The organism is Dethiosulfovibrio salsuginis (assembly GCF_900177735.1).
GTDB classification, from domain to species: Bacteria; Synergistota; Synergistia; order Synergistales; family Dethiosulfovibrionaceae; genus Dethiosulfovibrio; species Dethiosulfovibrio salsuginis.
Map to the genome: position 1 here is coordinate 1 of NZ_FXBB01000009.1, position 57671 is coordinate 57671.

Consider the following 57671-nt stretch of genomic DNA (forward strand, 5'->3'; position numbering starts at 1 on the left):
AGGACGTCGCCCCAAGCCGAGGGGGCACAGGACGTGCCCTCCGAGGCGGTTCGTACGGAACAGGCAGGTCGAGTATACGATTGGGCGAGACAGGGCGCAGGCGGGACGGTCTCTCCGAGGGGACTCAAGTGTGAGTTTTTAGAGGTCCCCTTTAGGTCGACTTGACAGGTAAGGAGTGGTTTTATGATACAACCGATCTTTGTTGACGTTGCCATCTTAGGAGACAGCTCCCTCGAGAGCCATTTGACCCGCTCCGTCCTTCCCGACAACGTCGTTGTGAAATTTCACACGATCGACCCCAAGGTTCTCTCAGACACAAGCTCTATCTTTTCACCGGAAATCGCCGGGCTTCCCGACATCCTTATCCTCGATTCACTTGGAGACCTTTCCTTAGAGGACCTAAAAAACTCGCCTTTCGTGAAAGCCACCGAGAGGGTCGTCTGCGCCTCCCCCAAACAGGCGGCTCTACTGAACGGTTTGCTGGAAAGTGACAGCGAGATTTTTACCCATATCTGGGTAAAACCTTTAGATTTGACCTCCGACAGAACGCTGCACTTTATATTCGCCCGACTGGTACACTACGTTATACAGGCCAAAAGGCTGGAGACCTGTAAAATATACCTCGACACGTTGATAAACAGCGTTCCCGACCTGATTTGGTTCAAAGACCTAAAAGGTTCCCATCTGAAGGTCAACAGAGCCTTCGGTCAGGCCGTAGGAAAGACCCCACAACAGTGTGAAGGCCGAGGTCACTACTATATATGGGATATCGAGCCCGACGAGTACGCCACCGGCGAGTACGTCTGCCTGGAGACCGAGGAGGAGGTCATCCGCCGAAAGGAGACCTGCCTGTTCGACGAAATGGTGAAGAGCAAGAACGGACTGCGCCAGTTTAAGACATACAAATCCCCTCTGATAGACTTTAGAGGGGAGATGTTCGGCACAGTAGGAATAGCGAAAGACGTCACCGACATGCAAAACCTGAGTCGGGAGCTGGAGGTCATACTTTCCAGCATTCCCTTTGCGACGGTTATGGCCGATGAACAGGGTTCGGTGGTCTACTCGAACGACAGGTTCTGCGAATACTTCGGCCTCTCTAAAAAAGAGGTCATGGGTTTGCGGTACGAAGAGATATGCGAAAAAGTCCTCAAAACGTCTATCGAAGAGCTTGAAAACAAAGATATGCTGAAGATATCTGCGACGCAAGGGGGAAAAACACGGATCCTTAGGGCACAGCAACAGTCGGTTAGCGACATATTCGGCAACCATTTTGGGTACTTCCTGATGTGTCTGGACGTCACCGTGGAGCAGGAGCTTCAAAATAAAATTCAGCACAGCGCGAACACCGACTTTCTCACAGGGCTCTACAACCGTCGCTATTTCTACGAGAAGGTAAAAGGCAGGATCGGCGAGGGCCCTGTCAGTGTGGTCTACTTCGATCTGGATAATTTTAAGAATATAAACGATACCTACGGACATATGTCGGGGGATCGTGCACTGATAACCATGGCGAATGCGCTGAAAAAGGCCTTTCCACAGGACCTCATAGCCCGTATAGGCGGAGATGAGTTTATAGTGGCTCAATTCGCCGTCTGCAACCTTACGGACAGGAAAACGAAAGTAAATAAGTTTATAGAGCGGCTAAAACTGGAGTTCAACGCAAGTCCTCAGTTAGCTGCCCTCTCGACCAGTGCGGGCATAGCCTGCACCAGAGATAATAAACTTGACGTCGACACTCTGATTTCACTCGCAGACCAAGCGCTTTACGCCGCCAAGGCAGAGGGAAAATCCTGCTGTGCCGTCTACGGCGAAAACTAGCCTAAAAGGATGGCTACACTTACGTCACCTAGTGGTATCATATAGTTAGACGATTTTACGGAGGGACTTTCATGATAAGCTACGACTCTTTAGTTGAAAAGATGGACCGATATATACTGGAGCTATCCCCAAAAGCGATAGCTTTAAGCGACTACATGGCGGCCAACCCCGAGCTAGGGGGCCAGGAGTTCAACTCCAGCAGGATGATGGCCGACTTTCTTAGAGAAGAGGGGTTCTCGGTGGAGATCCCCTTTCTGGATATACCTACAGCCTACAGAGGAAAGGTCGGAGAAAAAGGACCGATCGTAGCCCTCATGGCGGAGTACGACGCTCTACCTGGATTAGGACACGCCTGTGGACACTGTCTCAGCGGATCTATGAGCCTTCTGGCGGGATCAGCCCTGGCTAGGATCGCCGACGAAGCGGGAGGAGCCATCTGGGTCGTTGGAACCCCCTCGGAGGAGACCGACGGAGCTAAGGTGACCATGGCAGCCTCGGGGCTGTTCGACTCGGTGTCACTGGCTATGATGATCCACGCCAACGCCGACACATCTTTGGTCAGATACCGTTCCATGGCTATGGATGCCCTGGAGTTTAGGTTTAAAGGCAGAGCCGCCCACGCCGCCGGATCCCCTTGGGAGGGACGAAACGCCCTCAACGGGGTTCAGGTTCTGTTTCACGCACTGGACATGATGAGACAGCACGTTCCCCCGGACGTGAGGATGCACGGTATCGTGACCGACGGCGGAGACGCACCTAACATAGTCCCCCAGACCGCAGCGGCTAAATTTTACTTTCGCTCTCCGACAAGGGCCTACCTGAACGACATGATCCAAAAGGTTCTCGATTGCGCCAAGGGAGCGGCTATGGCCACCCAGACCGAGGTTTCATGGGAGAACGTGGAGTTCAGCTTCGACGAAATGGTGCCAAACGAGCCGGCGGAGTCAATGATGGAGGGGATATTCTCCGAGATGGGGATCCCTTTTGAGCGACCTGGATCCCCATCTGGCTCCAGCGACGTCGGCAACGTGTCCCAGAGGTGTCCAACACTTCAGCCAGAACTGGCCATAATGGACCACTACGCCGCCCACCACACCGTGGAGTTTGCCCAGGCGGTCACCACCGAGAAAGCCCATAGGGCCCTCGTTACAGGGGCAAAAATCATGGGCCGAGGGGCTATAAAGACCTGGCTCGACGGTGATCTAAGAAAATCCATGGGTTCGGTGGGATAGGGTAAAGAATACAAGGAGGAATCCTATGTCGGGACGGAGCTTTTTCAGATTAACGCTAAAGGACGTCGAGGCTGGCAAAGGAACCAGACTTAAACGAACCTCGTTTTTTCTCTTCATCGCGATGGCGGTGTTCGTGGCCTTTCTGTCCGGTCAGCTCTGGATGGACAAAAGAGCCATAGGGAGGCAGGAGAACTCCTTCAACCGACACCAATCCCGACAGATACTCATAGCCCGACAGGCCATGGAGGACCATCTCAGGTCCATAATAAACCGGATATCCATTCTGGCTGCCACGACGGTATCCGAATCCCTAAACCTGGACTCTTTCCAGTTCATCGAAGACGGAATGGCCACCCTTGTCAGGGCCAACGACGACGTTATCGCCGTCCTTTTTCGGCTGGACGCACAAAAAGACAGGGTCTTTAGCTACCACCGGCCCCTATCTCCAGGAGCTAAGGCTCAGCAAATAGGCCGTGAAGCGATGGACATGGATAACTTTATCTCCACCGGAATGGCGCCTATAAGGGTAGACGACCTACAGATCGTCGAGAACAGGCCTCTTATGACGGTGCTTATGAATATATACTCCGCCAAAGGTGAAAAAAGAGGCCAGATGGCGACGGTGATAGACCTATCCGCCGCTATAGGCCGCTATATGGTTCCACTCCGAGGTGGAAACAACGGAGTAGCCTATCTGCTGGACCACAGGGGAGAGATCGTCTACCACCCTCTGAGATCGATGGTCGGCAAATCGGTAGAGAACGTGATCTACCCCGATGATCTGGACAAAAGGTCCTGGAGGGCCATGTACGATCAGCCCAGCGGCCAGGGGAGCCATATAGAGATAGGCCCAGGAGAGACCGAGATAAGGAAGCTGGTGGTGTGGGACACCATCAGGATACTCAACCAGAGCTTCGTCCTGGTTCTATCCACCCCGGACAAGGATATCGAGATAGTGGTAAGGGAGGACAGGGCACTACGGTTTCTCCTCGGTATATTCCTGGTAGGTACGGTGGCCATATCCCTCCTGTGGTGGACCGAGGTCTCCCATCAGAAGGAGCTAAAAAAGAGCGAGGCCCGATACCAGGCCATAATAGACGACCAGTACGAATTGGTGACCCGTTTCACCCCTGACGGGACCTTCACCTTCGCCAACGACGCCTATTGCAGGTTCTTCGGACTGATTCCTTCGGAGGTAATCGGGGCTCACTTTGGGGACGTAAGACCGGAGGGAGACGTGGAGATAATAACCTCTCTTTTCAGGTCAATATCGCCGGAGAATCCGTCCAACATAAACGAGGAGAGAATAGAGCTTAAGGACGGCTCCATAAAATACCTGAGCTGGAGCAACAGGGGAATATTCGACGGGAACGGCAAGCTCGTTGAGGTTCAGGCGGTAGCGAGGGACGTGACGGACAGAAAGAAAATGGAGATGGCCCTTCAAGAGGAAGCCCTTCAGATGGAGAAGCTAAATCGAATAGCACAACAGCTCACCGCCACCGAATCGAGATCCGAACTGGCTAAAATGCTCCTTAACGCTCTGACCATGGACATGAAATTCCTCTCCGCGTCGCTTTCGCTGAGGTCGGAGGACGGATCGACGAAGATATTCGGTGAAGGACGGGCGGTCATAGAGGGGCTGGAGGGCGAAAAAGGGCACAGGACTTCGACTCCACTGGTTTTTCAGGATAAAGATCTAGGCTCTATAGACGTCATAACCAGATACCCTCTCGACGAGATGGAGACCAGGATGATCTCCATACTTGCGGATCATACCGCAGGTCTTCTGGAGCTCAAAGACATAATGGACAAGAGAACCCAGGAGGCCCTCGTCGACCCTCTGACGGATATATGGAACAGGAGGTACATACTTAAGCATCTCGAGATGGAGAGCCACAGGGTGAAAAGATACGGAGACAAAGCCAGCCTGGCCCTTATCGACCTGGGGGACTTTAAACTGGTGAACGACCTTCACGGACACGAGGCGGGAGACGAGACCCTCAGAAAGGTGGCAAAAATACTGGAGGAAGCCACAAGAAGCTCCGACATGGTGGCCCGATACGGAGGGGACGAGTTTTTAATTTATATGCCCAACACTTCCCCCCAGCAGGCCAAGGTGGTCATGACCAGGGCCGCTCAGATAGTCACGGTGAGGGATTTCCCCCATCCGATAGCCCTGGACTACGGGATAGCGGGCATTCCCGACGACGGCGACGATTTTCTGGAGGTCATAAAGGTAGCGGACCGACGGATGTACCTGTCTAAGGCAAAGAGGAAACAGAGCGTCTTCTCCTAGGGCTTGATTTTTCAGAAAAGAAAGTCATAATAGAGGTAGGTGAAGGGAGGGGATTAGGTGATTACCTCGGTAGGCAACAGCCGTTGGGAGTCCAATCAGAGGCTCTTCAGGAGAGTTCTGGAGAGCGCTGTCCCGATGCCCTTCGAGAGGATCACCGACAAGTCCCCTTTTCATAAGGCCGAGGAAGGCCAGGACAGGGTCGCCGCCGTTGGGATGGTCCAGAACCAGAGCGATAGATCTCAGCTTGAGTCCTGGTCGGAACACAGGGTTGACAGCACTATAGCCTCCTGCTGGGACGTTAGGCCTAATCTTTACCAACACACCCTGATCGAGGCGTCGTCCGGCAGGATAAAGCTACAGTACCCACCGGACGAGAACCTCACCAGGATCAGGGCCATGAAGGCCTACTGGTCTCAGGGCTTTGAGGCCCTAGGAACCTATTTTGACTCCCCGCTCTGACCGTAGAGCTGTCGATAGACGAAAAGATTGCCCATAACGTGTTTTACGTAGCCTCTGGTCTCGGTGAAGGGAACCCCCTCCATCCACAGATCCAGAGGCTTTTCTCCTGAGGTCCTATTCCACTTATTGACGTTGCCTCCCCCGGCGTTATAGGCCGCAAGGGCCCACTCCAGCCTAGGGTAGGTCTTCATCAGCCTGGAGATGTGGGCGGTCCCTAGGATTATGTTATCCCTCACGGAGAACACGTCGTACTTGCCCATTTTGACGGTTTCCGCCTCCCACTTAGCGGTTCCGGGCATGAGCTGCATGAGGCCCGAGGCCCCTACCCAGCTGACCGCCGACGGGTTGAAGGCGCTTTCCTGTTTCATTATGGACCACACTATCTCGGGCTCCATGGAAAACCTCTCGGCGATAGACTCCACATCGGGCCTGAAAGGCCTGGGATGGAGGAATCTAGCTAGGTCCTCTGGAAATCCCTTTCCCCCTACGGTCATAGACGCCAGAGGCCTAGCGGCACGGTAGGCCTCGTCCTCCTGGCCCATCCATCTGGCGAGCCACGCCCCGTTGTACCTCTCCAGAGGATCGGAGCTTCCCGCTCTTTTCATCTTCGAGTGGACGACGAACCCCCACCTCTCCAGCTCCGTCTCCACCCTCCTGAGCCCCTGCCCCTGTGGGTCAAACCCCAAAGAGTGGTCGGGGGCGGCCATAAAGGCGTAGACCGAAAGAGGATGGTTTTTAACCAGAGCCTTAAAGGTCTCGGCGGCTTTAGCGCTCTCCCCTAACCTCTCGAGACACTTCCCAGCCCAGTACAGATGCTCCGGCCTCGCCACCGATGCTTTGCGGAAAAAGCCTAGTGCTCCGGCGTAATCTCCGGCATCCCACCTTCCCCAGGCCCTGCGCCACAGGATATCGAGAGCCGGTCTTGACCCTGGGTGGTCTCTGAGGATTCGATCCTCCTCTTTTACCTTAGCTTCCCCTTTCAGGAGAGAGGCGTAGGACGCCGAGGCGGTCAAGGCGCCGTCTCCGGTCAGCTCCCTCGATGCCCTGTACAGAATCTTAAGGGCTTCCTCTCTGTGTCCTCTCTCTCCTATAAGGGATATCCGCCTAGTACCTCTGACGATAAAGTCGCTTCCCTCCATGAAAATGAGACGGGAAAGCAGAGGCAGCGCCTCTTTGTACCTCTTCAGACGATACAGGCTCATGGACCGATAGTAGAGGGCACTCTGGGCAAAATAGCCTGAGAGAGGTACCTGGGAAAGGTATTTTACCGCCTCTTCATCTCTGCCTATCAGGTAAGCGGCGTAACCTAGGCGATAGGATCGCTCCCGTGAAGGGGGAGCTTTTTTGAACAGATCCAGAGCCTTTCCGTTCAGAGCCCTGACCTTGAGCACCGCCGAGGCGTCCGAAAGGGAGGGATCGGGAAAATCCATCAGTTTCTCCAGAGTCTGGGCCTTTAAGGTCCCGTCGTCGGTAGCGTCCACCATGCGTCTCATCCATTTACGCCGTTCCTCGTCGTTGCCGGTCAGCCTGGACAGGGCAAAACAGACGTAGTAGGTCAGGTCCTTCGGCGGAGAGGAGAGGTAAAGGGCCAGCGCCGAGTCGTAGGCCTCCCTGGTCCTTCCGGTCCTCTCCAGGCCCAATACGTATAACATCTCCCCGTAGGGGGCGACCTCGGCGGGATAGATCTCCCTCAGGGTATCCATTACGTCGAGAGCGTCCTCCCACCTGCCTTGGGTCCATAGTCCGTTAGCTACGACCGACCTCTCCCTGGGGGAAAGGTCCTCGGAGAGCAAAGCGGTCAGATCGCTCCAGTTTCTCTCCCAGAAAAGACGGTCGACCTCCGAGGAGTACGCGGCCCCTATCGAAGAGTTGGCTAGAAAGGCCACCAAAAACGCCATCGTTGCGATAAACTTTCTCATGAAAAGCCCCCTTGTTTCTTTAGTTTTACATGCTGACGACAAACCGTGGATCACCTCAGGCAAAAAGAGATATAATCGAGGAGAACCACGTTAACGGAAAGGAGGATCTACCTTGATAAGTCGCTCCCTCATAGAGCTTATTTTCTCCTCCTCCAGCATAGAGAGGTGGAACGACCATCCCAGGCCGGTGCAGTTCACCGAGATGGCCAAACAAGCGCACAAGTTCATTATAGCCTACGTCATAGGAAGAGACGAGGAAGATCGAGGGGTTAACGTAGACTGGCAGAGCCTGATCGAAGGCTCTATTTTCGAGTTTCTCCACAGAGTTGTGGTGACCGATATAAAACCCCCTATATTCCACCGACTGATGGCGGACAAAACCCAAAGAGACCAGCTCAACCGGTGGGTTATGAAAAAGCTGACCCCCCTCCTAGCCCCTATACCGGGAAACCTGATCGATCGATGGGAGCACTATTTTCTCTCCGATAACAGGGAGAGACAGGAGAGAAAATACCTCCAGGCGGCCCACTATTTAGCGACCAAGTGGGAGTTCGACTTCATATGCCTGTGGAGCACCCCTATATACAGGATAGAGAGCACCAAAGATGAGATATACCGCCAGGTGATGGAGCACATGGACATCCAGGCTGTGAGAAAAATAGTCCAGGACGAAGGGCTGGCGGGATTCATCTCCCTGGTAGGTCAGCTCAGGTTCCAGAAAAGGTGGGCCCAGACCCCGAGGATACCTCAGACTTCGGTTTTAGGCCACCTGCTTTTCGTGGCGATACTCTCCTGGCTTGTGGTTTATGAGCTAGGCGGCTGTGACAGAAGGCTTTATAACGCGTTCTACGGAGGCCTTTTTCACGACCTTCCGGAGGTTCTCACCAGAGATATAGTCTCTCCGGTAAAAAGGTCCGTAGAGGGGCTGGAACAGATGATAAAGGACCTGGAGATGGAGGCCATCTCTCAGGAGGTATTGCCCCTTATACCGACCTCCTGGCACGACGAAATCCTGTCTTTCGTCAAAGACGAGTTCGAGAACCGAATAAAACGGGAAGACGGGACCAGGCTGATCCTACCGGGAGACCTGACGGAGGACCACGATAAAGATCATCTAGACCCTATAGACGGCAAGGTCATAGAGGGATGCGATAAACTGACCGCCTTTATCGAGGCCTCCGAGTCGATCAGGATCGGCATAAAATCGGGAGAACTCTTCGACGGCAAGAGAAATATATACGAAAAATACTACAACAAGACGCTAAACGGATATCCAATAGGTATCCTTTTCGACTACTTCCGATAGAGAGGAGCGACTAAAGTGAGCGATTTTGAGAAAACCCCGCCTTCAAACGACCACAGCGGGGACAATAAGTCCCCGCTGCTGAAAAGGTTTGGCAAAAACTTTGCCACAGGGCTTCTGGTTTTTCTGCCTCTGGCAATTTTGATCTTCATAGTCAGACTCCTGATACAGACCGTGACGGTTGTAGGCAAGACCCTCTTCGGCTTCACCGAATCGGTGGAGGCCACTATGGTGATCTTCGTCTTGCTGATCATGGTGATCACCTACGCCGGCAGCAAGTTCGCAAAGAGAGAGATATGGACGCTGAATTCCCTGGAAAAGGCCATTATCGCCATCCCTCTTGCGGGATCGTGGTACGAAACCATAAAGGACCTAGTGGGCTCTTTTACCGGAACGGGAAAAACCGACGCCTATCTAGGGGTCGTAAGGGTTCCGGTGGGCAGAGGTCACGTCCTGGGGTTCGTCACCAGAAAGGACACAGGCCCGGACGGAGAGGTCAGCCTGAGCATCTTCATGCCTACATCGCCTAACCCAACCTCAGGGATAGTCCTGTTTTTCAGGGAAGAGGACGTCCAATACGTGGACATAACCCCGGAACACGCCTTCAAGATAATCATATCCCTAGGTCTTAAGCGTTAAAGACCCCTGTGCTTATGTATTTATCCCCTCTGTCAGGGAGGACTGTGACCACAAGACCGTCAGGTCCAACCTCCTTGGCCAGTTTAAGGGCCGCCATATAGTTGGCACCGGAGGAGATACCGGAGAATATACCCCACCGGGCCAGAAGTTCTCTGGTTCCTTCCCAGGCCTCAGAGTCGGTCACGGTGGCAACCTCGTCCACCAAGGATCTGTCCAGGACGGGAGGTATAAACCCCGCCCCTATTCCCTGTATACCGTGAGGCGCGACCTCCCCGCCGGACAGAACGGGACTTGAGGCCGGCTCGACGGCGACGACTCTCATTCCGTGGTGGACCGGCTTCAGGGCCCTAGCGGTTCCGGTCAAAGTTCCGCCGGTGCCCACACCTGCCACAAAACCGTCGATCCGCCTACCCCACAGATCCTGAAGGATCTCCGGGCCGGTGGTCACCTGATGGGCCCAGGGATTCCCGGGGTTGGAGAACTGGTCCACCATAAGGGCCCTGGGATCTTCCTCGGCTATCTCCCTAGCCCTCTCCATAGCCCCAGCCATCCCTCTCTCCCCGGAGGTCAGCTCAAGTCTGGCACCGTAGGCGGTGAGAAGATCCCGTCTCTCTCTGGACATAGATTCGGGCATAGTCAACACCACCGAGAGCCCTAGGCTTCTGCCGAGCATAGCGAGGGCTATGCCGGTGTTTCCCGACGTAGGTTCCACTATCACAGTATCGTCCCTCAGCTCTCCCAGTTCCTCCGCCCTGCGAAGCATTCCCCATGCGGTCCTGTCCTTTATCGATCCCCCCAGACCGTTACCCTCCAGCTTCAAAGCGATTTCCCCTAGCCCCTCGGAGGGTCTCACCACCATCATTGCGGTCTTGCCTATAGCTTTGACGTTTATCAACTCATCGACTTTGTATCTCATCACGCGACCTCCTGTCCCCTGGACGACCCTAAAAGGGTGGCCATCTCGTCTATACGCCGCTCAAGTTCCTCTATCCTCCGAAGGAGAGGGCCCGAACCGTCCCTCACCCTGGCCTGTTCTCCTGTCACAGTAACACCAGGAGGAACGTCCTCCAGCACCACGCTGCCCGCACCAACCCTGGCTCCTTTGCCCAGCCGGATAGGGCCTAATACCTGAGTTCCCGCACCGATCACCACGTCGTCCTCGACGGTAGGATGACGCTTGCCGACCTCTCCTCCCCTTCCTCCCAAGGTAACGCCGTGAAACAGGGAAACGTTGTCCCCTATCTCGGCGGTCTCCCCTATGACCACTCCCATGCCGTGGTCTATGAAGAGACCCTTGCCTATAACCGCACCGGGGTGGATCTCTATCCCCGTCAACAACCGTCCTAGATGGCTTATTATCCTTGGGATAACCGGTATCCCCCTGCCGTGGAGACTGTGGCCCAATCTGTATATCCACAGAGCGTGAACTCCGGGATAGCACAGGGCAAACTCCGCCTTTCCCCTCAATCCGGTGGGCAGTGCGGGATCGTTTCTCCTTACTGCGTTCCAGTCCTCCACTATGGCGCCCCAAAAACCTCTTCTTTTATCTCTCATCTCTTTACCCCTCCTGAAGTACTATTCCGGCGGTCGGAGACGAAAAAAAACGGAACCGCCTAGGGCGATCCCGTTTAAGCCTGATAGATCAGGTATATATTCGTCGAGAGAGGACGTTCCGTCTCCGGACCGCAACGGGCCATATGCCCCGCAGTCCAGGACTGCGGTGGATTAGTCGAGAATCCACCGACAACAACAGTTGACGTCTATGAAACGAATCTTCATCGCTCGCTCTCTCCTTCTAGGTCTGTTTCGCCAGAGATTACCACAGATAGACCTAAACGGTCAAGGGTGTTGTAGAATATCCCCTGAGCAACGACAAAAGGGAATCTCTAAAAGCTCACATTTAGGTCCCCTCGGAGAGACCGTCCCGCCTACGCCCTGTTTCGCCCAATCGTATACTCGACCTGCCTGTTCCGTACGAACCGCCTCGGAGGGCACGTCCTGTGCCCCCTCGGCTTGGGGCGACGTCCTGTCGCCCCATTCGACTACACGACGGCATGTCGAGTATACGGGCTCAAATGGGCTACGTCGGGACGATCTCTCCGAGGAGCTGCGTTTTTAGAGACACCCCAAAGATCAGGAGGATGAATATGACCAAACCTTTGATAGCCATAGCTTCAAACCTGGAGTTTAAGGAAACTACGGAAAAAGTGGATCTCAACAGAGCCTATTCGGAAGCGGTTATGATGGCAGGAGGACTGCCGTTGGTGATTCCCATAACCTCAAACCCTAAAGACATAGAGACCTACCTTTCTCTGACGTCGGGTCTCCTGTTGCCTGGAGGGGTGGACATAGACCCTCTGGCCTTCGGGGAAGAACCGGTCCCAGGGCTTGAGGAGGTCAGGCCCGAGCTGGACGAGTTTCATCTGACCATCGCCAGGCTGGCTCTGGACAGGTCTATGCCGATCCTGGGGATATGCCGGGGATGTCAGGTCCTCAACGTCGCCGCAGGGGGGACCTTGATCCAGCACATAGAGCCTAAAGAGGGGATACTTAAGCACCGACAGACCGTAAGGCGGTTTCACCCCTGCCACTCCGTAGACACAGAATCGGGCACTCTGATAGAGTCGGTACTAGGCAAGTCTTTCGTCGTGAACAGCTTCCACCATCAGGCGGTGGCCACACCGGGCGAGGGAATGGTGATCTCCGCCAGGGCAAAAGACGGTATAGTCGAGGCCATAGAGAAGGATGGCTCCCCTTTCACCGTCGGTGTCCAGTGGCATCCCGAGGCAATGCTGGAGGGCGTAGACAGGTCGATGGCCCCCCTGTTCAGACGCTTCGTGTCGGCCTGTAGTTAGTCACGAGAGAGCCCAGGCGAAAAAACGCCTGGGCTCCACTAAGGCAGGACACAAACAAGACCCAATAGACGGTAAAATCAAACCTCTCCGAAAATTCGGAGAGGTTTGATTTTATTCGACCTCAGCTATCTCTTTTAGGACTGGTTTTAGAAACCTGACGCTCCTGTGTTTACGACCTAATATTCCAGGATCGAAGAATATAAGCTGAACCGGCTCGCTCAGGGTGACCCCAACCCTTACGCCCTCTCGGATATCGACAACCTGAAAGGCCGCCAGATATCTGGTACCCTGAAAAAGACCGCCTCTTTTGCTGAAGACCAAACCCTCTTCAGACTGGGAAAACAGGGAGAAATCCCTGGATACCATGGACCTCTCTATTCTGGGTATGACCACATCTCTGGGAAGGTCTATATCCAAAGAGGCCTCAAGCTCGGCGAAGGCACTGTCGAACAGGATCTTACCGACCGGAAAGCCCAGGCGGGAGGTTATCTCCGATCCGAAGGCAGCTCCACAGTGCAAAGATACGGCTAAAACTATTATACCTATGGACCTGGACAAAAAAGCACCTCCCGTCAAATCACGCCCTCGGCGAGGATAACCTTAAGGCTCTCCATGTCGAAGGTTTTAACCGTTCCCTTAGGGACCCCCAGAATGCAGTCTAACGTCCTTTCAAACAACTTCACCTTTCTCTCCATAAGCTCTATCTTATCAGGTGAATCGTCTATGGAGACGAAAAGAGCGGCCATAGACTCGCCGATACCGGTTCCCAGATGGACTATCAGCTCCGCTACGTCCTCGGGATCCTCTATGGCGAAAGTCCCCTCCTCCATGCCCTGGCCTAGCATACCCGCAAGGAGGGCTTTGTCCTTTTTCATGCTCCAGGACTTCATTTTGTGTCGAACTAAAAGGTTACTGTCGCTCCAGAAGGACCTTACGATAAACTTAAGCATCTTTGCGTTGTCCGATTTCCACTGATAGGCGATCCTGAATGCCTGGTTTAGCTTTGATAGCCCATCTAAATTCGACTCGGCTATCTCGCCTATTTGCCGATAGACCGGAGCCAACATTTCCCTCACTAATTCATCGGCCAGATCGGCCTTGGATTGAAAATAATGGTAAAAACTGCCCTTAGACGCACCGGCGTCCTGGATAACCCTGTCCACCGAGACCCTGTCGTAACCGTCCTGTAAAAAAAGCCTCCTGGCCGAGCCCAGAATATCCCCTCTGACGTCCCGACCTTCTCTCTCTATCAAACCGATCACCTCCACCTATCCCAGACCATCGGTCTAGACCTAGGTATAGTGTATGCGATAAACTCGAACCGGTCAAGAAATATTAGACACAAAAACGGATGCCTTAGGAACATTACTTCAGTGACAAAAGGACTAAATCAAGGGAATAGAGATAACGTCTTTAGGTAATATCTAAGAACTCTAATCCTCGGAGAGATCGTTCCGACGTAGCCCAGAGCCCGTATACTCGACCTGCCGTCGTGTAGTACGAATGGGGCGACAGGACGTCGCCCCAAGCCGAGGGGGCACAGGACGTGCCCTCCGAGGCGATTCGTACGGAACAGGCAGGCCGAGTATACGATTGGGCCAGGGCGTCGTAGACGTCGGCGGAATGGCACACTAAAGACAGGTCCTCCGACGGGTACAGGTCGAAACCACCGGATTTCTCCATTATGAGCCTAAAATAGCCTTTTGTCCTCTGGATATGGCCTCCGGTGGTTTTATCCCTGTATTCCGCCAGAAGGGCCATGCTGTCTATTATGGACTCCCAGTGGCTCCAGATATGTACACAGAGACTATCTACCGCTGGCGATAGCATAGGACACCTCGTCGTCCAGGGTAAACCGACCGGTCAGCTCCTCCAGCCTTTTTACCCCCTCCGAAAGCCTCTCAGCGTTTAAAGCGACCTCCTCGGAGGCCTGGGTGGTCTCCTGAGACGATCCTCTGATACTCTCCATCCTGTCCACCACAGTGGATATATCACCCTCTATGGTCTCCACGGAGGCGACTAACTTTCCGGTTGAGAGGGCCTGATCCTCGGCGGTGATCGCCATCTCTCCTATAGATTTCACCAACAGGTCGACCTCGTTCAAAAGCTGAGACAGGGTATCGCTGGCCCCATCGGCACCTTGGATAACATCTCTCACCACCTGTTCGACCTCGTCCATGGCGCCGGTGGATATGGTGGCGTTTTTCCCCAGAGACTCCACCAGTTTTTTGACGTTATCCGCAGCCAGGTTGGACTGCTCCGCCAGCTTTCGGACCTCCTCCGCCACCACGGCGAACCCTCTGCCGTGTTCTCCTGCCCTGGCGGCCTCTATGGCGGCGTTCAGGGCCAGCAGGTTCGTCTGATCGGCTATCTGGGTTATGGTGTCGATAAATCCGGTGATGGATTGGACCGAACGGTCCACGTCCCGTAAGACCTTCGCGGCACGGCTGGTTTTATCCCCGACATCCTTAACATTAGCGGCGACAGACAGGACCTGCTCTCCCGCATCCTTGCCCTTTTCGGACAGGACCTTGGCCGCCTCGACCCCCGCTTCAGCGTAGGAAGCGACCGATGAGGCCCCGTTGGAGACATCCCTAACGACGAGGCCGGCGTCGCCGACACAGGAAGCGGTTTCCCCTAGGATAGAGGACATCTCCTCGATGGAGCTTCTCACCTCCTCCATGGAAGCCATGGCCTCCTGGGACAGGGCTGTGAGGCTCTGTGAGGTGTGATCGGTGGTGGAGGCCTCATGGGATAGCTCTCTTATAATCTCTTTGAGGCTTATCTCCATGGTGGCCAGAGCACCTACCATGTGACCTATGTCGTCTTTGTAGTCCAAAAGCCATTTAAGGGACGAATCGAAGCGAAGATCGAGGGAGGATATTTTGCCGAGGACCTGGGATACCCCGCCGATACCTCTTGTGGTCTTACCGACGATGAAGAAAGTGGTGATACCTATGAAAGCAAGGGCGATGAGTGCCCCTATGATACCGTTGATAAGGATCGACCTAGCCCCGGCGAACACCTGATCTTTAGGTAGCGTTATCTGGATGGACCAGGGCCTGTCGTAGCCCTCTATAACGACGGGTCTAAAAAAATGTAGCGACTCCTGCCCTGTTATGACGGAGACGCTTTCGGACCGGAACTCCTGGCCCGAGGAGATGGCGGCGACCACCTCGGGGGAGGGGACAACCTTGCCGATCAACTCCCTGTCCGGCGTGGCCACGTAGACACCTTTGTCGGTGAATATACCGGCATATCCCGACCCCATAGGCTTTATGGACTGGATCATGTCCTGAAAGACGTCCAAAAAGACGTCGACCCCTGTGACACCGATAACCCGCCCATCCAGCCTTATAGGAACCGCCACCGAAGTTCCTGTGACCTTAACCCCACCAGAGGGAGTCCAGGAGTAGGGCTTCAGCACGACGGTCTTTCCGGTCATTATAGGGACCTCGTAAAAATCGCTTCCCTCGTAGTCGACCATAGGCCTGGATCCCACACCTTTTTCGGTCATAAAGGCGTAAGGAACGAACCGGCCGCTCTTTTCGTCGGTGCCTGGCTGCCCTATAGAGCCTCTATCGTCGCCGTCGTAACCGTTTTCCCTGAACCCCGCCCAGACCCCGTTTACGTCCGACGAGCCCTCCGCCATGGTCCTTATGATATCCATAGCCAACCCTCGATCTGCCCCTGATTTGGAGAGGGAGGCCATCACCTGGGAGAGGTCCTGAGCCCTGGCGAGGGCCTTGCCGAGATAGGACGAGACCTCCGTAGCGTACCGAGCGGACATTTCCTCCGCCAGGGAGACAGCCTCCTCCCGAGCGCTGTCCATGGACTGGGAAGTCACCATATAGACGGCGACGAACAGCCCCAAAGAGGCCAGAGACAGGACACCTAAAAACAGCTTAGCCCTTATGCTCCACCTGCTCATACCGCTACCCCTCCTTTACATACTACCGTCAGATCGTCTCTCAGGGAGATGGGAGGAGTTTTGGACAGCCTGTAGATCATAGGGACAGGCCTGGAGAAAGGGGAGAGGCCGGATCTTGGTTCATCCAGGGCTAACGGCCCCTTCCACCTTATCCACCCCAGTGACTCAAACCATCTGGTCTCCTCGGTGGTCATCATTATCAGGTCGTACCCTGCCCCTTCGTAGTAGCGGCAGACTTCCATAACCGTCATCCTTCCGTAACCTCTGCCCCGATAATCGGGATGGGTCGCCAGTGCGGTAGGGCAGGCCATCGTAAAAGAGCCTTTTCCACCGATGGAGAAAGATCTATCCACCACCATACAGTGGGATATAAGGAGGCCGAGTCCCCTTTTCCCCACGAAATGGATCCCATCGGAGAGCGAGGGGTCGGGATAACCGCCCTCTTCTTCTTTAAAGGCGAGCCTACAGAGCTCTTTTATCTCTTTTTTCTGGTAGGCCCCTAACTCTTTTCCCGATCGAACTAAAAGTCGAAAATGATCCAAAATGATTCCCCCTTAAATTGCGCAGACAAGGCGATCCAGGTCGAAGGTCTTTATAGACCCAGTGGGAACGGCCAGGAGCTTCTCTATGACTCTGTTGTTAAGCTCAATCTTCCTTCGGAGGGTCCTAACGGTCTCTCCGTCGTCGTCGAGGGAGAGAATGAGGTTGACCATCGACTCCCCCAGGACGTTCCCGAAGTAGAAGACTACGTCGGCGACGTCCTCCGGTTCGTCCAGGTCGAAGATCCCTTCCTCTTTTCCCTGGGCGAGTATGGAGATGAAAATGGGCCTCATCCTGTGGGAGGTCCAGGATATGAGCTTATGCCTCAGTAGAACGCTCTCCTCGGTCCAGAAGGAGCGAACTATAAATTTCAGTGCATCCAGATTATCCGCCTTCCACTGGGAGGAAAAGGCAAAAACCGAGTTAAGCTTCTCCAGTGCCCCTAGATCTGAACGCACAATCAGCTCCAGAGCCTCACATCCAGGGTCTATTATTTCCCTGACCACACAGCTTAAAAGGTTCTCTTTAGACTTAAAGTACCTGTAAAAACTTCCCTTGGATATCCTGACCTTGCCGATAATCTCGTCTACCTGTGTGTTTTCGTAGCCTCTGTTGAAAAACAGTTCCTGAGCGGTAGCCATTATCTCTCCTCTGATGTCCCTATCCCTTCGTCTCATAAAAACCCTCCTGCCACAGCTCAGTTTCTCTCGCTAAAAAACGTCGATAAAAAGGCTTTCAAAGAGCCAATCGTCCTTCACTCTCTCCGGAGATCCGCAAATTCCGCCTCTCTCGCAATTAACTTTAAACAAACTCACAACGAAAGCCCTAACACTCCCCAAACACCCATATCTCCAACACCTCCTATATAGACTTTCGGTCTAGACCGACGGTCTATGATATATCACAGAAACGCCCTCCGGTCAATCCCGTCGCAGGGATATCCCTTCAACAAATCAGAGGGGGAGGCATCCGCCTCCCCCTCTGATTTACGTTTTCTCAAAATGGCACGTATAGGCCAGACGATCGCCCCATCTGGATTTAGCTTTAAAGCCAACCCTTCTCGCCAGACCAACCACCGACGAAAGGCCCTGATAGTGAGGGTCAAAAACCGTCTCGGTGATGGAGAGAATCCCTCCTGGCCTGAGGGATTTAAAAATCTCCTCCATAGCCTCTCTCCTCCTGGGTATCTCGCCTAAAACCTGCGAAAGGACAACTCGATCAAACCGGCCTTCCGGCAAAGCCCTCTCTCCAAGACCGGCGACCACGTAGGATATATTCTTCACCCCTTCACAGGAGGCTTTGTCCTTAACTTTATCCACCATTCTCCGCTGTAGGTCCATGGCGGTCACCTTTATCGAGCCAGACAAAGCTCTGGCAAGAGGCAAGGTCAACCGTCCAGAGCCACATCCAGCGTCCAAAACCACCATACCAGGACGAAGATCAAGCCGAGACACCACGAAATCGGAGCGAGCAAACCTGGCGAAGGGGTTTTCAACTTCGATCATACAAGACAGGCAGGATGGCATAGGGAGGGAGTAACGCTTAGATAAAAAACGCCACAGGACGAAGGAAAACACACCTACACCTAGGATCGACAGGCCCCAGATCATCGGCCCTCCTGAGGCCTGCCTAAAGGCATGGCGTAGAGAAAGGACTCTTCGGAGGGAAGACCGAAAGCGTCCTTCAGCTTATCGCCGTCGATGCCGCCGGACGCCAGGGTCCCCAGCCCAATGGACTGAGCCTGAAGATATACGTTCTGGGAGACGTGTCCCACCTCAGCGTGGACACAGAACTCGGCGGCGTCGCCAAAAGTTCCCCTGAGGTCGTCATATCGCCCTGATATCAACAAAATAGCGGGAGCGGACATTATCCAGGGCTGACGGATGGCGGTCATTGTCCTGTCCTTTGCGGGACCGTCGAAGACCGGTACCAGCCTATGTCCAGGCTCGTATCGGTAAAGCCCCTGGCTCAATCCATCCACCTTCTCCGCCACCACGTAGACCGTCAGAGGATAAAGGGCCATGGCGGAGGGTGCGGCCCTGTGCCCCTTCTCTCGGTCGGTCACCCCCTGAGCGGACCACAGAACCTGAGACAGGTCTTCCATAGAGATCGGCGTATCCTGAAAGGACCTTACGGACCTCCTGCTTGCCAATGCTTCCTCGACGGATATCCCGCCGGAGAGAGCGGGCTCAGGGAGGGATATCGCCGATCTATCGGAGTGGGAGAGGGACTGGGACCTCGACTTGGCAAAAATAAAGGGGGAGAACTTCCAAAAGCAGAAAGAACCTCCCACAACGATAACCACAAGGGATATAACCCCGAAGTAGAAGAAAAAAGACCTCATACACAGCACCTCCGTTATATAGACTATCGGTCTATTATACATCCTATCCACTCACAGCATTATCGATAAAAAAACTCAGAGTGCAGGCATAAATACAGGAAAGATAGAAAAGCCCAACGTCTCAAACCTGTGATATGATGCGACATTATTCTGGGGAAACGGGGGGTTTTATCTTTGAACATAGAATATCTGTCTCAGCTGCCGCTTTTCGGCTCTATCGTGAACGCCCTGGCTATATTGGCGGGAACCGCGTTCGGCCTGGTGTTTAGGTCTGCCCTGCCGGAGAGGGTCACCGCATCGGCCTTTCAGGCTATAGGGCTGGTCACCCTGTGGCTCGGCATGTCGATGGCGGGAGCGACGTCGAACATACTGATATTGGTGCTGAGCATAGTGATAGGGACCATAGCAGGGGAGTTTTGGGACCTAGACGGCAAGCTGAGGAGCGAGGCGGAGTCGCTTCAGAGGAGAATAGGGGCTTCGGGAAACTTCACCGAGGGTTTTATGGCGGCGACGCTGCTTTTTTGCATGGGGTCCATGGCGATCCTTGGCTCCATAGAGGAAGGACTCGGCCAGTGGCCCAAGCTGCTTCTGACAAAATCCCTCATGGACGGCGTAGCTTCGGTGGCCTTCGCCGTATCCTTAGGGGCAGGGGTGGCTTTGTCCGCTCTGTCAGTCTTAGTCTACCAGGGAAGCCTTACATTGGCAGCAGGGGCACTTCAACCTTACCTGACCGACGGAATGACGTCGGAGATATCGGCGGTAGGTGGAATCATGCTGATAGGTCTGTCTCTGGGGATCCTGGAGATAAAGAGGATAAAGGTCATGAATATGCTCCCCGCCCTTCTGGTAGCGGGCATATTGGCCATATATATGATATAAGCCGAGGGCATCCCCTCGGCTTGATTTATATGTGCTTCCAGTGTTTGAAGCCCTCTCCCACTACCTCCGCTACGTCCGCTAAAATTATAAAGGCCTTAGGGTCGACGGAGACCACGAAACGCTTCAGATCCATAGCCTGTCTGCGATTGACCACGACCATTATCATGGTCCTTTCGTCGCCGGTATAGGCTCCCGACCCTTCAAGGAGGGTTGCGCTTTTATTCATGTCCTCGACGATAAACCGCCGGACCTCCTCAGGGCAACCGGTTATCACCGAGACCTGCTTCCTGCGATCGAAGGATTTGAGGACGTTGTCTATCGTCAGGCTCTCGACGTAAAGCAGTATACCTCCAAGGAGAAGCCTCTCCATATCCACGACAAACCAGGAGAAAAGCAGTATGGTTATGTTGATATAGAAAGAGTACATTCCGACATCAACTCCCCACTTCTTTCTGGCGGCCATTACCAGGACGTCGGTCCCGCCGGTAGACGCTCCAGCCTTGAAAACAAGGCCGATGCCTAACCCTCCGAGTATACCGGAGAGTATGGCGGCGAGAAGCATGTCGTTCAGCATGGGGTACTCGAAAAGCTCAAAAAAAGCCACCGCACCGGAGGTTAGCATGGAGACGTAGAGGGTCCACAGCACAAACCTAGGCGATAGGACCTTCCACCCCCACCCGAGGAGGATGAGGTTCCCTATAGCTATGACCCAGGCGGGGGATATATCCCAGACGTACTTGGTGAGCAGAGCTATACCGGCGAGACCGGCACCGGCAAAGCGGTATGGAATGGTGAGAGCGACGATAGCGAAGCTCATAAATATAGTTCCTAAAGTGGCGAGAAAGAAAGTACTCCATTCCTTACGAACAAGTTCCATCCCACGGGACCAAAGGCCCACAGATAACCGAGCTGACATCAAAAGACACTCCTCCTAAATACGAATATACGACAAGCTCAGTCCTGCTACTAAAAACCTAACTACAAGGAATAGGTATTTTCCACTACCCTAACGGGGTATTATACCCTATAATATGGCTAGGATTTAGAGACAGGAGGGATAACCATGAACCTGAGAAAGATAATAACACTGGCAGTGGTAATTTTCATCATCGGTGGAACTTTGTACATGAAAGGTCACAAAGGTCCAGAGAGTCCCGACCAGGCCTACGCCCAGGTTTCGGGAGAGTATCCGGAACTGCTCGACTTAGGGGCCCCTGGCTGACCTGCCTGCGTCGAGATGGCGCGAATCCTGGAGGGATTCGAGAAAGACTACACAGGGGTAGAGGTGTCCAAGATAAACCTGATGGAAAACATGGACTACGCCAGAAAGTACAACGTCAGAGTGGTTCCAACTCTGGTGTTCCTGACCCCTGAGGGAGAGATGCTCTACCGCCACGAGGGGATTATGTCATCTGAAGAGTTACAGTCCAAGTGGAACGAACTGGGCTACGAGGTTCAAAAAATAGAGTAGAGAGGAAGGTTTCAATGGGTGATATTTTAGGAGCCGTCCAGACCAGCCTATCCAGCCTTGGCTGGGGGGCTATGGCGGCGGCCTTCGTATGGGGCATCTTCAGCGTCCTCCTCAGCCCCTGTAGCCTGGTGAGCATTCCTCTGGTGGTAGGCTATATACAGGGACAGGGCGGGAAAGGCACCAAAAACGCCCTGGCTATATCGGGGGCTTTCTCTATGGGTATCTTCGTCAACATAGCCCTGGTAGGGGTAGTTATAGCCTCCGCAGGTGCTCTTATGGAGAGCCTCAGTTCAACGATGAACTACATAGTCTCGGCGGTGCTTTTCGTCTTCGGCCTCCATCTGCTGGACGTCATAACCATTCCCTGGTTCGTGTCGGGATCTATAAAAGCGGGAGACAGGAGGGGGCTAAAAGGGGCCCTGGCTTTAGGTGCCCTGTCGGGCATGGCTCTAGGGCCCTGCACCTTCGCCTACATGGCCCCTATGTTGGTGATAGCCATGAAGGCCGCGACCTCCAGCGTAATAAGGGGTATCTCTTTGGTGGCTTTTTACGGCCTGGGCTACTGTGCGGTTATACTGGCGGCGGGGACCTTCGCCAGCCTGTTAGAGGGCTATTTGAGCTGGTCGGAAAAAGGCAGAGGAGCGTTTATAGTGAGCCAGATATGCGGCTGGCTGGTTATCGCCGCAGGCAGCTATTTCCTCTACATCGCATAAAGAAGGTCCCTGGGCTTATCCCAGGGACCTTTTGCTCAATCACTTCTCAAAAGAATCGAGAGATATCCCTTCGATGGATAAAAGCCTTTTTTTAAGCCCAAGCCCACCGGAATAGCCCCCTAAGGTTCCGTTGGACCCGACGACCCTGTGACAGGGGATTATCACCGGGATAGGGTTTCGGCCGTTAGCACCGCCTACCGCACGGCAGGCCTTGTCGTTGCCCATGGAGAGGGCCATTTCCATGTATGACCGGGTCTCTCCGTAGGGGATTTTTCGCAACGCCTCCCAGACCTGAAGCTGAAAGGGGGTTCCTTCAAGGGAGAGAGGCAGGTCAAAGACCTTAAGCTCACCGGCGAAGTATGCCTTGAGCTGGTCGGTAGCGTCTTTCAGCTTTGCCGGAGATTTTTTCCAGACGTTGAATATGGGAACAGGGGCCTTAGTACCCTCGTAGAGCCTCACCAACTTAACGCCCTTTTCGTCCATAGCCACTAAAACGCCGCCCCAATCGGTTGAAACCTGATCGTAAAGAAGCATTACTTAAGCCCTCCCATGATATTGACCATCCATCCGTACAACACCGGAATATGCTGAGGCTTTAGGGCAAAAGTAGCACAAGCTCCCATCGCCACAACACTGTGAAGTATCGATAAAAAGCCCTGAAATCTCTCCCTTAAGGCTATGTAGGCCAGTGCCCACTGGCATACTCCCATCCCTATCAAATAGAATATGACCGGGCTGGTCACCTCGGGCAGATGGGTTATAGCCCTTATTTTAACGATGGTATAGGCGGACCAACCGGTCAGGAAATAAGCCTGAGCCATAAAGAGAACCAGATCTACCGCCACCTTGAGGGCCCTGTTGCTCATCGCTCCTCCTGCCATCTCGCCTACTAGCTCACCTTTCACCAGAGATTCTCTGATTCCCTCGACAAAAGGGGTCACAAACCTGGCGTACAGCACGGCGATTATATAACCCCACAGGGTCATGGATAATGTAAATGAAAAAGCCCTCAAAGCTACACCTCCTCCAGAGAGTATTCCAACGAACCCAGGCCCATAGCTTCCCCATAGCGAAGCTGTTCCATGTGGTCTATCCTGGGATACAGGTCGGAAAAGACGTCCCTTCCGGCACGACTGTTTATGAGGTCGAGACAGGCCTTGTCCAGGGCCACCGGGTCGGTAGAGGAGAGGAAGCCGACGTCGCCGATGACTCTGTCATCGCTCCAGGGAACGCAATCACACTGGGGAGTGATATCCACTACGAAGTTCAGATAGACCGTAGGTCTTTTTCTTCCCGTCACCGCTCCTAGGGCGTACTCGGCCATCCGCCTCTGAAAGAGGGGGAGGTCGGTGCGCCAGTCAAGGGATATAGCCGACGCAGGACAGACCGTCAGGCACTCCCCACATCCGATACATAGCTCGACGTCTATGGACGCCTTGTGATCCCCCATAGAAACCGCCTTGGTGGAGCAGCTTCTGTAACATCTTCCACAGCCTATGCACCTTTCCCTATCCACCGACATCCTGGCGGAGTGCTGGTCTTTTTTGCCCTGAGCGGGAGCACAGCCCATAGCCAGGTTCTTGACTGCCCCACCAAAACCTCCCATTACGTGGCCTTTGAAATGGGAAAGCACCACCATGCCATCGGAAGCCACTACATCTGAGGCTATTTTCACCGACGAAAAAATCTCTCCCTTTACGGGAATTTCGACGAAATCGTTGCCTCTTAGGCCATCGGCGATGATCAAAGGGGCTCCTGTCACCTCGTAGCCAAAACCATGTTCTAACGCGGTGACCAGGTGATCCACCGCGTTCTTTCTGCTCCCGGTGTAAAGGGTTCCAGTATCGGTGAGAAAGGGCTTTCCTCCCTGCTTTTTTACCCAGTCTGCCGCTTTTCTCACGAAAATAGGACGTATAAAAGAATCACAACCGCTTTCCCCGAAATGCAGCTTAATTGCGGTCAAATCCCCTTTTCTGACCGACTTACCTCCCGCCGACTCCAGGAGTCGGACTATTTTACTTCCCTTGTTATCCTCCGCTGTTTTTGACCCTATACCGCAGAAAAATACCTTTGATGCCAAAGGGCATCCCCCCTTCACATAAATAACTTCTACTCTGCACATCAATAATAGCAAGATTACGGACAAAAAGCACTTATAAATTTCAAATATGCAATTTTAGTATTCTATATTTTTTATAAAAATGGCCCCCGTCCTAAAGGGCGGGAGCCATTAAACCTAATTATCCTCAAAAAGCGAGTTGTTCCACCGCTTCATCTCCGCTCTGACCATAAACCAGCCTAGGACACCTCCACCTACGTCGACGATAGGGAAAGTCGCCCAAACCCCGTCCACCCCAAAGAAAGGGGGCAGGAGAAGCAATGGGGGGAGCAGGAAGAAAAACTGCCTGCAAAGGTTAAGAATTATGCTCTGTTTAGCCTTACCCAGGGCCTGAAAAACGAAACCCGATATGATAGCGATCCCAGCCATAGGAAGGCCTAGATAGCCTATTCTCATGGCCCTGACGGTCATCGATATCAGTTCCTGACTGTCCTTGTTAAAGAGCATGGTTAGCTGTCTTGGAAAAGCCTGGGCCACTATCAAGGAACAGATAAAGAAACCTACCGCAGCACCCATAGCCAAGTAGACCGTTTTTCTGACCCTTTCAAAGTTGCCCGCACCGTAGTTGTAACCGATGAGAGGCTGTGCTCCCTCCCCTATTCCGATAGCCGGCATAAAGAGAATACTGTCCAGGCTGAAAAATATACCCATAGCGGAGATGGCCATCTCCCCTCCCAAGCGACTGAGGGTCCGGTTAAACAGGATCATCACCATGACGAAAAACATCTCCATCATAAAGGGAGAAAAGCCCACCGCCGCCATCTCCGTCAGGATGGACCTATCGGGCCTGAACGCCGAGCGGACGAAACGAAGCTGTCCGACACCTCTGACGTAAAAAGCTATAACCCAGCAGGCCGCCCCAAACTGGGCAACCACCGTCCCGAGAGCCGCTCCTTTAACGCCCATCCCCATCTTGACTATAAATATCCAGTCGAGGACGATATTAGCGAAGGCCCCTAGAATCAGGGTCCCCATAGCGTACCTTGGATGCCCTTCCGCACGGATAAAGTAGTTGCAGCAAAAGCCGATAAGCTGAAAAGGGACTCCCCACAGGACTATGGACATATAGTCCTTAGTCATAGGCATTATGATAGGGCTAGCACCGCAGAGCCTCATCAGGTCGTCCATAAAGGTAAAACCTACGGTAACCACAAGCACCGACGAAACCACCATGGCGATGAAGCCGTTGCCCATGACCTTTTGAGCCCTCTCGGGGTTGCCCGCTCCTAGCCCCCGGGAGATCTGAGACGACGACCCCACCCCTATTAATATACCTGTGGATATTATCAACAGAAAAAACGGGAAAGCCACGGTGATAGCCGCTATTCCGTTAGGTCCTACCGCATGGCCTATAAACATACGGTCCACTATGTTGTACAATGCACTTGCCACCATTCCCACGATTGCGGGAATGGAGAACTGGAGCAGAAGACGGCCGATAGGCTCGTATCCCATCCGTTCAGAACGTTCTACCGATGTCATTGCTTGAAAACCTCCGTGATCACAAAAACTGTCCGCCTATTGTAGAGCAACTGGCATAAAATAGCTATTTTTCTCCAGACAGGCTACAATATGCGGATACATTGAGTATCGGGACATTATCGCCTTTCCCCAAGGGAAAGGTCAATAGACATATGAAGGAGGAAACAAAAATGATAGCCATAACAGGAGCCAATATATACACCGTATCGTCGGGAAACATAGAAAACGGGACGGTTATCGTCGAAGGCAGGACAATTTCTGCGGTGGGAAATAACCTGGAGATTCCATCAGGCGCCACGGTTATAGACGGAAGGGGCTGCACCCTCACGCCGGGCCTTATAGACGCCCACACCCACATAGGGACCTGCCCAGAGGGTATGCCCTACACCATGACCGACGAAAACGACATGACAAACCCCTCCACGCCCCAGCTCAGAATACTGGACTCCATATACCCTTTCGACGAGGCCTTCGAGGAGGCCAGAAAGGGAGGGGTCACAACCGTACAGGTCCTGCCGGGAAGCGGTAACGTCGTCGGAGGACAGGGAGCGGTCATAAAGACCTTCGGCCTGGTGGTGGACGAAATGGCCGTAGCCTCCCCATCGGGAATGAAAGCCGCACTAGGGGAGAACCCCATAGGGGTCTATAAAGAGAAGCACCAGATGCCCACCACCAGAATGGGCAACGCCGCCTGCATGAGGGCGACCCTTCAGGAGGCGGTCAACTACAAAAGGCAGAAAGACCACAACGAGAACAAGAAGGACGACGACAAAGAGCCCTTCGAGGTAAAGCTCGACATGGAGGCACTCCTTCCGGTGGTGAACGGCACCATGCCCCTGAGAGTCCACTGCCATAGGGCCGACGACATAGCCACGGCTATCAGGATAGCGGAGGAATTCGACATAAAACTCACTATGGAGCACTGCACCGAGGGACACCTCATAGCGGATTTCCTGGCGGAGAAAAAGGCCATGGCGGCGGTAGGGCCGACCTTAGGATGTCGGCCGAAGATAGAGCTCCGTCACATGACCTGGGACACGCTAAAAGTCTTCGCAGACAAGGGGATACATTTTTGCATAATAACCGACCATCCGGTAACCCCGGTCCACACCCTTATGACCTGTGCGACGATGGCTCACAAGGCGGGACTGACCAGAGAACAGGCTCTGAGGGCGATCACCCTCTCCGCGGCGGAACACCTCGGTCTTGAGGACAGGCTAGGCTCTATAGAGCCGGGCAAAGACGGAGATATGGTCCTTTGGAAGGGAGACCCTTTCGACACCAGGACCGAGGTCAAATCCACACTAATAGACGGCAAGGTAGTTTACGACGCATAAATATAACGAGGGCCGACTTAAACGTCGGCCCTCGTTATATTTATGCACCAGACCTAATCAATCGTCGAGGAGGAAGCAGGCGACCTGGTGGTCCGACTCGACCTCTTTAAGGAGGGGTTCCTCCACGCTGCACCGGTCGGTGGCGTAGGGACAGCGGGTGTGGAAGCGACATCCTTCAGGAGGATCGATAGGAGAGGGTATATCCCCTTTAAGCTCCACCCTGTCGACCTTTATGGTGGGATCGGGGAGTGGAATCGCCGACATAAGGGCCTTGGTGTAGGGGTGAAGAGGGTTTGAGAACATGGACGCCTTGGAGGTTATCTCCACTATCTTCCCCAGGTACATTATGGCTATCCTGTCGGAGATGTGTTTAACCACCGAAAGGTCGTGAGTTATGAACAGATAGGTCAATCCAAGATCCTGCTGGAGATCCCTGAGCTCGTTGAGCACCTGGCTCTGAATGGAGACGTCCAGGGCGGACACCGGCTCGTCACAGACGATAAACTTAGGATTGAGGGCCAGGGCTCTGGCTATACCTATACGCTGCCTCTGACCGCCGGAGAACTCGTGAGGATGGCGAAAACGGTGCTCTGGCCTGAGCCCCGCCTTGACTATCACGTCGGTGACGTATCGGTCCAGTTCCTTGGCTCCCTTGGCTATGCCGTAGAGCTTTACCGCCTCTCCGACTATCTCTTTTACCGTCATACGGGGATTAAGGCTGCCGTAGGGGTCCTGGAAGATGATCTGGATGTTCTGTCTCACCTTACCGGGATCTTCCTTTAGCATCTGGCCTATCTCCTTGCCCTGGAAGTAGACCGAACCGGCGGTTGGCTCCAGAAGATGCATCAGGGTACGGCCGGTGGTGGACTTACCACACCCCGACTCTCCGACGACCCCCAGCGTCTCTCCCTCCCTTATGGAGAAGGAGACACCGTCCACCGCCTTGACGTGATTGACAACCTTTTTAAATATCCCTTTGCGGATGGGAAAGTATTTTTTCAGCCCCTCCACTCGGAGAAACTCTTCACGACTGGATACGCTCATTCCTCTGCCCCCTCTCTCTCGGCACTGTCCTCGTAAAGCCAACAACGGACCTTGCGATTTCCCTTGAGGAGATAGAGGGGAGATTCCTCCCTCACGCATCGATCCATACAGCGGTCGCAACGGTTGTGGAACTTGCATCCCCCGGGGAAGTTAAGGGGACTGGGGACGACGCCGGGAATTACGTCCAGCCTCTCCCTGTCCGAGTCCATTCTAGGTATGGACCTGAGAAGTCCCTGGGTATAGGGGTGCTTAGGGGTTCCGTAGAGAGGCTCTACGTCCGCCTCTTCGACGACCTTACCTGCGTACATGACTACCACCCTCTGGGCCATCTGAGCTATGACCCCAAGGTCGTGGGTTATGAACATAATGGCCGAGTTCAACCTCTCCCGCAGCTCGTTCATCAGATCCAGTATCTGAGCTTGAACCGTGACGTCCAAGGCGGTGGTGGGCTCGTCGGCTATGAGCAGTGCGGGGTTGCAGGCCAGGGCCATAGCTATCATCGCCCTCTGCCTCATCCCCCCGGAGAGCTGGTGAGGGTATTCGGTCACCCTCTGTTTGGGCGAGGGAATGCCTACCAGATCGATCATCTCCACCGCCCGGTCCAAAGCCTGACGATCGTTCATGCCCTGATGAAATCTCAGAGGCTCCATTATCTGCTCCCCTATGGTGTAAACCGGGTTAAGGCTGGTCATTGGCTCCTGAAAGATCATGGAGATATCGTTTCCCCTGATCTTTCTCATTTCAGGCTCGGAAAGGTCGAGGAGATTTTTACCGTTCATCAAAATCTCTCCTCCTGCGACTCTGCCGACAGGTTTAGGGAGGAGCTGCATTATGGACAACGACGTAACCGACTTTCCACAGCCCGATTCCCCTACTATCCCTAAAGTCTTTCCGGGCTCTATGGAGAAAGAGACTCCGTCAACCGCCTTGACGGTTCCGGCGTCGGTGTCGAAATAGGTTTTCAGGTTTTTAACTTCCAGCAATGCCATAGTGGATCCCTCCTACCTCTTCAGCCTGACGTCCAGAGCGTCTCTGAGACCGTCTCCGACGAAATTGAAGGCCAAAACGGTGTACATAATGGCCATACCGGGGAAAATCGCCCACCACCACTGGCCGGTTGCCAGGTATTTCTGGCCGACGGAGATCATCAGTCCCCAGCTGGGCATCGGGGGTTGAGCTCCAAATCCCAGGAAGGCCAACCCCGCCTCCACCATGATGATGCTTCCCAGCCCTAAGGTAGCCTGAACTATTACCGGGGCTACGGCGTTAGGAAGTATGTGGGAGAAGATAATTCGCCTAGTAGGTATGCCTAGCGCTCTGGCTGCCTCGACGTACTCCCTTTCTCGGAGGGATATAAATTGAGCTCTGGTTATCCTAGCTACAGGAACCCAGGTAACCAGCCCGATAGCCACAAAAACCACCATCATACTGGGGTTATTGAACACCGCTATAATCGCCAGGACGAAAAGGAAGAAGGGAAAGGCGAAGACCACGTTTATAAGCCAGGAGATAGCATCGTCTATCTTACCTCCAAAAAATCCCGCCATAGCCCCTAGTGGGATACCTATCAACAGGGAAACTATGGTGGCAAAAACGCCTATCTGAAGGGATATCCTGGCTCCAAAGATAACCCTGCTGAGGATATCCCTGCCGTACAGGTCGGTCCCCATGAGGTGTTTCATCGACGGAGCGGCCAGTTTAGCGGCCTTACCTTCGGTCCATATTAGCTGTTTAAAGGGATCGTAGGGAGCTATGTAGGGAGCGAAAAGGGCTATCCCCAGGAGAATCAGCACCATTACCAGCCCGATCATGGCCAGCTTATTTCGGCTGAACCTTACCCACGCCTCATACCATAGACTGCCGTGCTTACGCTCTTTAGTTGCCTCCGGTGCTTTATCGTTGGTAGTCATTTCGGGCCTCCTAATCGTAGCGAATTCTCGGGTCGAAGAGACCGTAGGATATGTCGACTATCAGGTTGGCGAAAAGGAATATGAGTGCCATGAAGATAACCGTTCCCCTGATCATAGGGAAGTCCCTAGCCACTAGGGCCTCAACGGAAAGCCTGCCAACCCCGGGCCAGGCGAAGATAGTTTCGGTGAGCACCGCACCGGAGAGTAGGGAGGCTATCTGGGTTCCCACTATGGTCACCACCGGTATCATGGCGTTTTTGAGGGCGTGTTTCATGACCACCACGTTGCCCGATAGTCCCTTAGCCTTAGCGGTCCTTATGTAGTCCTGGTTGAGAACTTCGAGCATACAGGAACGGGTGAGACGGGCGGTCAGGGCACCGGGCCTGACGCCTAAGGTGATAACCGGCAGAATTAGGTATCTCCAGGAACCGTCGCCGTAGCCGGCACCAGGCAGCCATCCAAGGCCATAGGCGAAGATAAGCAACAGCAGAAGCCCGACCCAGAAGACCGGCGCACTGACCCCTGCTATAGCTATTATCATCGCCGAATAGTCGAAAACCGAGTATTGCTTCACCGCCGAGACTATCCCGGCGGCCACACCTATAACCGTCCCCAGGATCAGAGCCCAGAGGGCCAGTCTAGCGGTAGCTCCAAGCCTTCCCATAATGGCGGTAGAGACCTTCTCGTTGGTCCTGTAGGACGTTCCGAGGTCTCCTTTTATAAGCTGGGTCATAAAGTTGATGTATTGTTTGTGAAGAGGAAGATCTATCCCGAGGTCCTGCCTTATCTTAACCAGCGTCTCAGGATCACCTCTTTGCCCCATGAGTATCATCGCCGGATCTCCAGGAACGACGTTCACTAAGATAAACACCGCCGTAACTACGCCCCAGACAACGGGGATAGTGTACAGAATTCGCCTCATAATGTAACTAAACATCGGGCACCTCCAATCTTTAGATAGAGAAAAATAAGATTTAAGTTCGCTTTTGGTCTCTAACCCTATTCGGTCAGAGAGCCCCGATCGCCTGCCAGGTCCCGTGATTATGCAATCCCCTCACCTCCGAAACACTGTTTGAACATAAGTTACAAAATCCCCTATCCTCAGACAAAAGCCTCAAGCACAAAAAAGCATTTACCGCTATTTTCCAGCATAAGAAAGCAACAAGCCTCAAGTTAGAAATGCTCAACAACAACGCTTTAGCTCAAGGAAGGGAACTCTTAGTTCATTATACATCTAATTTGCCCGATAAGCATCTACTTTTGCAACCTGCCCTATTGCCCAGATGGTCAACTGACAGTATACTCACAATGGATACTCAAGACGGATATTTATCGCCTGAATAAACCGCTCGACCTAAGGGAGGCCGCAAAAGCGGTCTCCCTTTTTACGCATCTAAACAGAGAGGACGATGTAGAGTGAAAAGCAAGGAAAATATCTCCAAAGAGGACATCCTAAGATTTAAGTTCCTGGGAAGCCCCAAAATATCCCCCACAGGAAGTCACATATGCTTCCTCCTGTCCACCGCCAACTTAGAGGACAACCGCTACGACTCGAACCTGTGGATCCAGGAGATAGGGACTGGGAAAAGCTACCCCCTCACCACATCGGGGAGAGAAAAAGCCTTCTGCTGGACCAAAGACGGATCTATAGCCTTCGTCAGCGGCAGGAAAGGCCCCGCCAAGGGTACGTCGGAGCTGTTTACCATAGCCCCCTCCGGCGGAGAGGCCCGCTCTATGGGCAAGGTGGAGGTCTCGGTCTCGTCTATCGCTCATATGGGAGGTGATAGATATCTGCTCTCCGCCTCCGACCCCAGAGAGACAAAGCCCTTGGAGGGAGCGGACTACATGACCTTCACCCAGGTGCCCTTCTGCTCCAACGGCAAGGGCTACACAGGGCAGAGCAGAAACGGTCTTTACTCATACATATCCGGCGGAATCGCTGAAAGACTCACCCCCGACGATCTGGACGTAGACCGATTCAGGCTATCGAAGAACATGGACAAAGCCCTGATAACCGGCAGAGAGTACACCGACGTAAAGCCCCTATTCTCAGGTCTCAGAGAGCTCGACCTTGCCTCGGGAAAGCTCGATGTCCTCCTGCCGGACCAGGGATTCGACTGCCGCTGTGCCGACTATCTAGGGGACAAAATAGTCCTGACCGGCTCGGACCTGTCCAAGCACGGGATAAACCAGAACGCATCGTTCTTCTGCCTGGAGGGAGGGGAACTGAAAGAGATCACCCCGGGGTTGGACAGGGGACTCAGAAACTCCATAGGCTGCGACTGTAGGTATGGCACCTCCGACATGAACCTGGCATTTTTCGTCGACGGTGGATACATCTGGTTTGTGTCCACCGACAGGACCAGGTCCAACCTCCACAGATTAGATCTGGACGGCCATATTGAGCGGATAACTAAGGATCTTTCGTCGGTGGACGACTACCACGTCTTTAATGGCAAGATCGCCATCGTGGGCCTTAAAGGACTGGAGCTTCAGGAGCTTTACTCTATCGAGGACGGCGAGGAAAAGGCCCTGACTTCCTTCAATAGCTGGTTCTCCGAGGAGAGAGAGCTATCTCGACCGGAGGCCCTTGAAAGCCACGCCGACCCGGCCTGGAACATAGACGGATGGGTGATGAAGCCAACAGGATACGAGTGGGGAAATACCTACCCCGCCGTAGTTCACGTCCACGGCGGGCCGAAGACCGCCTTCGGCGACGTATTCTTCCACGAGATGCAGCTTTGGGCGGCCAGAGGCTACGTGGTGGCCTTCTGCAATCCCAGGGGAAGCGACGGAAGGGGCAACGACTTCGACGACATAAGGGGAAAATACGGCACAGTGGACTACGACGACATAATGGCCTTCACCGACAAAGTCGCCGCCCTGCCCTACGTGGACGAGAGCCGTATGGCCATAACCGGGGGGTCTTACGGAGGCTATATGACCAACTGGGTTATAGGCCACACCGATCGTTTTAAGGCGGCGGTATCCCAGAGGAGCATATCCAACTGGGTCTCAAAGGCGGGGATATCGGACATAGGATATTATTTCGTCCCCGATCAGCAGGATGCAGACATATGGGAGGACGTCGAAAAACTGTGGTGGCACTCGCCTCTAAAATACGCAGACCGGGCAAAGACGCCGACGCTGTTTATCCACTCCGACGAAGACTATCGGTGCGAACTATCCCAGGGATTACAGATGTTCACCGCCCTGAAACGGCACGGTGTCGAGAGCAAGATATGCGTTTTCAAAGGGGAAAACCACGAACTCAGCAGGAGCGGAAAGCCTAAAGAGAGGTTGGCCAGACTGGAGGAGATATGTCTCTGGTTCGACCACTATCTTAAGGTTTAGCCGAGTCTAAAGGGTGGGGTAAATCGAGCTATCGATTTACCCCACCCTTTCTTTGTTGGCTATGATTTAAAACCCTTGCCCACTCTGATACAATGGAGAATATAGTCTCAAAACAGAAAAGGACAGAGAGGAGATGAGGTCATTGGAGGAGAAAATCAGGGTATTGATAATCGATGACTCACCTTTTATCCACAAGACGATAAAGAAAGCTCTGGCGGATAACGAGGGAATCGAGGTAGTGGGGACAGCGGAAAACGGCCGTATAGGCCTCGACATGGTCGAGAGCCTGAAACCCGACATAGTGACCCTTGACGTAACCATGCCGGTGATGGACGGTCTGGAAACCGCCGAGGAGATGGCGAAGACACACCCCTCGGTGAAGGTCATAATGCTCAGCGCTATGGGAGACAACGACCTGGTGACCAAGGCCACCTCTTTAGGGGTCAAGCACTTTCTGACCAAGCCCTTCGAGTCAAAGGACCTCCAGAAGGCCATATTCAACGTCCTGCGGGAGGCGTAGCCATGTCGGAGGACAAAAAGGCCCTGGTGATGCAGGCTATCTGCGATGGATTTTTATCCATCGCAAAGGATCTGGGTGAGAGGGACTTCTCTCCCCAGTCCGATGACCAGCCTATAGGGCAGGACAAAATCGCCGTAATACTGAGTATGATATCGGAAGACGAGTCCATGAGAGGCCGTTTTCTCTTCGAGGGAGACGCCGCCCAGATAAAGGACCTGGCGGAGGGTATGAACGGCGAGACCCTGTCGGACAGGGCGGAGGTGTTTTTCTCCGTTGGGGAGTTCGCCAACATGGTCTGCGGCAAGGCGGTCACGGTGGTGAACAACGCCTATAAGGGCACCAACTTCCGGCTGACGCCACCGGCCATATTCTCCGGCACCAACATGGAGATAACCACTCCCTCGGTTCAGAGCACAGAGCTAAAATACAGCGGCCCGGTGGGGCTGGTCCGAATAGACGTAGGGTTTGAGGGGGTGTAGCCGGTGGAGCTTAGAGAGACCGTCCCTATAGCGGTAAAAGAGACTTTGGCTATGTTTAACCTGTCCGCCCAGGACGCAGGTGAGATGGAACAGGGCAGTCTGACCTCCGCCAACCAGGTCAACGTCCTCATAGGGCTAACAGAGGGCCTGAGGGGCAACCTGATGATAGGGCTATCCAGATCCCTCGCTATGACCATAGCTTCCGGCATGATGGGAGGCATGGAGGTAAAGGAAATGGACGTGATGGCCCGGTCGGCCATAGGGGAGCTGGGAAACCTGGTGTCCGCGTCGGCGGTGCTTAAGATGGAGAGGGAAGAGACCATCCAGATATCCCCTCCGACGGTGGCCATCGGAGACAGGATGTTCCTCATGATAAGCAGGGCTCCCTCGACGGTAATCCAGTTTCAGGTCGGATCGGAGAGGCTCGCCATAAGATTCGCCCTGGAATAGGCCAAGACCCTTAGGAAAGGGGGGATCAGCCATGGCCAACGACCCAAAGGACCTGGTGGACGACATAATAGGAGGAGACGAACAGGACTCGGAGTTTCTCCAGGACTTCCTGGTGGAGACGAGAGAACACCTGAGCTCCATAGAGATAGCCGCCCTGGAGCTTGAGAGCGGAGGGGACATGAACATAGTCCACAGTATCTTCCGCTCCTTTCACACCATAAAAGGACTGGCGGGCTTTGTGAACCAACCTCTGGTCCAGAAGATAGCCCACAGGACCGAGACAGTCCTGGACGGATGCAGAAAGGGGACCGTTCCCCTGGGAAAAGCGGTGGTGGACGGCATACTGGCCTCCTCTGACCTCATCTCCCGGATATGTTCGGACCTCAACCTGCTGAAAGACCAGGGATTTACCGCTCAGATAGAGGCCCATCTCCGTTATATGGAGAGCAAGGACTGGAGCGAGGTAGAGGAACCACGGGAAAAAATCCCCGGCAAGATAGGGGAGGTACTGATCAGTCAGGGCAAGCTGGATAGGGAAAAGGTAGAGGCTCTGCTTAAGTCCCAACAGGAACATCACCCCGACCTCAAGTTCGGCCAGGTGGCGGTTAAGGAGGGAGCCATAGCCCCCGATCAGGTGGTTCAGTCCCTCAGATCCCAGGAGACACCACAGGCTCCTCCGGAGGAAAAGGAGGTCCAGGAAAAGCCCGCCGCAACCCAACAGCACCATCCGACAGGAGACCAAGTCAGAATACCGACGTACAAGCTGGATAACCTGGTCAATATGCTAGGAGAGCTCCTCATAACCCAGTCCCAGGTGGAGCAGGAGGCCATCTCCCGGTTTGGTGCTAACGACAGCCTGGTGTCCCATCTACTCAGGATGTCCAGGATAACCAAGGAGATCCAGAACACCTCCATGTCCCTCAGCATGATATCCCTTAAGACGACCCTCCAGAAGATACAGAGGATAGCCAGGGACACCGTCCAGGAGCTGGGCAAGTCGGTGGACTTCAAAGTATCCGGCGAGGAGACCGAGATCGATCGAGGGGTAGCGGAGAAGATACTGGACCCTCTGGTACACCTGGTAAAAAACGCCATATCCCACGGAATAGAGCTGCCGGAGGACCGAGAGGCCAAGGGGAAACCCAGAACCGGCACGGTGTCAGTGGACGCCTACAGCAAAAGAGGCAGCGTCTATATAGAGATATCCGACGACGGCAAAGGCCTTGATCCAGATCTGATCCTCCACAAGGCCATAGAGAAAAAGCTGGCTGACCAGTCGAGAAACTACAGCGACGACGAGATACTGAGCTTTATCTTCCTGCCGGGCTTCTCCACCCTCCAGACCGCCAACAACATATCCGGTCGAGGGGTAGGAATGGACGTAGTCAGGACGGAGATATCCAAGACCGGAGGCAAGGTGGAGATTAAAAACAGCCCCGGACAGGGATGCTCTTTCGTCCTGAAGATCCCCATAAACATGGCGGTATTGAACGGCACGGTGCTGGACATACTGGGAGAGCACTACATAATACCGACCCTCAACGTCAAGCAGATACTCAAGCCCGAGGAACACCAATGGATATCCGTAGGCGGCAAAGAGATAATGCTCAAGGTCCGAGAATCGGTCATACCTATGGTCCCTATAGCCGCCATCTTCGACAAGGAAGAACAGTTCGACAGAGAGTTAGACGGAGAGCTGATGGTCCTCATAGAGCTGGAACATCAGATTAAAGCCCTTCCGGTCCGGTCGGTAATAGGGAGACAGGAGATCGTTGTGAAGCCACTGGGCAAAGAGTTTGGATCCCTGGAGTTTGTATCAGGAGCGTCCATTCTCGGAGACGGCAAGGTCTCCCTTATACTGGACGTAGAGGCCCTTTTCAGAGACGGAGGTGAATCAACTTGGAGCAACTCAGCGGCAAATATCTGACCTTTTCCCTGGGTAAGGAGGAGTACGGAATCCCTATAGGCAGGGTTAAGGAGATTATCGGAATGATGGAGATAACCGAGGTACCTAGGACGCCGTCCTTCATCCGAGGGGTAATAAACTTAAGGGGGAAGATCATCCCCCTTATGGACCTACGGCTCAAGTTCGGCCTCCAGGAAAAGGAGTACACCGAGCGGACCTGTATCATAGTGGTCGAGATGATAGGCGAGGAGCGGTCCATCCAGATGATGGGAGTGGTGGTCGACATGGTCTCCGAGGTGGTCAACATAACAGAAGGGGAGACCGAGGCCCCCCCTCAGTACGGCGGCGGACAGGTCCGCTTTCTGGCGGGAATGGGCAAGGTTAAAGGCAAGGTTGTCATGCTTCTGGACGTTCATAAAGTGCTGGACGACCAGGAAATGGCCATGATCAAGGAGATAAAGGGGGCGTAGGGTATGTTCAAGAACGCAAAGCTCGCCGTAAAGATATCCTTCGGGTTCGCTATAGTCCTTTTAATAGCTATCGTCATAGGAAGCCTGGGGATATTCAACATGAAAAACGTCCAAAAAGAGGCCACCGAGCTGGCGGAGATGAACGTCCCGGAGATCGACGTCGCCAGCCGGATGGAGAGACGGGCCAGAGAGACCATGTACGAGATAAGGGGCTACGGCTACACGGAAAACGAGACCATGCTCACCGCGGGCAAGGCCCACTTAACCAGACTGATAGAGCTTTTCGGTGAAGGGCAGGAGCTGGTATCCCGGTATCCCCAGGGTCTTAAGAACTTCGGAGAATCGGCCCAGACCGCCAAAAGACACGCCGAGACCTACCTCCAGCTCGTCGATGAGACCGAGTCAAACGTCGCCCAGATGAACCGCATAAGGGCCAGCATGAACGACGCAGCGGGTAGCTTCATCCGAGCCACCTCCGATTATCTGGACAACATGAACCGAAAGATGGACGACCATATAACCTACTCGGACGTCTCGGCGATAAAGGGCAGGATAGCCAAGATAAACGACGTAAACAAAGTGCTTGACCTGGGCAACGAGGTCCGAATAGCCACCTGGAGGAGCTTAGCGGAGAGGGACGTCAAGGGAATCAGAGACGTCCTGCCTAACTTCGACAAGATGGACTCTATCCTCGCCGCCTTGAGGTCCAACACCACCGAGCAGGAGGACCTGAGGAGCCTCGACCAGATCGGCCAGCACGCCAGACAGTACGGCACCTACATGACCCAGCTGGCCCAGGCCTTCGAGCACCATGACGTTCTGGCCGCCAAAAGGGTAGAGACAGGGGACTTTATACTGGCCTTAGCGGATCAGGAGGCCAGACACGGAATGGACAGCACCGTCAAGATAGCCAACGGAGCGGTCTCCAGTTTGTCCAGCGCCTCAACGGTGCTGGTGATAGGGCTTATTGTGGCGGTTATAGCAGGATCGCTTTTAGCCTTCGTCATAACCTTAAGCATCACCAAGCCTATAGGTAGAATATCCCAGATACTCTCCGAAGGGGCCAGCCAGGTGGCGTCGGCTTCGGGCCAGCTTTCGGAGGCCAGCCAACAGCTGGCGGAGGGAAGCTCGGAACTGGCTTCGTCAATAGAGGAGACCTCGGCGACGCTGCAACAGTCGTCCTCTATGGTCAGACAGAACAACGAAAACACCAAACAGGCAGCAAGCCTCTCCAAGCAGGCCATGGAATCCGCCGAGGGCGGCAACAGAGAGATGAACCAGATGATGGTCTCTATGGGAGAGCTCAAAAAATCCAGCGACGACATAGCCAAAATAATAAAGGTCATAGACGAGATAGCCTTCCAGACAAACATACTGGCCCTCAACGCAGCGGTAGAGGCAGCCAGAGCGGGAGAGGCGGGAATGGGCTTTGCTGTGGTAGCGGAGGAAGTTCGTAACCTTGCCCAAAGAAGTGCCCAGGCCGCCAAGGACACCGCTTCGATCATAGAGACCAACATCGAGCTGTCCCAGGCGGGAGTGGCGGTGGCGGAGAAGGTGAAGACCTCCCTTGAGGAGATCTCCACAGGGTCCAGAAAGGTCAGCGAACTGGTGGACGAGATAACCGCCGCGAGCCAGGAGCAGGCCCAGGGGATAGAGCAGATCAACAAGGCTATCCTACAGATGGACCAGGTAACCCAGAACACCGCGTCGAACGCCGAGGAGAGTGCGTCCGCCTCTGAGGAGCTAAACGCCCAGGCTGAGAGCATGAACGAGGCGGTCCAGAACCTGATAGCCCTCATAAACGGCGCAAAAGGGATGTCTCAGTCTCTGGCTATAGCCCCTCCGGCATACGAGCACAAACAGTCGAAGAGACAGGCCCCAGTTCATACACAAAAGCCTAAGATGACCACAAAGGCCAGACAGCCTAAGCCCGACTCATCCCACGTGGTTCACCCCGAGGACGTTATACCTCTGGAGGACGACCTTCAGGATTTTTAAGGTGAAGCCATGAACCCAAAGTCCATGACCGATAACCAGTTCCTCAAGTATCAGGATCTCATATATCGCCGGCTTGGCATACTCTACAAGGAAGAGAAGAGGGACATGCTTCTAGGCAAGGTATCGAAGCACATGAGGACCATGGGGATAGAGAGCTACGATCAGTTCTTTCAGATCATACGGTCTGCAGGGGAAAGCGATAAGGCATGGACCGACCTGGTGGACGACATCACCATACACACCACCAACTACTTTCGAGAGAGAAACCACTTCGACTATATCTCCCGAAACGTGGAGACCATAATCAAGAACAATCCGAGAATAGCCCAGAGGGCGGAGGTCCGAGGATGGAGCTCCGCCTGCTCCACCGGAGAGGAAGCCTACACTCTGGCCATGGTCCTTAAAGACTGTATGGGAGAGAGGGCCGTCCCTAAAATCCTGGCCACCGACGTCAGCAAAGGATCGATGGCAAAGGCCATAAAGGGAGAGTACCGAAAGGACATCCGGCGAGACGTTGACCCTTTGATCCTACAGAGATACTTTATCCGAGTGGGGGAGAACTACAAAGTCAACAAGGATATAAGGAGATTTATCACCTTCAGGAGCTTCAACCTGGCGGATAACTTCCCCTTCAGGGACACCTTCGACCTGATATTCTGTAGAAACGTCATGATCTACTTTTCGCCGGAGATGCAGCAGTCGCTGCTCAACAAACTGTACAGGGCCCTCACCCCTGGGGGGCTGCTTTTCATCGGTCATTCGGAAAGCCTCATAGGAAAGGTCCACCGATTTCAGTACATCCAGCCTACGGTGTACATGAGGTAGCCTTAAAGATCCAAGAGGAAGGAGGAGATAGTCCGTGAAAATCCTGGTTTTCGAGGACGACCCGGTATGCGCCACGGTCCTCAGGGAGATAGTGCGTCCCATGGGTGACTGCCACGTGGCATACGACCCCTGCGACGGAGTGGAGCTGTTTAAAAAAGCTCTGGAGGATGGAGTTCCGTACGACTGCGTTTTTATGGACATTATGATGCCAAAAATGGACGGCCATCAGGCCCTCAACGAGATAAGGAAGGAAGAGGCTAAAAGGGACATATGGGGGCTGGACTCGGTGAAGGTCGTCATGGTGACCGCCCTTGGTGACTTCGACACCATAAAAAAATCCTTCAGAGGACAGTGCGACGGGTATCTTGTAAAGCCTATCAGAAAAAAACAGGTTTTTCAGATACTGCGAGAGCTGGAGATTCTGGATGATAGGGAGCCCTAACGGCATCGCAGAGAATACCGCAATCGACAGCTACTACCTCCAGCCGGGGTACATCTTCGTGAGCAGGACGCCCAGCACTATCAGGACGGTGCTGGGCTCCTGCGTATCGGTGTGCCTATGGGACAGAAAGAAGAGATGGGGAGGGATGAACCACTATATATACTCCAGACCATGGAGCGGACAGAGAAACGCCCAGTTTGGCTCCATATCCATACCCTATATGGTAAAGATGGTGCTGGACCAGGGGGCGTCCAAAGCGGACCTCGCTGCCCACGTAGTTGGAGGGGCCCAAAACCCCCATCTAGCGAAGGAGATCGGCAGGGACAACGCAAAGGTCGCCCTGGAGATCCTTGGAAGGTGGTCCATACCGATATTTATGGAAGATACCGGAGGGGAGCGAGGAAGAAAGGTCATATTCAACACCGGCACAGGGGATATTTCGGTTCAGATCATGTCGGGACCGGAGAGGACGAAAGGGAGGATTTAGCCATGTCAAAGAGTACCATAAAGGTGCTGATAATAGACGATTCCGCCCTCGTCAGAAAGATCTTCACCGAAGAGCTCTCCAGGGATCCGTCTATAGAGGTTGTAGGCACCGCCCCCGATCCCTTTATAGGGAGGGACAAGATAATCCAGCTAGAGCCCGACGTGGTCGTGCTGGACGTGGAGATGCCCCGCATGGACGGCTTGACCTTTTTGGAGAAACTCATGAAACACAAGCCTATACCGGTCATAATCGTCAGCTCTCTGGCTAAAGAAAGCTCCGACGTAGCCATGAGGGCCATAGATCTCGGGGCCATCGACGTTATGTGTAAGCCCGGGTCCTCCTATTCGGTAAAAGACATGGGGGAACAGCTGGCGGAGAAGATAAAAGCGGCCAGCCAGGCTAGAAGACGACCCTACACCCCGCCAGCGACTGTCAAGAGGCCCACCGCCATGACAATAAGGACCACCGACAAGGTCATCGCCATAGGGGCGTCTACGGGCGGGACGGAGGCCATAAAACAGGTCCTCACAGCGTTGCCTGGAAACATGCCCCCGATAGTGGTGGTCCAGCATATGCCCCAACACTTCACAAAATCCTTCGCCGAGCGACTGAACGAGCTCTGCGACCTGGAGGTCAAGGAGGCGGAGAACAACGAACCTCTTACCTCCGGAAAGGTCCTGCTCGCCCCGGGAAACTACCACACCGTGGTGAAAAGGAGCGGTGCTACCTACTACGTAGAGGTGAAAGGAGGGCCTCTGGTCTTTCACCAGAGGCCCTCGGTGGAGGTCATGTTCAGCTCGGTGGCCCGATTCGTCGGCAGAAACGCCATAGGGGTCATCCTCACAGGAATGGGCAAAGACGGAGCGGAGGGCCTGCTCGAGATGAGACAGGCGGGGGCCTGGACCATCGCCCAGGACGAGAGCACATCGGTGGTATTCGGTATGCCTAAAGAGGCCATAGCCCTAGGAGGGGTATCGGAGGTGCTGCCTCTTCACCATATAGCCTCTGCCCTGATTAAAAGGCTGTCCTAACGGTCACAGAGAGTCGGCCATCTGCTCCCTCATGGAGTAAAGGCCCTCAAGGGCCGAAGCGGCCTCCTGACGCAATCGCCTGAACAGGGCGGAGGCCTGTTCCTTATCCCCACTCCTAGCGGTTTCCTCCAGCAAAGAAGCGGTCTCCCTGGCCTCCCAGGCCGCCAGGGAGCTCAGCATACCTTTCATCCTGACAGCCCCTTTCTCTGCTCCATCCCAGTCCTCCATACCGATAGCAGCGTAGGTCAGATCGGATATTCTGGGAAACTCCGACTCAAAAGATGAAATTATCCCAGCCAGTATCTCCAGATCTCCCCCGATAAGGTCCATAAGCTCGTCCCTGGCGATCGGATCGCCGGAGGGCAGAGGAGGAGGAAGGACAGCACGATCCCGGGATTTCCCCGAGGGGACCATCCTCTCCAGTGCATCCGCAAGCTGCTTCGGCCTGACCGGCTTAGGCAGATAGCCGTCCATTCCGGCTGCCAAACATCGATCCCGATCGTCCTGGGTGACGTGGGCGGTCAGGGCGACTATCGGAACGTGAGCGCCGGACCGTCTCTCCCTCTCCCTTATACGCCTGGTGGCCTCCAGGCCGTCCATCTCGGGCATCTGGATATCCATCAGCACACCGTCGTAGGAGGTCGTGGACAGGGCCAGAAGGGCCTCCTTGCCGTTGGCCACCGCGTCGGACCTATAGCCCAGCTTTTCCAGGAGCCTGATTATGACCTTACGGTTTGTCATAGTGTCCTCGACGACCAATATCTTAGGCGATCTCCCTCTCCTGATCGGGAGCGATTCGGACAGAGACTCCCTCAAAGGCCACGACGGGATAATTCCGTCCCTCACAACCTTAAGGGGAAGTTTTACGGAAAAGATCGCACCCTGTCCCTCGTGAGACTCTACCTCTAGAGTTCCTCCCATTAGATCGACCAGTTTTTTCGATATCGCCAGGCCAAGCCCTGTACCTCCGAAACGCCTGGTGGCCGAGGGATCCGCCTGGGTGAAAGGTCGAAATAGATCGTTTATCTTATCCTCCGATACGCCTATACCGGTGTCCGACACGTCGAACCTAAGCATCTCCGTTCCCTCGGTATCTCCCATAGGAGCAGAGGTTACGATCAGTGAGACGTAGCCCTCTTTGGTGAACTTTATCCCATTGGAGAGAAGGTTTAGCAGGACCTGCCTGATCCTCCCTGGATCTCCCTCCACCACGATAGGTACGTCCGGGGCGACCCCACCCATGAGCTCCAGCCCTTTTTCCCGGGCCTGATGGCTGACGAGGTCGAGGGTTTCCTCCACCATCAGACCTATATCGAAGGGGAACCTCTCCAGGGAGAGCTTTCCTGTCTCTATCTTGGAAAAATCCAGTATCTCGCTGATTATCTCGAGCAACGCCTCTCCGGAGGATGCTATGGTCTTTACGTAGTCCTTCTGCTCCTCGTTCAGTTCGGTGTCCCAGAGCAGATGGGCCATACCGATCACCCCGTTCAGAGGGGTCCGTATCTCGTGGCTCATGTTGGCCAAAAAATCGCTTTTAGCCTTCTCCGCCGCCTCCGCCGATAACCTGGCCTGTATGAGGAAATCCTCAAGACCCTTTCTGGAGGATATATCCTGAAAGACCGTGGCGAACTCCAGGTCTCCTACCTTGTAGGCGTTTACGGCGTAATATCTGTCCAGAGGAGGGGAATACTGCTCAAAGGATATAGGCTCTCCGGTCAGTACGACCTCGCCGTAACGGCGGATAAAGTCGGTCTTCTCTACGCCTGGCAAAACCTCGGTTACCTTTTTCCCCAGGATCTCGTCCGCCTTAAGGCCGGTGTGGACCTCAAAGGCGGGGTTTACCTCCAAAAACACGTAGTCCACCGGTTCTCCTCTATCGTTCAGGATAATCCTGTGAACCGCCACTCCGTTAAAACTCTCCGCAACAAGTTTCCTGGAGCGAACCTCGCTTTCCCGGAGGGCTTCCTCGGTCTCCCGCTTGAAGATCACCCCTCCTATAAGATCCACCGCCGTGGAGATAAGGGATACGTCGCTATCGCTCCATTTTCTGGCCATCGAGGAGTCGAACCTCATTACCCCCAGCGGAACGGAGCCCTTGCCTACCATAGGGACGCATAGCATGGCCCCGATGCCCTGAGCCATGAGGAGGGTTCGATCACACCGATCGTCCCAGGCTGACAGGTCCTCCACCGAGACGAACTCCCCTGAGGCAAGGCAATGGCATCTATCGGGAAGACAGTTGGTCACAGGGGAAGTACCCTCTCTGCACCACTGATGGCATAGGATCACTCCTTCGTTATGGGCTCGAAAGATAGAACATCGATCCAGATCGAAAATGGCACCTAGCCCACTCAACGCATCATCCAGGGCGCAGGAAAGGTCGTCGTCTGGCATGGTTGCGAACCTTGAAGCCATCCGAGATATAATTCCCTGAAAGGCAAGCTGGAACTCTTTGAACTTCCTGGACCTGTAGGATTCGGAGACGTCTCTGAAGATGAGCACCACCCCGGAGATGTCGCCGTATTCGTCCAGCACCGGGGTCGCCCTGTTGGCTATATGTACCGAGCCTCCATCCAGGGATAGGAGAATCGTATCGTTTGATAGATCGACGGCCAACCCTGTAGAGAGGACCTTATTAACCGGATTATCGACCGCCACACCGTCTTTTCTGTAGACCTTAAACACCGAGTCGATGGGCTGCCCGATAGCGTTGCCATCTCTCCAGCCTGTGAGATCCTCAGCGACGGGGTTGATCTCGGTGACGACCCCGGACGTATCGGTCCCAATGACTCCGTCACCTATGGATCTCAGCACCGCAGCGAGCCTTTTTTCCGACATCTCCACCGATAATCACCTCTCTCTATCGTAGATAATAGCACGAAAGGACAGCGCTTTAAAATGACCGAGGCGGCTCCCAATATGTGGGAACCGCCTCGCCAAAGGAGCCTTCATATTTAGGTTTAGGGCAAAAATCCCCAAACACCCCTTACATTTTTTGAGTTATACCTTGAACTGGCTTAGATGCCGTCTCATCTCCTCCATTCCCTCAAGGAGTATTTGGGACTGAGACTCCACCGACTCGAAAGCCCTCTGGGCCTCCTCGGTGAACGAACCTATTCCGCCGAGCCTCTCCACTATGTCGGAGGTCCCCTGGGCTATGCTGTCCACGGCGTTGGCCATCTCGGTGCTGGACATGGATTGGGCGGTGCTGAGCTCGGAAACCTCGTTCATGACGCCGTCCACAAGCCTTATCTCCTCCATGCTGGACCTAAGTTTGTTCTGAAGCTGGCCGGTTCTCTCCACCACCAATTTAAGGGCTTTTTCCTCCTCCACCGTTCCCTGGATGGAATCCTGGGCGTGTGAGGCAAGGGTCTCTATAAGAGATGAAATCTCTCCGGCGGACTTGTTGGACTCCTCGGCGAGCTTACGAACCTCCTCGGCGACCACCGCAAAGCCTCTGCCCGCCTCACCGGCTCTGGCTGCCTCGATGGCGGCGTTAAGGGCTAAGAGGTTGGTCTGGTCCGCTATGCCAGTTATAGCACCGACAAATCCGGTTATAGATTCCACCGCACCGGCTAAGGCGGAGATCCTTTCCCTGTTTTTCTGCGACCTGAGGCTGACGCCGTTTATCTCCTCGACGACGTCGTTCATCTCTTTAGCCACTTCCTTGGTGAAACCGAAGGTCTTAGCGGACGCGGAGACACCTCTCTCCGAGGCACTTGCCACCGAGGACGCCGTCGCCGCCATCTCCTCGACGCCGGCGTTGGACTCCTCCACCGCCGCCGCGTTGGTCTCGGAAAGGCTGACTATCTCCTCTACCGCCTCTTTTACCCTGTCGATAGAGCCCTTGGAGCTACGGGACAGGTCGGAAAGGGTCTCAGAATCGTGGCCCAGCCTGCTGGCGATGGCCATGACGTCCTCGATAAGGTGGGAAAGCTTCTCCATAAACTGGTTCATAGAGGAGCCTAGGCGACCGACCTCGTCGGTGGTGCTGATGCCTATCCTGACGGTGAGGTCTCCCTCTCCCTCCCCTAGATCTCGAACCACGTCGGTCATTTTTCTAAGAGGAGAGGCGACCCTCAGCAGCAACAGGACGTTTAGGATCAGGACCCCTGTAAAAACCGCCACCGCTATGAAAGCGATCCTACCGGTTATGGAGCTCTGGGTCTGAGCGGCCTCGGAGCTGAAAGAGGATATAAGCTGATCCTTTGTGGCTACGCTGGCGAGCCTCAGATCCTCAAGATAGGCTATATTGAGGCCAACCTCCACCGACCCTATTCTCTTGCCGTCGTGCATGATAGGCGCTTCAAAGGCTTTAACCGAATCTCCTGCTTTGACCTCTCCGGCGAGAGGAGAGCCTTTATCGTCGTATATGACCGAGTAGGAGACGTTCGGGACGCTCAACATCCCCTCGGCGTACTCGTTAAGGGCGGCGTCGTTGAAGTCCCACAGAGGCCCGGCGGAGATCCAGGCCAGATAGGTAGACATGGCACGGCCATAGCCATCAGCGGCCCTCTCGTCGCTCTCGTTTTTGTTCTTAATGTCGTCGTTGAGCATCCTCTCGGCCACGGCTTCCACCGACTGGGACATTCTGTCCACCCCTTTGATGGCCACAAAAGCCAGAGAGCCTGCCAGAACGATCATGCTTAAAGCGATCAAAACACCTAGTTTTGAGACGATGCTCTTAGACATCCAAAAACCTCCCATCGTAAACTCGATAACCTTAAGAAAAAAATCCTAGATAGATATATCGTTATTGTACATCAGTTCGACTAAAAAATCTCTAGGGATAGGCAAAAATTGGAATTATCTCTGTCACCCTGATAGAATCGTCTCGAGCACAGAACGGAGGTAGCGTAGATGATAGACAGAGAGGACCTTATGGAGATAGTGGACAACGACGACGAGATCCTGTCGGAGCTGATTCTAGCCTTCGACGAGGACTACGACCCTATCGTAAAAAGACTGGAGGTCACGATAGCCGAAGGTGAGTTGATACACCGAACGAGGGACGCCCATAGCCTAAAGGGAATTTTCAGCACCCTCGGCGCCTCGGAGGCCAGGGATATAGCCGCCAAGCTCGAGACAGCCATGAAAGAAGGCGATCTCCCTGCATCCGAAGCCCTCCTGGGAGAGATTCTGAAGGCGGGAGAGGCGGTTAAGACGGAGGCGAGAGATATCCTATCGGACCTCAGAGGTTAAAAAGCCCCAAAAAGGAGGCAGACCGATAAAGATGAAGACAGATATAGTAGCCATCCTCCGCAAAGGGGGAGACAACTTTGTGTCAGGTCAGACCATATGCGACCAGCTTCAGGTCAGTAGAACCGCCGTATGGAAACACATAAACCAGCTGAAAGACGACGGATACATAATAGAGTCGATCCCTAAAAAAGGTTATCGGATAACCGTCTATCCCGACAGGATAACCGAGTACGAGATATCCCCCTGGCTTAACACCGTGGAGCTCGGCCGTAACCTGGTCCACCGTCACACCGTGGACTCCACCAACATCTTGGCGAAAGGGTTAGCCAGAGAGGGCTGTCCCGATGGGACGGTGGTAACCGCAGAACATCAGACCTCCGGAAGAGGTCGAAGCGGAAGGCGTTGGACCTCGATTCAGGAGGGCGCCGTCCAGATGTCCATAGTTCTCAGGCCCCATGTCTCTCCCGCAAAGGCTCCCTCTATAACCCAGATAGGAGCCGCCTCGATCGCCTTGGCACTGGAATCTCTGGGGGTATCTCCGAGGATAAAGTGGCCCAACGACGTTCTGATATCGGGGAAAAAGGTCTGCGGCATCCTCACCGAGATGAGCTGCGAGCTGGATCATATTCACTTTATAGTCATGGGTATAGGCATAAACGTTAACGTCCGATCCTTCCCGGAGGAGATCTCCTCCGTCGCCACATCATTGGCCCTGGAGGGACAGGACAACCTGAACAGGGCGAGGCTCGCCGCCGATGTACTGAACCGCATGGAACCTCTATACCGATCGTTCCTCCAGGGAGACAGCGAGCCTTTTCTATCGGTGTGCAGGAGGCTTTCCTGGCTGAGGGATAAATCAATATCCTTCAGCCGTAACGGAGAGCCTCTAAGTGGAGTCGCCGGGGATATCGACGATCAAGGCAGGCTTGAGGTTATCTTTCCCGACGGGACAAGGGACTATCTTCTGTCCGGAGAGGTCCACATAGGGAGCATTTAGCCCACGGCGATATCCTTAGCCGAGGCAGCCTCTTCAGGGGAGAGAAGGCTTTCAGGGGAGAGGACGAGCACCATTCTCTCCCCTTCAGACTCGGTCCTCGCGACCTTGGAGACGAAGTCTCTCGCCTTGCCCAGCTCTTTCATAGAGAGAGGAGGCTCGCTTATCCTGGAAAGAGGCACCTCGGAAACACCGGTAACGTCGTCGACCATAAGGCCTAGGAGCCCCTGGGACATCTCGACAACCAGGATCCTTCCGTCCTCAGAGGCGGGTTCATCCAACCCCATACCGAGCCTTTTTCTGAGGCTGACCGCGGGGATTACCTCTCCCCGAAGGTCCAGAACTCCCTCGACGAAATCGGGCATACCGGGAACTTTGGAAAGGTTGCCGACCCGGTTGATCTCCCTTATCTTCTTTATGGGCAGCCCGAAGGGCTGCTCGGAGACCCTGAAGACCACGAATGTCTCGTATCCAGCGACGGATGATTCGTCCTTCCTGTCGGAGTCCTCATCGGAGGCTATGTCCCTCAATCTGTCTCTGTCCACCAGGCCGTCTTTATCTAGCACAGTGACTATCTCGTCACTGTGGTTGACTATGGCACATACCGCCTGATGGCCCGACTCTCCCCTCACAACCGCAGGAGGGTCACTGACCTCCGATAGAGGAACCTGAAGGACCTCTCTGATGGCGTCGGCGACGAAGCCTATCTTGAAATCTCCGTAGTCCGCAACCAGTATCTTGGCCCTTTCGGGGTCCATATCTCCCGGCCGACGAAGCCGCTCCCTGAGGTTGACCACAGGCAAAATCGCCCCTCTAACCTGGAGTACTCCCTCGACGAAAGGCGGGGAGTCAGGTATAGAGACAGGCTCCTGATAACGGAGGATCTCTCTGACCTCCTCAAGCCGGAAGCCGTAGGTGTCTCCACCGAGGTCGAAAGTGACTATCCTCATAATATCCAGAGAAGATCGATCCCGTCGATCCTCCTCTTTTCCTCTGGCGATCTGGCTGATAATCTCCCTGTCGACCGATAGAATCGACTGGGCGTTCAGGAATATAACCAGCCTCTCGCCGTGACGGACGACCCCCCGGACGGCACTTCTGTCCAGACCGGCGTTTGAGTCCAGTTCCCTCAAGTCACCTGTATCAAGCTCGGCTACCTGGGACGCCGAATCCACCATAACCCCGGCGGTAAGGCCGTCGATGACAAGTATAAGTATCTCCGACCTGTCTTTTCTTTCCTCCGTTCCACCGAGCCTCACCGCCAGGTCCACCACAGGGATAACGTCTCCTCGGAGGTTTATTATGCCTCTGACGTGCTTCGACGCCATAGGAAGAGGAGTTATCTCCGGTCTGGAGATAATCTCCTTTACGTTCTCCAGAGGCAGGGCAAAGTGTTTCTCGTCCAGGACAAACTCTACACAGCTCTTCTTCGCAGTCATGTTCGGCCCCCCTTTTCAAAATCACTACTGATCCACTATACACATTTTACGCCTTTTTTGCCACACGCCACCTCTCTGAAGCGATCGACATAGGCATATCTACCTACTTTACTCACCAATCTTTTTCTGATATGGTGATTTAGCTGATTATGGAGAAATAGCCGGAAAAGAGCTGTTGCCGTTGAAGTTAAGACACCAGACCAGATCGTTGATTTTCACCTCCACCGCTGGGCTCATATTGGTGGCGGTGCTTCTGATAGCCAGTATCCACTCCTCGAGGTTCAGGTCTCTGGAGAAACGGATAACCCAGGAGGCCTTTGAGTGTTCTATATCCTCCGCCAGAAACGCCAGAGAGGCCCAGGCCAGGATCAACTCCGACTGGGCTTGGTGGGATGCGTCCTATCGCTTCGTAACCGAAGGCGACAGCAACTACCTGAAAGAGCACGTCCCTCCAGAGCTGCTCTGGGAAAATCGACTCTACTTCGCCGCCATAGTCGACAGAGATCTGTCCATTAAATGGGGTGCGACTTTAGGCCATAAATACCCCGAGATAGGCCCTTTGACGGAAGAACAGGTACAGGTCGTCATGGATATAGTCCGAATGAACCCCATCCCAAAAGGCCAGGTTCTGTCGGGCTACACCGTTTTATCCGGCGATATAACCGTCGCCATAACCGTCGGAGAGATCCTCAAAAACGATAAATCCGGCCCCTCGGGAGGGTGGTTTCTGCTGGCTTCCAGGCCAGGACACAGCTGGTTTGGGCCGTCAGGACACATAAGGATAACCTCTGGCTCTACAGGGCACGCACCTCAGCCTCTGACCATCTTCGGCGGGAAAACGATAGTGAGCCGACAGTTGCCTGGTTTTAAGTCTTTAGAACCGGCTATCCTGACGGTAATAAGGCCTGCGGCGATGATAGAGGCAGGTAATAAGCTTATCCAGATGAGCATCTTCGCCCTCATTCTCTCCGGCGCTATCATAGGTATAGCGACCTACTCGTGGATAACAAGGAAGTTTATAAATCGAATCGAATTCCTTAAGAGGCAGATAAACATAGAGGATCCAAGCCCCTTAAGGGACTCGGGAGACGACGAGATAGGAGACCTGTGCCTCGCCTTCAACGATCTCCTCAATATGTTAAAGCGACAGGGAGAGATCCACAGGCTCGAATCCCTCCAAGACCCTCTCACAGGGCTGGCAAACCGAAGGCTTCTCGACGAAAAGCTCCACCAGGCTATAGCCTACGGGAAAGGCTCCATCGCCCTCATAATGGTGGACCTAGACGGATTCAAAGGGGTCAACGACTCTCTTGGCCACTCCGTAGGGGACGAGTTGCTGAGACAGGTGGGAGATAGGTTTAACTCCCTCGTAGGAGACAAAGACACCATCGCCAGAATAGGGGGAGACGAGTTTGCCGTCCTCGCGGAGAAAATAGGGGATGAGGAGAACGCCTTAACCCTGTGCAGGAGGATAAGGGGGATACTGCTCCAGCCTTTCAGCATAGACAACTCGTCCCTACAGATATCCGCCAGTCTGGGAGTCGCCCTTTATCCAAAGGACGGGGAGGACAGAATGTCCCTTTTCGACGCTGCGGACTCGGCTATGTACCGTGCCAAAAGGACCGGGGCTGGCCTAGTGCCCTACGATCCATCACTAGACGGCATCGCCCCCGAAACCATAAGGATAGACGAGAGCATCAAAGAGTCCATTGAGAAAGGACTCATAGAACCTATTTACGAAAAGGAGTTCTACCTTGACGACCAAATGACCGTAAGGTCCTACGTCATACGGCCTTACTGCTCCCAAATCCCCTTTTCCGATCTGAAGCAAAGGTCCAGGATAAACGGCACGGCAGCGGCTATAGACCTGATGACACTGAGAAAGGCCCTGAGGGAGAGAAAGGACGATCTTCTAGGACTGGATATGTCGGTGTGGCACCTCTGGAACGAGGGTCTCCCCCTCGCCCTTTCAGGTATGCTGAGAGACGAGGGCTTCGATCCATCCAGGCTAGAGCTGTCCTTCGATATAGGTTGCATGGAGAGCCATAGAGACCGATGTCTGATGATGATGAATAGGCTATCGTCCTGCGGGGTCTCCCTATCGATCAGGGAGTTTGGCCAACATTACGTCCCTATCAGCGACATAAAAGAACTCAAGCTCAAATCGATAAAAATACCCGCCAGACTGATCGGTGTTGCCGGGCAGGACCAACCGATGGACCACCTTGTTCAGACCATGGTTACCTTAGCGACAAAATTGAACTTAGAGGCCATCGTGACCGATCTTGAACCCTACGAGGATATCGATAGGATCAGGGAGATGGGCTTTACCGCAGCCCATATGGCGGACAGGACGCTTGACAGGGCCTTTGCCGGTGATATAGTGAACAGGTAAGGACAAAAAACACAAGAGGAGGCGGAATTATGGCAGGATATTCTGAACCCTACGATGCGCTGGACGAGAAGACCAGGGATATTTCCCGGGCCATCACCAGTCTGAAGGAGGAACTGGAAGCAGTGGACTACTACAACCAGAGAGTTGCCACGTCCACCGACCCTCAGCTTAAATCCATCATGGCCCACAACAGGGACGAGGAAATCGAGCACGCCTGTATGACCATCGAGTGGCTTCGTCGCAACATGGACAAGTGGGATAAAGAGCTAAAGGACTACCTCTTCACCGAAGGCGACATAACCGCGCTGGAAGAGGGAAGTGGCGGCGAGGGAGCTAGCTCTACATCCTCAAGCCTGGGAATTGGCAAGCTCCGCTGATATAGAGGGAGGGTAAAAGATGGATCTTCTAAAACGCTCTTTAGCACCTATAACCCAGGAAGCATGGGATGAAATAGACGGCCAGGCGATAAACGTCCTCAAGGGCAGCCTGTCCGCCCGCAAGGTAGTCGACGTAAAAGGCCCCTACGGATGGGATTTCCACGGTTGGCCTATGGGAAGGCTGTCGGTCTCCGACTCCCCCTTCGTCGAGGGAACGGAACACGGAATCCGCAAGATCCAGCCCCTCGTGGAGGTAAGGGTTCCCTTCTCCATCGACCGCTGGGACTTAGACGACATAAGCAGAGGCAGTAAGACCACCGATCTCTCCGCCCTGGAGGACGCCGCCAGAAAGCTGGCTCTCTTCGAAGAAAAGGCCGTATACACCGGAATGGACTCGGGCTGCATCACTGGAATAGCTGGAGCAGCGGAGGGAGAGTCGATCCCAATTCCCGGGGACGATGAGGGACTGGTACAGGCCATAGCCCAGGCGGCGATGGTCCTCAAGGACCGCTCCGTAGAGGGTCCCTACTGTCTCGTCTGCCAAAAAGACCTCTGGAAGAGGATAATGACCGTCTCCAAAGGTTACCCCCTCAAGAAGAGGTTAGAGGCTCTGGCGGAGCAGATAGTCCTATCTCCCATGGTAGACCGCTCCTTCCTCATATCCACCAGAGGAGGAGACCTGGAGCTGGTACTGGGACAGGACATCTCCATCGGTTACTCCGGCACCTCCCAGGGAAAGGTCGACCTTTTCCTGACCGAATCATTCACCTTTTCGGTGCCTGGACCGGAGGCAATCGTAACCCTGGACCTGTAATATCCCAAGCACCTTAAGCAGGGAGGAAGCGAATTCGCTTCCTCCCTGTTCTTTTCGGAAAGGAAGTAGATCTAAGTTGAGCATGACGATACAGGAGATCCTAGACCTACCCTCTATGAAGGGCCTAAAGATAATAGCCGGGGGAAGCTGCATTAACTCCAGACAGGTCAGAAGCGTCACCGTTCTGGACGCTCCCGACGCTTACTCTTGGGTGAGGGAAGGTGATCTCATAGTGAGCTCTGGATATATCTTCAGAGACTCTCCAGAGCTGTTGATCGACCTCATAGAGAAATTGGCTGAGATCCGGTCGGCGGGGTTGGGGATAAAGACCGACCGATACATAAAGGAAGTCTCTCCCAGAGTATTGGACCTGGCCGACGAATTAGGCCTACCTCTGATCCACGTTCCCAACCACTTCGCCTTCGCCGATATAATCCATCCGGTCCTGTCGGAGATAGTCAACCGACAGGCCAGACTCCTTAGATATTCGGAGACCGTCCGTCATTCCTTTTTCGATCTGTCGGTGAACGGAGCGGACCTCCAGGCCATACTTGAGAACCTGGAGAACTTCACCCACAAACCTTTCGGTTTCGTAGACACTCTGACAGGAGAGAGGTATTTTTTCGGTGACTCGAAAAAACTCAAAGCCAGCTTTGAATCCCAATCCCTTCGAGATGCCTTAAAGGCGGGAATATCCGATACCATATCCCTAAACGGGAAAATTTTCGGCTATCTGACTTTTGACTGCTCCGCCGATGAACTGGAGGAGAAAAACTGCGAAATCCCCATAACCCAGGCAAAAGGCGCCATACTCCTCTATATGCAAAGACGGATAGCGGAGATACAGGCGGAAAGCAGATACCGTAACGAGTTCGTCCAGGACATCCTTATCCACAACCTTCGGTTTGAGGGAGAGGTCTGGAACAGGGCAAAAATGTTCGGCTGGAACCTACAGGGCTCCCACTGTGTCGCCGTAATGGACATAGATAACTACAAACACCAGTTCGAGAAAAAAAGCGGAGAGTCCGATTTTCTCCCGGTTCTCGAGGGGACTAAAAAGCGGATATACAGCATATGCAAGACCTACATGGAAGGTTTTTTCGAGTCCATTCCCTACACGGAGATGAGCGACTCCATCTCCTTTATTATCCCCGTTTCAGACGGACTCCCCACGCTAAAGGAAAGGCTACAGCCTATGCTGAAGGAAATACAGAGATCCATCAAAGAGGACACCCACTTCTCAATAACCATAGGCATAGGCGGACAGAAAGAAAGCGTGTTCGAATGCCACGAAAGTTACGACGAAGCCAGAAAGGCCCTGGAGACGGTGAGAGCCGCCGCAGGGGGAAATCGGGTTGTATTCTGGAAAGACCTAGGTGCCTATAAGCTACTGGGCTCTCTATACGACACCGAGGCTGGGCACTCTTTTTATCGAGAGTACATAGGCCCTTTGATAGACCACGACAAGAGGAGAAAGTCGGAGCTCTTGAGAACCCTTAAGGCCATGGTCAGGAACAACTGGCAGATGAAAGCCGCCGCTCAAGACCTATCGGTCCATTACAGCACCCTAAAGTATCGCTACGCAAAAATATGCGACATACTGGAATTCGATCCAGAGGACAGCGAACAGAGGCTGAACTTGGCTCTGTCCTTAAAACTATACCTGATGAACCAAGACCTTGAGGAATATTGATCACAGCGGACAACACTCCCCTTGCTCTTGGGTGCTATTTAGCTCTTAGCGACCTAAATAGCGATGTTTTTTAGCCTACCGAAGACGATGATAATACCCTCCCTAAGCTCTATCATATGAGCCATCCAGGATATTCCCGGGAACCTGGATAAACCGAGGAGGAGGGATTCATCGTGCCAGCGGAAGTCTTAAAAATAGCCAACAGTGGGGTGGTATGGGCAATAGCTGTGGCTATAGTGCTAATAGCGTTGGTTCAGTCTTTATTGTATATTCGCCTGGCTTTCAGAACCGCCGACGAAATAGGATTCTCAAAGGATCTATGCGTCAAGGGGCTCAGATCGGGTGCAATCTCGGCCATAGGCCCATCCATCGCGGTCTTTATCGTCATGGTTGGAATGATGTCGGTTGTAGGGGCCCCTATTACGTGGCTAAGGCTTTCCATCATAGGGGCAGCACCGACCGAGTTGACCGCCGCGACCGTCGGTGCTCAGGCATACGGGGTTGAGTTCGGTTCAGCTTCCTACGATCTCAATGCCCTTGCCACTTCATGGTGGACGATGACCATCAACGGGGTTGGCTGGCTGATCTTCGTCGGCCTGTTCACCCATAAGCTTGAATCTCTCAGGGAAAAAGTAGGCGGAGGGGACACAAAATGGCTAGCGATCCTATCCGGTGCCGCTTCTCTAGGGTGCTTCGGATTTCTGAACGCAGGTAACATAAAAACGGGAATAGAGCAACTCTCGGCGTCAACCCATATAGAGGGGGCAGGGGGCCCGCTATACGCCGCCATAGGTGGATTGATATCCATGATGATACTGCTCAAGGTAGCCGACAAGGTCACGTGGCTTAAAGAATACACCCTCGGCATCGCTATGCTAATAGGCATGGCCTTCGCCGTGGTCATGGTATAGGAGGTCAACGGAATGAGCGACAAGAATTTATTCGACTCCCTCTGGAGAGGACCGGCTATCAGGATAGGCCGTTTCACCGTACTTCTGACCGCCGCTTTGACCTTCCTCCCCTGCGTCTACCTTTATCTATCCCACGGAGCGTTCCCTTCCATGGCGGTAGCTATGAAAAGTTGGGCAATGATAGCCTCTATATTCGGAGCGTTCTACATCGTGGAGCCTGTCTCCTATTATCCGATCTTGGGATTGACAGGAACCTATATATCGTTCCTCACGGGAAACATAGGGAACCTAAGAGTCCCCTGTTCCGCTGTGGCCCAGGATGTAGTAGGGGTCGACCCAGGGACTCCAGAGGCGGAGATCATCTCGACCCTAGGGCTTACAGGATCGGTGGTTACCAACCTGTTTTTCGTGACTCTAGCGGCGTTAGCCGGAACGGCCCTTCTGGCGGCGTTCCCTCCTGCTATAGCCCTGGCATTTAAAAAGTACACCGTAGCGGCCATATTCGGGGCGGTTTTCGGACAGTTCGCCCTTAAGTATCCCGTTCTGGCAATACCAGGAATAGCCATACCTCTCGGACTTTACTGGAGCGGAATCGGCTTTTTCACCCAGACCTGGGTGGTCATAGTCACCTCCATTTTCGGGACCATAGCTATAGGCAGACTCCTCTACGTGAAGAAATTCATATAGAGAGGGAGAAAGGGGTATCAGAATGAGGGAAGATATACGGCGATCTATAATAGACTTTGTGGAAGGTAACTCCGATAAAATCCTGGATTTCACCTCCAGGCTTATAAAGACAAAATCGGTCAACCCTCCAGGAGACGAAAGGGAGGTCGCCGAGATAGCCGCCAGGGAAATACGGTCTCTAGGGCTGGAATGCGAAATTCTGGACCACGGCGATAACTATCGAAGCGTGGTAACAACTGTAGGAAAATCCAGGGAGATAAAGGGCATCATGCTCAACGGCCACCTGGACACCGTCCCTCCAGGGGAGATAACCTGGGACAGGGATCCTTTCTCCGGCGATATAGAGGGAGGCTTCATATACGGCAGAGGATCCTCCGATATGAAAGCAGGGGACGCCGCCATGACCTACGCAGCGGCCGCTCTGGCCGCCTCGGGAGTTGAGCTTAAAGGGCCTCTAATGCTGGCCCTATCTTCCAGCGAGGAGACCATCAGCAAAGGGGCTAGAGCCATCGCCTCGTCGGAGGCCATCAAAGACATAGGCACCGTTCTCATAGCGGAGCCCACCAATCTGGACGTCTACACCGCCGAGAAGGGCTGCTTCTGGATAACCGTCACAGCCAAGGGCAAAACCGCCCACGGATCGATGCCTCACTGTGGGGTAAACGCTTTGGAGGGACTTTGCGATTTCCTGTGGAAACTCCGGTCCAGATGGACCGATTTTCAAAACTCGCCCCATCCAGATCTAGGCCCCTCAACCGCCAGCGTCAACTTAATGTCCAGCGGAGTGGGCACCAACGTAATACCGGACCTGGCCACCGCCAGCGTGGACATAAGGACCGTTCCAGGCCAGGACCACCAGGAACTCCTGAAGGAGATGACCGGCTGGGCTCTCAAACTTGAACAGGA

General features: G+C 53.9%; 55 protein-coding genes (1 of these 55 running past the window's edge). 32 read left to right on the forward strand and 23 right to left on the reverse strand.

From position 1 onward, the window contains the following. Nucleotides 1-183: 183 nt before the first annotated feature. The 4 genes from B9Y55_RS04755 (at nucleotide 184) to B9Y55_RS04770 (ending at nucleotide 5805) form a co-directional block, all read left to right on the forward strand. Entirely contained in the window at nucleotides 184-1818 is a 1635-nt protein-coding gene (locus B9Y55_RS04755) for a sensor domain-containing diguanylate cyclase (RefSeq protein WP_085544226.1), read from the forward strand. A gap of 71 nt (nucleotides 1819-1889) precedes the next feature. Continuing rightward, nucleotides 1890-3050 (forward strand): M20 family metallopeptidase, encoded by a 1161-nt coding sequence (locus B9Y55_RS04760; RefSeq protein ID WP_085544227.1) that lies wholly within the window; start codon nucleotides 1890-1892, stop codon nucleotides 3048-3050. A 25-nt stretch (nucleotides 3051-3075) separates the two neighbouring features. Continuing rightward, nucleotides 3076-5346: a sensor domain-containing diguanylate cyclase gene (locus B9Y55_RS04765; RefSeq protein WP_085544228.1), complete on the forward strand. Its 2271-nt coding sequence runs from the start codon at nucleotides 3076-3078 to the stop codon at nucleotides 5344-5346. A gap of 57 nt (nucleotides 5347-5403) precedes the next feature. Next, a complete protein-coding gene (locus tag B9Y55_RS04770; protein WP_085544229.1) occupies nucleotides 5404-5805 on the forward strand; it encodes a hypothetical protein in 402 nt (133 codons plus the stop codon). On the opposite strand, the gene B9Y55_RS04775 is transcribed toward B9Y55_RS04770, so the two are convergent. Next, nucleotides 5784-7724 carry a lytic transglycosylase domain-containing protein gene (locus tag B9Y55_RS04775; RefSeq protein WP_085544230.1) on the reverse strand — a complete coding sequence of 647 codons (1941 nt, stop codon included), beginning with the start codon at nucleotides 7722-7724 and terminating at the stop codon, nucleotides 5784-5786. The two genes, B9Y55_RS04770 and B9Y55_RS04775, sit on opposite strands and share 22 nt — an antisense overlap. A 112-nt stretch (nucleotides 7725-7836) precedes the next feature. Between B9Y55_RS04775 and B9Y55_RS04780 the strand changes: the two genes are divergently transcribed. Then, nucleotides 7837-9030 carry an HD domain-containing protein gene (locus tag B9Y55_RS04780; RefSeq protein WP_085544231.1) on the forward strand — a complete coding sequence of 398 codons (1194 nt, stop codon included), beginning with the start codon at nucleotides 7837-7839 and terminating at the stop codon, nucleotides 9028-9030. Nucleotides 9031-9045: 15 nt separating this feature from the next. Then, the gene (locus B9Y55_RS04785) at nucleotides 9046-9666 is read left to right on the forward strand and encodes a DUF502 domain-containing protein (protein ID WP_085544232.1); all 621 of its coding nucleotides are present in this window, start codon (nucleotides 9046-9048) and stop codon (nucleotides 9664-9666) included. On the opposite strand, the gene cysK is transcribed toward B9Y55_RS04785, so the two are convergent. Both cysK and cysE read right to left on the reverse strand, forming a co-directional pair. Further along, entirely contained in the window at nucleotides 9656-10582 is a 927-nt protein-coding gene (gene cysK, locus B9Y55_RS04790; RefSeq protein WP_085544233.1) for a cysteine synthase A, read from the reverse strand. The genes B9Y55_RS04785 and cysK overlap by 11 nt on opposite strands. Continuing rightward, entirely contained in the window at nucleotides 10582-11220 is a 639-nt protein-coding gene (gene cysE, locus B9Y55_RS04795; protein ID WP_085544234.1) for a serine O-acetyltransferase, read from the reverse strand. The genes cysK and cysE overlap by 1 nt, the downstream gene beginning before the upstream one ends. A gap of 593 nt (nucleotides 11221-11813) precedes the next feature. Between cysE and B9Y55_RS04800 the strand changes: the two genes are divergently transcribed. Continuing rightward, nucleotides 11814-12521 (forward strand): gamma-glutamyl-gamma-aminobutyrate hydrolase family protein, encoded by a 708-nt coding sequence (locus B9Y55_RS04800; protein WP_159448232.1) that lies wholly within the window; start codon nucleotides 11814-11816, stop codon nucleotides 12519-12521. A 111-nt stretch (nucleotides 12522-12632) separates the two neighbouring features. Here B9Y55_RS04800 and B9Y55_RS04805 read toward each other — a convergent pair whose 3' ends face one another. The 8 genes from B9Y55_RS04805 to B9Y55_RS04840 form a co-directional block, all read right to left on the reverse strand. Beyond that, entirely contained in the window at nucleotides 12633-13079 is a 447-nt protein-coding gene (locus B9Y55_RS04805) for a hypothetical protein (RefSeq protein ID WP_085544236.1), read from the reverse strand. Nucleotides 13080-13093: 14 nt separating this feature from the next. Further along, nucleotides 13094-13774: a TetR/AcrR family transcriptional regulator gene (locus tag B9Y55_RS04810; RefSeq protein ID WP_159448233.1), complete on the reverse strand. Its 681-nt coding sequence runs from the start codon at nucleotides 13772-13774 to the stop codon at nucleotides 13094-13096. Nucleotides 13775-13934: 160 nt separating this feature from the next. Next, complete coding sequence (locus B9Y55_RS04815) at nucleotides 13935-14351, reverse strand: hypothetical protein (RefSeq protein WP_085544238.1); 417 nt, start codon at nucleotides 14349-14351, stop codon at nucleotides 13935-13937. Next, nucleotides 14329-16452 (reverse strand): methyl-accepting chemotaxis protein, encoded by a 2124-nt coding sequence (locus B9Y55_RS04820; RefSeq protein ID WP_085544239.1) that lies wholly within the window; start codon nucleotides 16450-16452, stop codon nucleotides 14329-14331. The genes B9Y55_RS04815 and B9Y55_RS04820 overlap by 23 nt, the downstream gene beginning before the upstream one ends. Next, the gene (locus tag B9Y55_RS04825) at nucleotides 16449-16994 is read right to left on the reverse strand and encodes a GNAT family N-acetyltransferase (protein WP_159448234.1); all 546 of its coding nucleotides are present in this window, start codon (nucleotides 16992-16994) and stop codon (nucleotides 16449-16451) included. The genes B9Y55_RS04820 and B9Y55_RS04825 overlap by 4 nt, the downstream gene beginning before the upstream one ends. Nucleotides 16995-17006: 12 nt before the next feature. Beyond that, on the reverse strand, nucleotides 17007-17669 hold the full coding sequence (locus tag B9Y55_RS04830; protein ID WP_085544241.1) for a TetR/AcrR family transcriptional regulator: 663 nt from the start codon (nucleotides 17667-17669) through the stop codon (nucleotides 17007-17009). Between the two features lie 309 nt (nucleotides 17670-17978). Continuing rightward, nucleotides 17979-18602, reverse strand: a complete 624-nt coding sequence (locus B9Y55_RS04835; protein WP_085544242.1) for a class I SAM-dependent methyltransferase — start codon at nucleotides 18600-18602, stop codon at nucleotides 17979-17981. Further along, complete coding sequence (locus tag B9Y55_RS04840; protein WP_159448235.1) at nucleotides 18599-19336, reverse strand: SagB/ThcOx family dehydrogenase; 738 nt, start codon at nucleotides 19334-19336, stop codon at nucleotides 18599-18601. Before B9Y55_RS04840 ends, B9Y55_RS04835 begins: the two co-directional genes overlap by 4 nt. Before the next feature lie 174 nt (nucleotides 19337-19510). Here B9Y55_RS04840 and B9Y55_RS04845 point away from each other — a divergent pair, with 174 nt between their 5' ends. Further along, on the forward strand, nucleotides 19511-20215 hold the full coding sequence (locus B9Y55_RS04845; RefSeq protein WP_085544244.1) for a DUF554 domain-containing protein: 705 nt from the start codon (nucleotides 19511-19513) through the stop codon (nucleotides 20213-20215). 25 nt (nucleotides 20216-20240) lie between these two features. Here the strand turns inward: B9Y55_RS04845 and B9Y55_RS04850 are convergent, their stop codons facing one another. Next, nucleotides 20241-21131 carry a YitT family protein gene (locus tag B9Y55_RS04850; protein ID WP_085544291.1) on the reverse strand — a complete coding sequence of 297 codons (891 nt, stop codon included), beginning with the start codon at nucleotides 21129-21131 and terminating at the stop codon, nucleotides 20241-20243. Nucleotides 21132-21278: 147 nt separating this feature from the next. Between B9Y55_RS04850 and B9Y55_RS13205 the strand changes: the two genes are divergently transcribed. Genes B9Y55_RS13205 through B9Y55_RS04860 form a run of 3 tightly spaced genes read left to right on the forward strand, consistent with a single transcriptional unit; the run spans nucleotide 21279 to nucleotide 22399 of the window. Beyond that, on the forward strand, nucleotides 21279-21437 hold the full coding sequence (locus B9Y55_RS13205) for a hypothetical protein (protein WP_159448236.1): 159 nt from the start codon (nucleotides 21279-21281) through the stop codon (nucleotides 21435-21437). Nucleotides 21438-21452: 15 nt separating this feature from the next. After that, nucleotides 21453-21686: a thioredoxin family protein gene (locus B9Y55_RS04855; RefSeq protein ID WP_085544245.1), complete on the forward strand. Its 234-nt coding sequence runs from the start codon at nucleotides 21453-21455 to the stop codon at nucleotides 21684-21686. Nucleotides 21687-21700: 14 nt separating this feature from the next. Then, nucleotides 21701-22399: a cytochrome c biogenesis CcdA family protein gene (locus B9Y55_RS04860; RefSeq protein ID WP_085544246.1), complete on the forward strand. Its 699-nt coding sequence runs from the start codon at nucleotides 21701-21703 to the stop codon at nucleotides 22397-22399. 39 nt (nucleotides 22400-22438) lie between these two features. Here the strand turns inward: B9Y55_RS04860 and B9Y55_RS04865 are convergent, their stop codons facing one another. The 4 genes from B9Y55_RS04865 to B9Y55_RS04880 form a co-directional block, all read right to left on the reverse strand. After that, the gene (locus B9Y55_RS04865; protein ID WP_085544247.1) at nucleotides 22439-22933 is read right to left on the reverse strand and encodes a methylated-DNA--[protein]-cysteine S-methyltransferase; all 495 of its coding nucleotides are present in this window, start codon (nucleotides 22931-22933) and stop codon (nucleotides 22439-22441) included. Continuing rightward, complete coding sequence (locus B9Y55_RS04870; RefSeq protein WP_085544248.1) at nucleotides 22933-23412, reverse strand: hypothetical protein; 480 nt, start codon at nucleotides 23410-23412, stop codon at nucleotides 22933-22935. The genes B9Y55_RS04865 and B9Y55_RS04870 overlap by 1 nt, the downstream gene beginning before the upstream one ends. Before the next feature lie 2 nt (nucleotides 23413-23414). Beyond that, nucleotides 23415-24479 carry a DUF362 domain-containing protein gene (locus B9Y55_RS04875; protein WP_200806623.1) on the reverse strand — a complete coding sequence of 355 codons (1065 nt, stop codon included), beginning with the start codon at nucleotides 24477-24479 and terminating at the stop codon, nucleotides 23415-23417. Between the two features lie 156 nt (nucleotides 24480-24635). After that, entirely contained in the window at nucleotides 24636-26000 is a 1365-nt protein-coding gene (locus B9Y55_RS04880; RefSeq protein WP_085544250.1) for an MATE family efflux transporter, read from the reverse strand. Nucleotides 26001-26170: 170 nt separating this feature from the next. Here B9Y55_RS04880 and B9Y55_RS04885 point away from each other — a divergent pair, with 170 nt between their 5' ends. After that, nucleotides 26171-27337 carry an amidohydrolase gene (locus tag B9Y55_RS04885; protein WP_085544251.1) on the forward strand — a complete coding sequence of 389 codons (1167 nt, stop codon included), beginning with the start codon at nucleotides 26171-26173 and terminating at the stop codon, nucleotides 27335-27337. Nucleotides 27338-27394: 57 nt separating this feature from the next. Here the strand turns inward: B9Y55_RS04885 and B9Y55_RS04890 are convergent, their stop codons facing one another. The 4 genes from B9Y55_RS04890 to B9Y55_RS04905 are packed head-to-tail and all read right to left on the reverse strand — an operon-like array spanning nucleotide 27395 to nucleotide 31228. Further along, nucleotides 27395-28381 (reverse strand): ABC transporter ATP-binding protein, encoded by a 987-nt coding sequence (locus B9Y55_RS04890; protein WP_085544252.1) that lies wholly within the window; start codon nucleotides 28379-28381, stop codon nucleotides 27395-27397. After that, on the reverse strand, nucleotides 28378-29370 hold the full coding sequence (locus B9Y55_RS04895; protein ID WP_085544253.1) for an ABC transporter ATP-binding protein: 993 nt from the start codon (nucleotides 29368-29370) through the stop codon (nucleotides 28378-28380). Before B9Y55_RS04895 ends, B9Y55_RS04890 begins: the two co-directional genes overlap by 4 nt. 12 nt (nucleotides 29371-29382) lie before the next feature. Beyond that, nucleotides 29383-30291 (reverse strand): ABC transporter permease, encoded by a 909-nt coding sequence (locus B9Y55_RS04900; RefSeq protein ID WP_085544254.1) that lies wholly within the window; start codon nucleotides 30289-30291, stop codon nucleotides 29383-29385. 10 nt (nucleotides 30292-30301) lie between these two features. Continuing rightward, complete coding sequence (locus tag B9Y55_RS04905; RefSeq protein ID WP_085544255.1) at nucleotides 30302-31228, reverse strand: ABC transporter permease; 927 nt, start codon at nucleotides 31226-31228, stop codon at nucleotides 30302-30304. 479 nt (nucleotides 31229-31707) lie between these two features. Between B9Y55_RS04905 and B9Y55_RS04910 the strand changes: the two genes are divergently transcribed. The 11 genes from B9Y55_RS04910 (at nucleotide 31708) to B9Y55_RS04960 (ending at nucleotide 42253) form a co-directional block, all read left to right on the forward strand. Further along, complete coding sequence (locus tag B9Y55_RS04910) at nucleotides 31708-33645, forward strand: alpha/beta hydrolase family protein (RefSeq protein ID WP_234986134.1); 1938 nt, start codon at nucleotides 31708-31710, stop codon at nucleotides 33643-33645. A 133-nt stretch (nucleotides 33646-33778) separates the two neighbouring features. Further along, the gene (locus B9Y55_RS04915; RefSeq protein ID WP_085544256.1) at nucleotides 33779-34165 is read left to right on the forward strand and encodes a response regulator transcription factor; all 387 of its coding nucleotides are present in this window, start codon (nucleotides 33779-33781) and stop codon (nucleotides 34163-34165) included. Between the two features lie 2 nt (nucleotides 34166-34167). Then, entirely contained in the window at nucleotides 34168-34644 is a 477-nt protein-coding gene (locus B9Y55_RS04920; protein ID WP_143340814.1) for a chemotaxis protein CheX, read from the forward strand. A 3-nt stretch (nucleotides 34645-34647) separates the two neighbouring features. Further along, nucleotides 34648-35094, forward strand: a complete 447-nt coding sequence (locus B9Y55_RS04925) for a chemotaxis protein CheX (protein WP_085544257.1) — start codon at nucleotides 34648-34650, stop codon at nucleotides 35092-35094. 31 nt (nucleotides 35095-35125) lie between these two features. Next, entirely contained in the window at nucleotides 35126-37021 is a 1896-nt protein-coding gene (locus B9Y55_RS04930; RefSeq protein ID WP_085544258.1) for a chemotaxis protein CheA, read from the forward strand. After that, nucleotides 36994-37470, forward strand: a complete 477-nt coding sequence (locus tag B9Y55_RS04935) for a chemotaxis protein CheW (RefSeq protein WP_085544259.1) — start codon at nucleotides 36994-36996, stop codon at nucleotides 37468-37470. Before B9Y55_RS04930 ends, B9Y55_RS04935 begins: the two co-directional genes overlap by 28 nt. 3 nt (nucleotides 37471-37473) lie before the next feature. After that, nucleotides 37474-39468, forward strand: a complete 1995-nt coding sequence (locus tag B9Y55_RS04940; RefSeq protein WP_085544260.1) for a HAMP domain-containing methyl-accepting chemotaxis protein — start codon at nucleotides 37474-37476, stop codon at nucleotides 39466-39468. A 9-nt stretch (nucleotides 39469-39477) separates the two neighbouring features. Then, a complete protein-coding gene (locus tag B9Y55_RS04945) occupies nucleotides 39478-40293 on the forward strand; it encodes a CheR family methyltransferase (RefSeq protein ID WP_085544261.1) in 816 nt (271 codons plus the stop codon). Nucleotides 40294-40327: 34 nt separating this feature from the next. Then, a complete protein-coding gene (locus B9Y55_RS04950; protein ID WP_085544262.1) occupies nucleotides 40328-40735 on the forward strand; it encodes a response regulator in 408 nt (135 codons plus the stop codon). Then, complete coding sequence (locus tag B9Y55_RS04955) at nucleotides 40719-41222, forward strand: chemotaxis protein CheD (RefSeq protein WP_085544263.1); 504 nt, start codon at nucleotides 40719-40721, stop codon at nucleotides 41220-41222. Before B9Y55_RS04950 ends, B9Y55_RS04955 begins: the two co-directional genes overlap by 17 nt. Before the next feature lie 2 nt (nucleotides 41223-41224). Beyond that, a complete protein-coding gene (locus B9Y55_RS04960; protein WP_085544264.1) occupies nucleotides 41225-42253 on the forward strand; it encodes a protein-glutamate methylesterase/protein-glutamine glutaminase in 1029 nt (342 codons plus the stop codon). Between the two features lie 3 nt (nucleotides 42254-42256). On the opposite strand, the gene B9Y55_RS04965 is transcribed toward B9Y55_RS04960, so the two are convergent. Both B9Y55_RS04965 and B9Y55_RS04970 read right to left on the reverse strand, forming a co-directional pair. Then, a complete protein-coding gene (locus B9Y55_RS04965) occupies nucleotides 42257-45091 on the reverse strand; it encodes a GAF domain-containing hybrid sensor histidine kinase/response regulator (protein WP_234986136.1) in 2835 nt (944 codons plus the stop codon). 162 nt (nucleotides 45092-45253) lie between these two features. Beyond that, nucleotides 45254-46945, reverse strand: a complete 1692-nt coding sequence (locus B9Y55_RS04970; RefSeq protein WP_159448237.1) for a methyl-accepting chemotaxis protein — start codon at nucleotides 46943-46945, stop codon at nucleotides 45254-45256. Between the two features lie 168 nt (nucleotides 46946-47113). Here B9Y55_RS04970 and B9Y55_RS04975 point away from each other — a divergent pair, with 168 nt between their 5' ends. Then, a complete protein-coding gene (locus B9Y55_RS04975; RefSeq protein WP_085544267.1) occupies nucleotides 47114-47455 on the forward strand; it encodes an Hpt domain-containing protein in 342 nt (113 codons plus the stop codon). A gap of 31 nt (nucleotides 47456-47486) precedes the next feature. Further along, the gene (locus B9Y55_RS04980; protein WP_085544268.1) at nucleotides 47487-48452 is read left to right on the forward strand and encodes a biotin--[acetyl-CoA-carboxylase] ligase; all 966 of its coding nucleotides are present in this window, start codon (nucleotides 47487-47489) and stop codon (nucleotides 48450-48452) included. Here the strand turns inward: B9Y55_RS04980 and B9Y55_RS04985 are convergent. Then, nucleotides 48449-49888, reverse strand: a complete 1440-nt coding sequence (locus B9Y55_RS04985) for a chemotaxis protein CheW (RefSeq protein WP_085544269.1) — start codon at nucleotides 49886-49888, stop codon at nucleotides 48449-48451. The two genes, B9Y55_RS04980 and B9Y55_RS04985, sit on opposite strands and share 4 nt — an antisense overlap. A 181-nt stretch (nucleotides 49889-50069) precedes the next feature. Between B9Y55_RS04985 and B9Y55_RS04990 the strand changes: the two genes are divergently transcribed. The 7 genes from B9Y55_RS04990 to B9Y55_RS05020 all read left to right on the forward strand — a co-directional run. Then, nucleotides 50070-52283 (forward strand): sensor domain-containing diguanylate cyclase, encoded by a 2214-nt coding sequence (locus B9Y55_RS04990; protein ID WP_143340815.1) that lies wholly within the window; start codon nucleotides 50070-50072, stop codon nucleotides 52281-52283. Nucleotides 52284-52312: 29 nt separating this feature from the next. Beyond that, a complete protein-coding gene (locus tag B9Y55_RS04995) occupies nucleotides 52313-52660 on the forward strand; it encodes an encapsulin-associated ferritin-like protein (RefSeq protein WP_085544271.1) in 348 nt (115 codons plus the stop codon). Between the two features lie 19 nt (nucleotides 52661-52679). After that, nucleotides 52680-53474, forward strand: a complete 795-nt coding sequence (locus B9Y55_RS05000) for a family 1 encapsulin nanocompartment shell protein (RefSeq protein ID WP_085544272.1) — start codon at nucleotides 52680-52682, stop codon at nucleotides 53472-53474. Between the two features lie 82 nt (nucleotides 53475-53556). After that, on the forward strand, nucleotides 53557-55167 hold the full coding sequence (locus tag B9Y55_RS05005) for a PucR family transcriptional regulator (RefSeq protein ID WP_234986137.1): 1611 nt from the start codon (nucleotides 53557-53559) through the stop codon (nucleotides 55165-55167). Nucleotides 55168-55340: 173 nt separating this feature from the next. Continuing rightward, complete coding sequence (locus tag B9Y55_RS05010) at nucleotides 55341-56078, forward strand: DUF5058 family protein (RefSeq protein WP_085544274.1); 738 nt, start codon at nucleotides 55341-55343, stop codon at nucleotides 56076-56078. A 12-nt stretch (nucleotides 56079-56090) separates the two neighbouring features. Next, the gene (locus B9Y55_RS05015) at nucleotides 56091-56765 is read left to right on the forward strand and encodes a hypothetical protein (RefSeq protein ID WP_085544275.1); all 675 of its coding nucleotides are present in this window, start codon (nucleotides 56091-56093) and stop codon (nucleotides 56763-56765) included. A gap of 22 nt (nucleotides 56766-56787) precedes the next feature. Further along, on the forward strand, nucleotides 56788-57671 hold the 5' portion of the coding sequence (locus B9Y55_RS05020; RefSeq protein ID WP_085544276.1) for a M20 family metallopeptidase. Its footprint extends 310 nt past the window's final position; only the first 884 of its 1194 coding nucleotides appear in the window; the start codon lies at nucleotides 56788-56790; the stop codon falls past the right edge of the window.

Coding starts and splice junctions, on each gene's coding strand:
- B9Y55_RS04755 (WP_085544226.1), top strand. CDS start 184: ATGATACAACCGATCTTTGTTGACGTTGCCATCTTAGGAGACAGCTCC.
- B9Y55_RS04760 (WP_085544227.1), top strand. CDS start 1,890: ATGATAAGCTACGACTCTTTAGTTGAAAAGATGGACCGATATATACTG.
- B9Y55_RS04765 (WP_085544228.1), top strand. CDS start 3,076: ATGTCGGGACGGAGCTTTTTCAGATTAACGCTAAAGGACGTCGAGGCT.
- B9Y55_RS04775 (WP_085544230.1), bottom strand. CDS start 7,724: ATGAGAAAGTTTATCGCAACGATGGCGTTTTTGGTGGCCTTTCTAGCC.
- cysK (WP_085544233.1), bottom strand. CDS start 10,582: ATGAGATACAAAGTCGATGAGTTGATAAACGTCAAAGCTATAGGCAAG.
- cysE (WP_085544234.1), bottom strand. CDS start 11,220: ATGAGAGATAAAAGAAGAGGTTTTTGGGGCGCCATAGTGGAGGACTGG.
- B9Y55_RS04800 (WP_159448232.1), top strand. CDS start 11,814: ATGACCAAACCTTTGATAGCCATAGCTTCAAACCTGGAGTTTAAGGAA.
- B9Y55_RS04815 (WP_085544238.1), bottom strand. CDS start 14,351: ATGCTATCGCCAGCGGTAGATAGTCTCTGTGTACATATCTGGAGCCAC.
- B9Y55_RS04820 (WP_085544239.1), bottom strand. CDS start 16,452: ATGAGCAGGTGGAGCATAAGGGCTAAGCTGTTTTTAGGTGTCCTGTCT.
- B9Y55_RS04830 (WP_085544241.1), bottom strand. CDS start 17,669: ATGAGACGAAGGGATAGGGACATCAGAGGAGAGATAATGGCTACCGCT.
- B9Y55_RS04835 (WP_085544242.1), bottom strand. CDS start 18,602: ATGATCTGGGGCCTGTCGATCCTAGGTGTAGGTGTGTTTTCCTTCGTC.
- B9Y55_RS04840 (WP_159448235.1), bottom strand. CDS start 19,336: ATGAGGTCTTTTTTCTTCTACTTCGGGGTTATATCCCTTGTGGTTATC.
- B9Y55_RS04850 (WP_085544291.1), bottom strand. CDS start 21,131: ATGTCAGCTCGGTTATCTGTGGGCCTTTGGTCCCGTGGGATGGAACTT.
- B9Y55_RS13205 (WP_159448236.1), top strand. CDS start 21,279: ATGAACCTGAGAAAGATAATAACACTGGCAGTGGTAATTTTCATCATC.
- B9Y55_RS04855 (WP_085544245.1), top strand. CDS start 21,453: ATGGCGCGAATCCTGGAGGGATTCGAGAAAGACTACACAGGGGTAGAG.
- B9Y55_RS04860 (WP_085544246.1), top strand. CDS start 21,701: ATGGGTGATATTTTAGGAGCCGTCCAGACCAGCCTATCCAGCCTTGGC.
- B9Y55_RS04865 (WP_085544247.1), bottom strand. CDS start 22,933: ATGCTTCTTTACGATCAGGTTTCAACCGATTGGGGCGGCGTTTTAGTG.
- B9Y55_RS04880 (WP_085544250.1), bottom strand. CDS start 26,000: ATGACATCGGTAGAACGTTCTGAACGGATGGGATACGAGCCTATCGGC.
- B9Y55_RS04885 (WP_085544251.1), top strand. CDS start 26,171: ATGATAGCCATAACAGGAGCCAATATATACACCGTATCGTCGGGAAAC.
- B9Y55_RS04890 (WP_085544252.1), bottom strand. CDS start 28,381: ATGAGCGTATCCAGTCGTGAAGAGTTTCTCCGAGTGGAGGGGCTGAAA.
- B9Y55_RS04895 (WP_085544253.1), bottom strand. CDS start 29,370: ATGGCATTGCTGGAAGTTAAAAACCTGAAAACCTATTTCGACACCGAC.
- B9Y55_RS04900 (WP_085544254.1), bottom strand. CDS start 30,291: ATGACTACCAACGATAAAGCACCGGAGGCAACTAAAGAGCGTAAGCAC.
- B9Y55_RS04905 (WP_085544255.1), bottom strand. CDS start 31,228: ATGTTTAGTTACATTATGAGGCGAATTCTGTACACTATCCCCGTTGTC.
- B9Y55_RS04915 (WP_085544256.1), top strand. CDS start 33,779: ATGAGGTCATTGGAGGAGAAAATCAGGGTATTGATAATCGATGACTCA.
- B9Y55_RS04920 (WP_143340814.1), top strand. CDS start 34,168: ATGTCGGAGGACAAAAAGGCCCTGGTGATGCAGGCTATCTGCGATGGA.
- B9Y55_RS04930 (WP_085544258.1), top strand. CDS start 35,126: ATGGCCAACGACCCAAAGGACCTGGTGGACGACATAATAGGAGGAGAC.
- B9Y55_RS04940 (WP_085544260.1), top strand. CDS start 37,474: ATGTTCAAGAACGCAAAGCTCGCCGTAAAGATATCCTTCGGGTTCGCT.
- B9Y55_RS04945 (WP_085544261.1), top strand. CDS start 39,478: ATGAACCCAAAGTCCATGACCGATAACCAGTTCCTCAAGTATCAGGAT.
- B9Y55_RS04955 (WP_085544263.1), top strand. CDS start 40,719: ATGATAGGGAGCCCTAACGGCATCGCAGAGAATACCGCAATCGACAGC.
- B9Y55_RS04960 (WP_085544264.1), top strand. CDS start 41,225: ATGTCAAAGAGTACCATAAAGGTGCTGATAATAGACGATTCCGCCCTC.
- B9Y55_RS04965 (WP_234986136.1), bottom strand. CDS start 45,091: ATGTCGGAAAAAAGGCTCGCTGCGGTGCTGAGATCCATAGGTGACGGA.
- B9Y55_RS04970 (WP_159448237.1), bottom strand. CDS start 46,945: ATGTCTAAGAGCATCGTCTCAAAACTAGGTGTTTTGATCGCTTTAAGC.
- B9Y55_RS04975 (WP_085544267.1), top strand. CDS start 47,114: ATGATAGACAGAGAGGACCTTATGGAGATAGTGGACAACGACGACGAG.
- B9Y55_RS04980 (WP_085544268.1), top strand. CDS start 47,487: ATGAAGACAGATATAGTAGCCATCCTCCGCAAAGGGGGAGACAACTTT.
- B9Y55_RS04985 (WP_085544269.1), bottom strand. CDS start 49,888: ATGACTGCGAAGAAGAGCTGTGTAGAGTTTGTCCTGGACGAGAAACAC.
- B9Y55_RS04995 (WP_085544271.1), top strand. CDS start 52,313: ATGGCAGGATATTCTGAACCCTACGATGCGCTGGACGAGAAGACCAGG.
- B9Y55_RS05000 (WP_085544272.1), top strand. CDS start 52,680: ATGGATCTTCTAAAACGCTCTTTAGCACCTATAACCCAGGAAGCATGG.
- B9Y55_RS05005 (WP_234986137.1), top strand. CDS start 53,557: ATGACGATACAGGAGATCCTAGACCTACCCTCTATGAAGGGCCTAAAG.
- B9Y55_RS05015 (WP_085544275.1), top strand. CDS start 56,091: ATGAGCGACAAGAATTTATTCGACTCCCTCTGGAGAGGACCGGCTATC.